Below are 57,671 nucleotides of genomic sequence, written 5' to 3' on the forward strand. Positions count from 1 at the left end.
GGCTCCTACAGGGGTTGTGTGTTGGGTGGGTTATCCGCGATAGATCAAGCGGGAAGCCTTCTCATTGCGCAAGGTCAGGTGCTCCATGCCCTGCCCCGGCGCTTCGGCCTCCTCGCGAGCCTTGAGGATCACGCCATGGTGCGGTGACTTGCTGCACACCGGGTCGGCATTGGCGGCATCGCCAGTCAGCATGAACGCCTGGCAGCGGCAGCCACCCAGGTCCTTGTGTTTTTCATCGCAGGAGCGGCATGGCTCCTTCATCCAGTCGTCGCCACGGAAGCGGTTGAAACCGAAGGAGTCGTTCCAGATGTGCTCGATGCTGTGTTCGCGCACATTGGGGAATGTCACCGGCAATTGCCGGGCGCTATGACAGGGCAGCGCCGTGCCGTCCGGGGTGATGTCGAGAAACAGATTGGCCCAGCCGTTCATGCAGGTCTTGGGGCGTTCTTCGTAGTAATCCGGGGTGACGAAGATCAACTTGCACGGATGGCCCTGCGCCTCAAGCCGTTCGCGGTATTGATTGGTGATGCGTTCGGCGCGCTGCAATTGCTCGCGGGTCGGTAACAGGCCCACGCGATTGAGCTCGGCCCACCCATAAAACTGACACGTGGCCAGCTCGACAAAATCCGCTTCCAGCTCCAGGCACAAGTCGATGATTCGGTCGATGCGGTCGATGTTGTGCCGATGGGTGACGAAATTCAGCACCATCGGATAACCCTGGGCTTTCACCGCACGGGCCATGGCGAGTTTCTGCGCGAACGCCTTGCGCGAACCGGCGAGCATGTTGTTGACCGCTTCGTCGGCCGCCTGGAAGCTGATCTGGATATGGTCGAGCCCGGCGACCTTGAAATCATGGACTTTCTGCTCGGTCAGGCCGATGCCCGAGGTGATCAGGTTGGTGTAGTAACCCATGTCCCGTGCGGCTTTTATCAGCTCCGCCAGGTCCTGGCGCACCAGCGGCTCACCGCCGGAAAACCCCAGTTGCGCAGCGCCCATCGCACGCGCTTCGCGAAACACGCGAATCCAATCGTCAGTGCTCAGCTCCGCGCCTTGCTGGGCGAAATCCAGTGGATTGGAGCAATAGGGGCATTGCAACGGGCAGCGATAAGTCAGCTCCGCCAGCAGCCACAGCGGTGGCCCCGGCGGCGCATCATTCGATCCAGAATTGAGCATGGGCCACCTCCAGAAACGCCAGCACATCCTCGTCGATCCCCGGCACACCGGGAAAACTCGCGGAGAGCAAATCAATGATCGCCGCCACACTGCGTTGACCGTCCAGCAGGTCGAGAATCTGCCCGGCACTGGCGTTGAGTTTGATCATGCCTTCGGGGTACAGCAGCACGTGGCAGTCCTGACGAGGTTCCCACTGCAGCCGAAAACCCCGGCGCAATGCCGGTGACTGCGCACGATTGATCGGGCTCACAAGGCGATCCCCCGATGCCAGACGCGTTCGGTGGTCACCGTGTGATACGGCGGGCGTTCCAGCTCATAGGCCATGCTCATGGCGTCGAGCATGCTCCACAGCACGTCGAGCTTGAACTGGAGGATTTCCAGCATGCGCTGCTGGGCTTCGACGGTGACGTAGTGCGCCAGGGTAATGCGCAAACCGTGCTCGACATCGCGCCGCGCCTGACTCAGGCGCGTGCGGAAATAGTCGTAACCGGCGACGTCGATCCACGGGTAATGCGCTGGCCAGGCGTCGAGCCGCGACTGGTGGATCTGCGGGGCGAACAGCTCGGTCAGCGAGCTGCTGGCCGCTTCCTGCCAGCAGGCGCGCCGGGCGAAATTGACGTAGGCGTCCACGGCGAAACGTACACCGGGCAATACCAGTTCCTGGGACAGAATCTGCTCACGATCCAGGCCCACCGCTTCACCGAGGCGCAGCCAGGCTTCGATACCGCCTTCGCTGCCAGGCACGCCGTCGTGGTCGAGAATCCGTTGCAGCCACTCGCGACGCACGTCGCGGTCCGGGCAGTTGGCGAGGATGGCGGCGTCCTTGAGCGGTATGTTGATCTGGTAGTAGAAGCGGTTGGCGACCCAGCCTTGAATCTGCTCGCGACTGGCGCGACCGGCGTACATGGCTTGGTGGAACGGGTGATGGATGTGGTAGTACGCGCCTTTGGCGCGCAGGGCCTGTTCGAATTCGGTGGGGGTCATCGCTGTATCAGTCATTGCAGGTCTCCTGGAGGATTTGCGGTGTCTGGTCTGGCGCCTTCGCGGGCAAGCCTCGCTCCTACAGGCGATGCGCGAACCTTGTAGGAGCGAGCGGTGCGGCGATCCGACTTGCCCGCGAAGGCGTCATCCGCTACAGCACAATATCCATGCCGTCATAAGCCACCTCGATCCCGCGCCGCTCCAGCAACGCCCGCTCAGCCGAGTCTTCGTCGAGGATCGGGTTGGTGTTGTTAATGTGGATCAGCACCTTGCGCTGACGAGTAAAACCCTCCAACACCTCCAGCATGCCGCCCGCCCCACTCTGCGGCAGATGCCCCATCTCGCTGCCCAGGCTCTGGCCGACTTCACAGACGCGCATTTCGTCATCGCGCCACAACGTGCCATCCAGCAACAGGCAATCGGCACGCTGCATCCAGCTCAACACCTCGTCATCGATTTGCCCGAGGCCCGGCGCATAGAACAACGAAGCGCCCGTGCGCCGGTCTTCGATAAACAAGCCAATGGTGTCGCCTGGCTGTGGGTTGCCCCGATTCGGTGAATACGGCGGAGCATTGCTGACCAGCGGAATGGCCCGAAACTGCAACTGTTCGCAGGCCGCGATGCTGAACGGCTGGCGGTCGAGCCCGATCGGTTGCCACTGCAAACCGCCATTCCAGTGCTTGAGCATGGTGAACAATGGAAAGCCGCTGCTCAGGTCTTCATGAACCCGCTCGGTGCACCACACCGAATGCGGGCAGCCTTCGCGCAGGCTCAACAGGCCGGTGCAATGGTCGATCTGGCTGTCCATCAGGACCACGCCGGCAATGGCCGTGTCGCGCAAACGGCGTGCCGGTTGCAGCGGCGCGAAACTCTCGAGTTGCGCGCGAATATCCGGGGAGGCATTGCACAGCACCCAGTCCACACCGTTGTCGCTCAGGGCAATGGAGGATTGCGTGCGACGTTGCGCGCGCAGGCTGCCATCGCGCATACCGGCGCACTGGCGACAGTTGCAGTTCCACTGCGGAAAACCACCGCCAGCGGCGGAACCGAGAACGCGAATGTGCATGGGCGATGCTCCAGAAGGCAGGCCCGGCCAACGCAGCGGCTGGCCGGGTGGACGATCAGCGGTTGGCGAAATACATCGTCACTTCGAAGCCAATGCGCAGATCGGTAAACGCGGGTTTAGTCCACATGGGTCATTCCTCTTCTTGTGCCGGACGATTCCGGTAGAACCATTAATGCACGGGGCGGCAGGCGCCCGAATGCTACTTTCGAAGGAGGTTGTGGGGTGCGTTGGTAGGGGGGGGCGCGGTTCTTCATCGCCACACAAAACACTGTGGGAGCGGGCTTGCCCGCGATAGCGGAATGTCAGTCAACGAATGTGTTGAATGTGACGCCGCCATCGCGGGCAAGCCCGCTCCCACAGGTTCCGGTGGTGTGCTTATGGGGTTAGAAGAACCCCAGCGGATTAATGTCGTAGCTCACCAGCAGGTTTTTGGTCTGCTGATAATGGTCGAGCATCATCTTGTGGTTCTCACGGCCGACACCGGATTTCTTGTAGCCACCGAACGCGGCATGCGCCGGGTACAGGTGGTAGCAGTTGGTCCAGACGCGACCGGCCTTGATCGCCCGGCCCATGCGGTACGCGCGGTTGATGTCGCGGGTCCACAGGCCGGCACCGAGGCCGAACTCGCTGTCGTTGGCAATCGCCAGGGCTTCGGCTTCGTCCTTGAACGTGGTGATGCCCACCACCGGGCCGAAGATTTCTTCCTGGAACACGCGCATCTTGTTGTGGCCCTTGAGCAAGGTCGGCTGGATGTAATAGCCGCTCGACAAGTCGCCTTCAAGACGTTCCGCCGCGCCGCCGGTGAGCAGCTCGGCGCCCTCCTCCTGGGCAATTTTCAGGTACGAGAGAATCTTGTCGTATTGCTGCTCCGACGCCTGGGCGCCGACCATGGTGTCGGTGTCCAGCGGGTTGCCGCGTTTGATCTTGACGATCTTCTTCATCACCTCGGCCATGAACGGTTCGTAGATCGACTCTTGCACCAGCGCACGCGACGGGCAGGTGCAGACTTCGCCCTGGTTGAAGAAGGCGAGCACCAGGCCTTCGGCGGCTTTCTCGATGAACTGTGGCTCGGCGTTCATGATGTCTTCGAAGAAGATGTTCGGCGACTTGCCGCCCAGTTCGACGGTGCTCGGAATAATGTTCTCGGCGGCGCAATGCATGATGTGCGCGCCCACCGGAGTGGAGCCGGTGAAGGCAATCTTGGCGATACGTTTGCTGGTGGCCAGTGCCTCACCGGCTTCGCGACCGAAACCTTGCACGATGTTGAGCACACCGGCCGGCAGCAAGTCGGCGATCAGTTCGGCGAAGACCATGATCGACAGCGGTGTCTGCTCGGCAGGCTTGAGCACGATGCAGTTGCCGGCCGCCAGGGCCGGGGCGAGTTTCCACGCGGCCATCAGCAGCGGGAAGTTCCACGGGATGATCTGCCCGACCACGCCCAATGGCTCGTGAAAATGATAGGCGGTGGTCAGCTCATTGATTTCGGCGGCGCCACCTTCCTGTGCACGGATGCAACCGGCGAAGTAACGGAAGTGGTCGGCGGCCAGCGGCACGTCGGCGTTGAGGGTTTCGCGCACGGCCTTACCGTTGTCCCAGGTTTCGGTGACGGCAAGGATTTCGAGGTTTTGTTCGATGCGATCGGCGATTTTCAGCAGCACCAGCGAGCGGTCCTGCGCCGAGGTTTTGCCCCAGGCATCGGCAGCGGCGTGGGCGGCGTCGAGCGCCCTTTCGATGTCGGCGGCGCTGGAGCGCGGGAACTCGGCGATCACTTCACCGGTTACCGGCGAGGTGTTGGTGAAGTACTCGCCATTGACCGGTGCGACGAACTCGCCGCCGATGAAGTTGCCGTAGCGCGGTTTGAAGGAAACGACGGCGCCGGGTGTTCCGGGTTGTGCGTAGATCATGATGGGCCTCTGTCTGGGTCGATGCCTGTCGGGCAAACAGGCGATGAACCGATAGTAGAGAGCCCCGCGTGCCAGACGAATGCGCCGTTGGCAGGGGGGGCTCTCGTTATTTGGTAGTAGGTTTCACGCATTCCCCTGTAGGAGTGAGCCTGCTCGCGATAGCGGTCTGACAGTTGACGCCATTGTTGAATGTACTGGCCCCATCGCGAGCAGGCTCGCTCCCACAGGTTTTACGGTTGGAGTTAGTGCTTGGCCACCAGGTCTTTCGGCAACTTGAAGGTCCAGAGCATGCCGCCCTGGTTGAAGTCCTTCACGCGCTTGGCCACTTCACCGCCCCACAGCGGAACAGCACCGCCCCAACCGGACAGCACCGAGACGTACTGCTCGCCGTCCATTTCCCAGGTCACGGGCGAGCCGAGTACGCCGGAGCCGGTCTGGAATTCCCAGACTTTCTCGCCGGTCTTGGCATTGAATGCCTGGAGGAAACCTTCCGGCGTGCCGGTGAACACCAGATTGCCCTTGGTGGTCAGCACCCCGCCCCACAGCGGCGCGAAGTTCTTGTGACGCCAGACTTCCTTGCCGGTTTTCGGGTCGATGGCGCGCAGCACGCCGATGTAGTCTTCGTTCAAGGGCTTGATGGTGAAACCGGCACCGAGGAACGCCGCGCCTTTCTTGTAGGCGATGCCTTCGTTCCAGATGTCCATGCCCCACTCGTTGGACGGTACGTAGAACAACCCGGTGTCCTTGTTGTAGGCCATCGGCATCCAGTTTTTCGCGCCGAGGAACGCCGGGGCGACGAACACCGAACTGCCCTTGGCTTCGGTGCCCGGTGCGCCGGGACGGCTGGCTTCGTTGTAGATCGGCCGGCCTTGTTTATCGAGGCCAGTGGCCCAGGTGATCTTGTCGACGAAGGGGAAGCCGCGAATGAACTTGCCGTTAGTGCGGTCCAGTACATAGAAGAAGCCGTTACGGTCCGCAGTCGCGGCGGCTTTGATTTCTTTGCCGCCATCGGTGTAGTTGAACGACACCAGTTCGTTCACGCCGTCATAGTCCCAACCGTCGTGGGGCGTGCTCTGGAAGTGCCATTTGATGGTGCCGTCGTCCGGATTCAGCGCCAGGCGTGACGACGAGTAAAGGTTGTCGCCAGGGCGCAGGTGCGAGTTCCACGGCGCCGGGTTGCCGGTGCCGAACAGCAGCAGATTGGTTTCCGGGTCGTAGTAGCCGCCGAGCCAAGGGGCGGCGCCGCCGGTTTTCCACAGATCGCCGGGCCAGGTCTTACCTGCTTCGCCACCGGAGATGCCGTTCTCTACCGCTTTGCCGTCCTTGTAGACATAGCCCATGTGGCCCTCGACGGTGGGCCGGGTCCACAACAGATCACCGTTTTTCGGGTCGTAGGCTTCGATCTTGCCCACCACGCCGAACTCGCCACCCGCCACGCCGGTAATCAGTTTGCCGTTGATCACCAGCGGCGCGGCACTGATCGAATAACCTTCCTTGTGGTCGGCGACCTTCTTGCTCCACACCACTTTGCCGGTGTCTTTGTTCAGGGCCACGAGCTTGGCGTCGAGGGTGCCGAAAATCACCAGGTCGCCATACAGCGCCACGCCCCGGTTGATCACGTCACAGCACGGGCGGATGTCATCGGGCAGACGCGCATCGTATTGCCAGAGTTTCTTGCCGGTGCGCGCATCCACCGCAAACACCCGCGAGTAGGAGCCGGTCATGTACATCACGCCGTCCTTGATCATCGGTTGCGCTTGCTGACCGCGTTGTTTTTCACCGCCGAAGGAGAAGGCCCAGACCGGCCGCAAGTCTTTCACGTTGTTGACGTTGAGGGTGTCGAGCGGGCTGTAGCGTTGACCCTGGACGCCCAGACCGTTGGTGACGACCTGCTCCGGGTTCTTGGGGTCCTGGAGAATGTCCTGGTCGGTGACGGCGGCCAATGCGGTGCCGGACAACAGCATGGCACTGAGCAACAGGCTCAAGACGAAGGGTTGGCGACGTGCGGGTTGGGTCATGACGGCTGCCTCTGCGGTTATTGTTATACCCGGGAAATTTTCCCGGTCTGGTACAGATTCTTGGGCGCCGCCGCCCTTGCAACAATTGCCCGCAGTGCTGAGATTGCTAGTTCCTTAGTACCGGGTCGGGTGTTATTGACCAACACACATCCCCTGTGGGAGCGAGCCTGCTCGCGAAGGCGGCCGCACATTCAGCATCAATGTGACAGACAGACCGCTATCGCGAGCAGGCTCGCTCCCACAATGGATCAGCGTTGGTTGGTGGTGGAGTCAACGCGTTTCATTTGTGTGCGCTCGTAGCGCGGATAGAGATGACTGACGCTGCGGATCAGTTCGTAGCGACTCAAATTGATCCCGGCAAAACGTTCGGGAATCGGGCTGCGGATCATCTCGGCCATGTCGCTGCCGTCGGCCGCACCCTCGCGCATCAACTGGTCGAGCCAGCCGAGGTAGTCACGCATTTGTTCGAACGGTTTTGCATCCGTGGCCACTGGGCCGTGACCGGGGACGATAAGCGTCCACGCCACCCCCTGAAGCGTGGCGATGTCCGCCAGCCACACCGACAACCCCGGACTGTTGGGCGTGGTCAGCGCCCGCTGGTAAAACACCAGATCCCCGGCAAACAGCACGCCGGTTTGCTGGTCGAGAATAGCCAGATCCGCGCCGGTATGCCCACCCAGGCTCAGCAGGCGCAGATCGTGATCCCCAAAATTTCGCACGCCAGGCGTCAGCGTCTCGGTCGGCAACACCACTTCGGTGCCCCGCATCCAGTCGCCCACCAGCCGATACATGTTCTCGGCCATGGCGTCGCCCTGCTGCTTCAACAACTCGCAGGTACCCGCGAGCGCGCCGATCGGCACATCGCTGAAGGCCTGATTGCCCAGCACATGATCGGGATGATGATGGGTCAGCAACACCTGGATCACCGGTTTGTCGGTGGTCGCGGCAATGGCTTTGCGCATCGCTTCGCCGTATCGCCTGGACGGCCCGGTGTCGATCACCACCACGCCGCGTTCGGTGACGATGAACGCGGTGTTGACGATGTTGCCACCGTTGGTCTTGGCAAAATTGTCGGTACTGCCTTCCAGCAGCCAGGTGTCGGCGGCGATCTGCCGGGGCTTGAGTGAATAGTCGAGTTCGGCCAACGCCGGAAGGCTCAGGCTGATGAACAACAGCAGCATCCAGCGCATCACGCGCTCCTTTGAGTCAGGGTATGGCCGCATCAAATTCGTTGCCGCTGTTGTCGCGCAGCAACAGGCGCGTCTGCCCTGCCCCTTCGATGTCGAAGGCTAGGTTGGGGTTTTCGCTGACGGCGGGAAACAGTTCGAGACGGGCCAGCACTTGATCGTTCTGATCCCGCAGCTCGGCATGGTTGATGAAGAATTCCGGGATACCGCCGACCATGCCGTTATCCATCGGGTGCGCCACCTGCAAACGCAAGCGGCTGAATTCGCCACGGGGATAACGTCCGCCAAGCACTTCGCCGATGTGCTCTTCCCAGCCCGGCTGGGTGCGCACCACGCTCGGCGCCGTGCATCCGCCGCCCGCCGCATCGATCAGGGTCGAGCCGACATGCCACACACCGTCGCGAGTCAGGACGGCCGCGCGTAGCGGCGTGGCTTGTTCAACACGAATGCGGATCGACAGCCAGGGCAACACCCGATCCAGCGGCTGGAAATCGACAATTTTCGGCAAAGGATTGAGCTCGGCCCAGGCGAGGATTTTCACCACCTCGCCCTTGAACGCACGGGCGTCGATTTCCAGCGGCACTTGCCGGGCGTCTTCGGCGAACGGCGGCGCCAGCAGCTTGACCCGCTCATCAAACACGAACGGCGCGTCGCCAAGCATCTGCTTGTGATAGAAGGCCCACATCACCGACGGCACCGGGTCTTTGCCCGGTGCGATGTCTGCCGCGTGCGCGGCCAAGGGTAGCCAACAGGCCAACAGACAACACATGCGCCAGTTCACTGTTGATACATCTCCGGGACGTCATAGCGCAGGCCATAACGGGCATAAATGGCTTTCACCGAACCCTCGCGGATCAAGGCTTCCAGCGCCTCTTCCACGGCATAGGCCAGTTGCCGGTTGCTCTCGTGCACGGCCATGCCGATTTCCCAGAGTTGCTTGCCCATGTTCGGGTAGGCGTTTTCCGCCAGCGCCACTTGCGGGTCGGCGGCTTCATGAACCTGCCAGTCGATCTCGCCGCGCATGGCCATGACCGCGTCGACTTCGCCCGCCTTCATCGCCGCGAACGCCTGGGGCACACCGGGGTAGTGATGGGTTTTGCCGGCGAGCATGCCGTTGAACACCGAGGTCAGGTAGAACGACGGCACACTGTCGACCTCGACGCCGATCGGGTGATGCTCGAACACCGCGACGCTGCCTACCGACTCGAGCCGACGACGGTCGTAGGCGACTTGCCATTGTTCGTTCTGATACGGACCGAACATCACCACATGGCTGTTTTCCAGTTCGCCCAGTTCGTTGCGTTTGCGCGCGTAATCCTGGTCATAGGGCACGCGCATCATCAGGTCGGCCAGTTGCAGATCGTGCAACGGACTGGCGCGCCAGATGTAGTCGCGCAGGTCGTCGTCGAGCTTCTCGCCGGCGGGCGCCCAGATCAGCGTCAGGCGCACACCAAGCGCTTTGGCCAGGGCCTCTGCGAGGTCGACATCGACGCCACGGGGTTGGCCGGCGTCGTCGAAACTGTAGGGGGCGAAGTCTTTGTAGACCGCCACTTTCAGCTCTCCGGCAGCGATCATTTCGTCATAGCTGCGGACCTGCGCCTGCACCGTCTGGCAGCACAGCAACACAGCGCTGATCAACACCGCGAGCAGGCGCATGCATTACTCCTCGACGCGGACGCTGTCCAGGTAAGTGCGCACCGCCCACAGGGCTTCCTGGCTCAGGTAATCCGCCATTTTCGGCATGTACACCCGGCCGTCACGCACCGCGCCATGGCGCACCCGTTCGACGAACCATTCATCACCGGCCTCACCGACATCAAGCATGCGCAAATCAGGTGCGATGCCGCCGGATTTGGCTTCCAGGCCATGACAGGCCGCGCAGTTCTGGTTGTAGGCCGATGAACCGATCTCGACGGCCTTATCGTGTTCCGGGGAAGTGCGGTAAGGGTTCACCGCCGCCCATCCATCGCCATCGAGTTGCACGCCGGCGTCCTTGATCGGGGTCAGTCCCTGGGTTTCGACGGCTTGTGGCACGACATTGCCGTGAGCCCAGACCGAACCTGCACTGATGAAACCGGCCAGCAGGCCGGCAACGAGCAAGACGTTGCGTTTTGTTGTCATTGTTATGCCCTCAGGATTGCACGCAAAACCTCTTTACAGAGGCTATGGCAGCCATCTTAGGAATCACTTCGCACAAGCCCCATGCTGCTTTGGTGGCCGCCACCCAGTACCTTGGTAGTAGGGCTTGCGACGCACATCCAAATCAGGTGTCGCCTGGGAAATCTTCCCGGCAACAGCGGGACTTTTTCCGTATTCGCCACCCCGTCGGACGCACCACCCTGTGCAGGCCAAAACCTCCACTGGGAACTGCAACCATGACAATAAGATCGCTACCCGCCCTTTCCCCTTTGACCCTCGCCGTGCAAGCCTTTTTGCTGGTGAGCAGCCTGTCCCTGAGCGCTGCCAGCCAAGCTGCAACCGCGCCTGCCACACCGACGCACAACGTGAGCTGGGAAGACATTGCCAACGATCACCTGACCACCAAGGACGTTCTGCAATACGGCATGGGCACCAACGCCCAGCGCTGGAGCCCGCTGGCCCAGGTCAATGACAAGAACGTGTTCAAGCTGACACCGGCCTGGTCCTACTCCTTCGGCGACGAGAAGCAGCGCGGCCAGGAATCGCAGGCCATCGTCAGTGACGGCGTGGTGTACGTCACCGGTTCGTACTCGCGGGTATTTGCCCTCGACGCCAAGACCGGCAAGCGCCTGTGGACCTACAACCATCGCCTGCCGGACAACATTCGTCCGTGCTGCGATGTGGTCAACCGTGGCGCGGCGATTTATGGCGACAAAATCTACTTCGGCACCCTCGACGCGCGACTGATCGCGCTGGACAAGAACACCGGCAAAGTGGTCTGGAACAAAAAATTCGGCGACCACGCCGCCGGTTACACCATGACCGGCGCCCCGGTGCTGATCAAAGACAAGACCAGCGGCAAGGTGCTGTTGATCCATGGCAGTTCCGGCGATGAGTTCGGTGTGGTCGGGCAACTCTATGCCCGCGACCCGGACACCGGCGAAGAAGTGTGGATGCGACCTTTCGTCGAAGGCCACATGGGCCGCTTGAATGGCAAGGACAGTACGCCGACCGGCGACGTCAAGGCGCCGTCCTGGCCGAACGATCCAACCACTGAAACCGGCAAGGTCGAAGCCTGGAGCCACGGCGGCGGCGCCCCTTGGCAGAGCGCCAGTTTCGACGCGGAAACCAACACCATCATCGTCGGCGCCGGCAACCCTGGCCCGTGGAACACCTGGGCGCGCACCTCCAAGGATGGCAACCCGCACGATTACGACAGCCTCTACACTTCGGGCCAGGTCGGCGTCGATCCGAGCACTGGCGAGGTGAAATGGTTCTACCAACACACCCCGAACGATGCCTGGGATTTCTCCGGCAACAACGAGCTGGTGCTGTTCGACTACAAGGACAAGGACGGCAAAACGGTCAAGGCCACCGGCCATGCGGACCGCAACGGTTTCTTCTACGTGGTCGACCGCAACAACGGCAAATTGCAGAACGCTTTTCCCTTCGTCGACAACATCACCTGGGCCAGCCACATCGACCTGAAGACCGGGCGGCCGGTCGAGAATGAAGGCCAGCGTCCGGCCAAGCCGCTGCCGGGGGAAACCAAGGGCAAACCGGTGGAGGTTTCGCCGCCGTTCCTCGGTGGCAAGAACTGGAACCCGATGGCCTACAGCCAGGACACCGGCCTGTTCTACATTCCGGGCAACCAATGGAAAGAGGAATACTGGACCGAAGAGGTCAACTACAAGAAAGGCTCGGCCTATCTGGGCATGGGTTTTCGCATCAAGCGCATGTACGACGATCACGTCGGCACCTTGCGGGCGATGAACCCGACCACGGGTAAAGTGGTGTGGGAGCACAAGGAACACTTGCCGTTGTGGGCCGGCGTGCTGGCGACCAAGGGCAACCTGGTGTTCACCGGCACCGGCGACGGTTTCTTCAAGGCCTTCGACGCGAAAACCGGCAAGGAGCTGTGGAAGTTCCAGACCGGCAGCGGCATCGTCTCGCCGCCGATCACCTGGGAACAGGACGGCGAGCAGTACATCGGCGTGACCGTCGGCTATGGCGGCGCGGTGCCGTTGTGGGGCGGCGACATGGCCGAGCTGACCAAACCGGTGGCTCAGGGCGGGTCGTTCTGGGTGTTCAAGATTCCGAGCTGGGATAACCAGACCGCGCAGAAGTAATTCTCCCCACCCACCTCTGTGGGAGCGAGCCTGCTCGCGATTAACCTGAGACCGCCGCGGGGCACCAGACACCCCGCGTCATCGTTGACGACCATCGCGAGCAGGCTCGCTCCCACAAGGGAAGCCAGAGACCTTGCCATGAAATACCTGCCTCTAATGTTATTACTCGCCGCCCTTCCGGTTTTCGCGGATGACAGCGACGACGCCCCCCTGATCATCAACGGCTGCACCCTCGCCGAACACAGCCAGTGCCCCGGCGCCAATCTCAAAGGCGCCAACCTGAGCAATCAGGACCTGCGCAACATGAACCTCAGCGGCGCCGACCTGCGCGACGCCGACTTGCGTCACGCCCGCCTCGACCTCGCCAACCTGGAAAAAGCCCAACTGCAAGGCGCCAACCTGACCCGCGCCAGCCTGCAACAAAGCAACCTGCGCCTGGCCGACTTCAGCGGTGCTACGTTGATGGCGGTCCAGGGCTGGGGCATGTTTGCCCAGGGTGCGCAGTTTCAGGACGCCAACCTCAGCGGTGCCTACCTGCAATTCGCCCGCCTCTCCGGCGCCAAACTGCACAACGCCAACCTGCGGGCGGCCGACCTGGAAATGACCTGGTTGAGCAAAGCCGACCTCAAAGGCGCGAATCTCAGCGATGCCAATCTGCAGGAAGCCAAGTTCGGTGAAAGCAACCTGGAACAGGCAAACCTCAGCGGCTCGCGTCAGCATTATGCGAACTTTCAGGATGCGAATATGGACGGCTGCATCGGTTGCCCGACGACGTGGAACAAATAGCACCTCCCCCCTGTAGGAGCTGGCTTGCCAGCGATGGCGGTCTTTCATTCAGCATAGATGTCGCCTGATAAGCCGCTATCGCTGGCAAGCCAGCTCCTACAGGGGTGGTGTGTGGTTCACTCATCCCGCCTTTCGCACCACCCCCATATCAATCCCCAGATGTACCAGCTCGGCATGGGAGCTCACCTGCAATTTGCTCTTGAGCAACGTCAGGTGATTGGAGACGGTCTTGCTGCTGATGCTCAGCTGTTCGGCAATCACACGGGCCGGGGTGCCTTTGGCGAGCATCACGAAAATCTCCAGTTCGCGCTGGGTCATGCTCTGCAAACGCGGGTCGCTGGCGTCCTGTTGCGGGTGACACGCCAGTTGAGTGGCCAGGGGCTGTTCGATGTAGGCGTGGCCCGCGAGAATCCGCCGCACCGCCTCGATCAGCACTTCGGGCGCCGAGCTTTTGGTCAGGTAACCCGAAGCGCCCGCCTCCAGTGCCTGGCGCACCAGCGGCAGCTCATCGTGCATGCTGAAAAACAGCACGCGCAGTTGTGGCAGACGCTGTCGCAACCGGCGCGTGGTTTCCAGCCCGCTGATCCCCGGCAGGCCGAAATCCATGATTACCAGATTCGGCACTGCCTCCTGAACCCTGATCAGCGCTTCTTCACCCGTCGCGGCTTCACGCACTTCCATCGCCGGCAGCAACGCGCGCAACAAACTCGCGTAGCCCTGACGGACTACCGCATGGTCATCCACCAGCAGAATATTCATGACGTCTCCAAAGGCATGCTCAAGGCCAGCGCCCAACCGGCGCCGGGGTGGCTGATGATGCGTATCTCACCGCCCAGACTGCGGGCGCGCTCGAACATCGAATACAAACCGACACCCGGCCGCTGTGGCTGGCGGGCGCCGCGTCCGTTGTCACGAATCAATAAACGCAAGTGGCCGCCGCAGTGTTGCAGGCGAACCCGCACCTGGCTTGCATCGGCGTGGCGGGCGACGTTGGTCAAGGCTTCCTGCAACAGGCGGTAGAGATGGGTCTTGTCCGGCGCAGACAATGGCGGCAACGAAGCGCTGACGCGCAACTGACAATCGACACCCTGTCGGCCTTGCCACTGCTCCACCAGCAACGCGAAAGCCTCGGCCAACGGCAGGTGTTGCAACACCACCGGATAGAGGTCGTGCACCAGCGCCCTGAACCCTTGTTGCAGGTGCTCGCAGTTGCGTTCCAGTTCACGCACCGTGCGCTCCACGGTGTCCGGTTGATCGGCGACCAGGCGCAACAGGCAGGCCTGAGCGCGAATCCCCGCCAGGTATTGACCGAGGTCGTCGTGCAGGGTCTGCGCCAGATGAGTGCGTTCCTGTTCCTGCACCGCGAGCAAGGTCTGGGTCAGTTGCGTGTTGTCGGCGCGCGCCTGTTCCAGTGCTTCGGTCATGCGATTGAAGTGCACCGCCAGTTGCTGCGCTTCCGGCAGCCCTTGCGCGCGCAGTCGCACCTTGAGCTGGCCGCCGGAAACCTGCCGCAATGCGTGCAGCAACTCATCGAGCAGGCCCATGCCCCGGCGCACGGCCCAGCGAATGGTCAACAGACTCAACAACAACGCCAGGCCACACAGGCTCAGTAATTGCTGGAGGGAATCCCAGACTTCATCGATTTCATCCCGTGGATCGACCGCAATCAGCACACGCCGGCCATCCTGCAGATCCAGCTCCCGCGCACTGTGCCTGGCCTCGGCAAACAGCAATCGCCCGAGCCAGGCGTCAAGCCCGTCCTGCATTGGCGGTTGTGCCGCTTCGCCCGGTTCGAGCCAGCGCACCCGCACGTGACGCAGACTTTGCGTCAGCCGTGGTTGCAGGCTGGCGGGATCGCGCGCGGCGGTTTCGCTCAAGTACTCGACCACCGCCTCGGCGGATTGCAGCTCTCGCTCCACATCCGCCAGCGCCTGGTGCATCAGCAAGCCCATGCACGCCAAAGTGACCAGCGCGAAAAATCCGCAGACCCAGAGGTTGATCCGCCATAGGGCCGACACGCCTAGCGCCCCGGTGTCGCAGGCATTACCAGCAGCGACGCGGGGCGCGGGCCGTGGAGTTTGTCGACGCCGATCAGACTCAGGATCAGCAACAACGGCAGGAGCAGCGCCTTGAGAATACGCATGGTCGATCTCCTTCAGAGTGATGGCCGTTGTTGCCCATGCTAAAACCGCGCCGCCCTCGGCGAGTTACTACCTTGGTACTGCCTCACTGGTACTTTCTGCATATTTCATCCCGTCCTCAGGCTTCCTATGCTGGCGCTACCCGTGATGGAGTGCCTTATGCGCCAGCTTGCCCCTTACGCCCTGATCTACCTGTTGGCGATTGCCTGCGCCGCCGGGCTGGCGACGCAAAGCCAGGCGGCCGATGCACCGCTGCAAGTGCAGATCGGTTACCTGGGTTATCGCCCCGACCCGGGGCCCTTGCTGTCGAACATCATTCCCGAGCCCGTCGATGCCGGCCTGCGTGGCGCCGAACTGGCGATCACCGACAGCAACAGCACCGGGCGCTTTCTCAATCACAGTTACAGCCTGGCCGACGCCAACGTCGACAACCCGCAGGCCTTGCTCGATGCGGCCAAGGCGCAACACGCGCAAGGTCTGCGCCTGTTTGTGGTGAACGCGCCGGTGGCCAGCCTGCGGCAACTCAGCGCCGCCCTGCCCGACAGTTTGCTGATCAACGCCGGCAGCCCGGATGACAGCCTGCGCACCACCGATTGCCTGCCGAACGTGCTGCACACGCTGCCGAGCCGGGCGATGCTCGCTGATGCCTTGGCGCAGTTTCTGGTGGTACGCAAATGGCAGCGGGCGCTGCTGATTGTCGGCCCGACCGCCGACGATCAAGCCTATGCCGCCGCCCTGCGCCGCGCGGCGAAACGCTTCGGCGTGCAACTGGTGGCGGAAAAAGCCTGGAGTTTCGATAACGATCAACGCCGCAGCGCCCAGGCCGACATGCCGCTGTTCACCCAGACCGCCGAGTACGACGTGGTACTGGTGGCCGATGAACGCGGTGACTTCGGCGAATACGTGCCCTACCAGACCTGGTATCCGCGCCCGGTGGCCGGCACTCAAGGCCTGACCCCGGTGGGCTGGCACAAGACCGTGGAAACCTACGGCGCCGCCCAATTGCAGAAACGCTTCGAAGCCATGGCCGGGCGCTGGATGAACGACCGCGACTTTGCCGCGTGGATGGCCGTGCGCAGCATCGCCAGCGCGGTGAGCAAACTGCGTCAGACCGATCCGATGGCGATCCGCAACCTGGAAATCAGCGACCAACTGCCGCTCGATGGCTTCAAGGGTCGCAAGCTCAGTTATCGCCCGTGGAACGGACAGTTGCGCCAGCCGATCCCCATCGTGCAGCCGCGGGCGCTGGTCAGCACCTCGCCACAGGACGGCTTTCTGCACCCCTTCAACGAAATGGACAGCCTCGGTTACGACAAAGCCGAGGTCAGCTGCCGCTTTCTCTGATCTTCCACAACAACAATAAGGAATCCGCCATGCGCCGCACCCTGCTTTCATGCGCCCTGTTGCTCGCTGCCGGGCACGCCGCGGCCAGCACCGCCTGGGTCTCCAACGAAAAAGACAACAGCCTCAGCCTGATCGACATGCAGACCCTGCAAGTCACCGACACCCTGCCCGTCGGCCAGCGTCCGCGCGGTCTGTTGCTGTCCCACGACAACAAGCTGCTGTACATCTGCGCCAGCGATTCGGACCGGGTTCAGGTGATGGACGTGGCCACGCGCAAGATCATCAAGGAACTGCCTTCGGGCAAGGACCCCGAGCAATTCGCCCTGCACCCGAACAATCGCTGGCTCTACGTTTCCAACGAGGACGACGCGCTGGTGACGGTGATCGACACCGAAACCTCCAAGGTGCTGAGCCAGATCAACGTCGGCGTCGAGCCCGAAGGCATGGCCGTCAGCCCGGACGGCAAATGGGCGGTGAACACCAGCGAAACCACCAACATGCTGCACTGGATCGACACCGGCACCCAGACCCTGGCCGACAGCACGCTGGTGGATCAGCGCCCGCGTTTTGTCGAGTTCGCGCCCGATGGCAAACAGTTGTGGGCCTCGGCGGAAATCGGCGGCACCGTGACCATTCTTGACACCGCCACCCGGCAGGTCCTCAAGACCCTGACCTTCCAGATCAAGGGCGTGCACCCGGACAAGGTGCAACCGGTGGGCATCAAACTCAGCGCCGATGGCAAGTACGGTTTCGTCGCGCTGGGCCCGGCCAACCACGTCGCGGTGATCGACGCCAAAACCTTCGAAATCCTCGATTACCTGCTGGTCGGCCGTCGCGTGTGGCAGATGGCATTCACCCCGGATCAGAAACAATTGCTGGCCACCAATGGCGTCAGCGGCGATGTGTCGGTGGTTGATATCGACAGCCTCAAAGTGAGCAAATCGGTGAAGGTCGGGCGCTATCCGTGGGGCGTGGTGGTGACGCCATGAACGCACTGGAAGTCAGCGACCTGAGTTTCGCCTACGGCGCGCGGGAGGCGTTGCGCCAAGTGAGTTTCAGTCTGGCGCCCGGTCGTTTTGCGGCGCTGCTGGGGCCGAACGGTGCCGGCAAATCGACGCTGATTGCCTTGCTGACCCGGCTGTACGATGTGCAACGCGGTGATATCCGAGTCGGCGCTTGTTCGTTGCGGGATGCGCCGCGCCCGGCGCTCAAGCAATTGGGTGTGGTGTTTCAGCAAAGTACGCTGGACCTGGACCTCAGCGTCGAGCAGAACCTGCGTTATCACGCCGCGCTGCACGGAATGTCGCGGCGTGAAACCGCAATTCGGGTCGATGCCGAACTGGCCCGTCAGTCGTTGACCGAACGCCGTCGCGAGCGGGTACGCGAGCTGAATGGCGGTCATCGTCGCCGGGTGGAAATCGCTCGCGCGCTGCTGCATGAGCCACGCCTGTTGCTGCTCGACGAGGCCAGTGTCGGCCTCGATCCGGCCAGTCGCCTGGCGCTCAATCAACACATCCGCAGCTTGTGCCGCGAGCACCGCCTCAGCGTGCTCTGGACCACGCACTTGCTGGACGAGGTGCAGCCGAGCGATGACTTGCTGATTCTCCATCAAGGCCGTTTGGTCGCCAGTGGCCAGGCCGATGCGCTGAGCCTGGAACACGGCGGCGACCTCGGTTCGGCCTTCGCTCGCTTGACCACCTCGGGAGCCGTGCGATGAATGCTTATTGGCAATGTTTCAGCGGCATCGTGCTGCGTGAATGGCTGCGTTTTGTGTTGCAGCGCACGCGATTTCTCAGTGCACTGGTGCGCCCACTGCTGTGGCTGCTGGTGTTCGCCGCCGGTTTTCGCGCGGCACTTGGCATCGCGATCATCGAGCCCTACGACACCTACATTCCGTATGAGGTCTACATCATTCCGGGGCTGGCCTGCATGATCCTGTTGTTCAACGGCATGCAAGGTTCGCTGTCGATGGTCTACGATCGGGAGATGGGCAGCATGCGTGTACTGCTCACCAGCCCCCTGCCCCGCACGTTTCTGCTGTGCAGCAAACTGTTGGCCACGTCACTGATTTCGCTGTTGCAGGTGTACGCCTTTCTGGCGATTGCCTGGGTGTACGGCGTGCAGCCGCCGGCCATGGGCCTGTTGATCGCTTTGCCGGCGTTGCTGCTGGTGGCGTTGATGCTCAGTGCGTTGGGGTTGTTGCTGTCAAACGCGATCCGCCAGTTGGAGAACTTCGCCGGGGTGATGAATTTCGTGATCTTCCCGCTGTTTTTCCTGTCGTCGGCGCTGTACCCGCTGTGGAAGATGCGCGAGTCGAGCGAGTGGTTGTATTGGTTGTGCGCCGTGAACCCGTTTACGCATGCAGTGGAACTGGTGCGGTTTGCCTTGTACGAGCGCTTCAACCCGTTGGCATTGGCGGTATGCATCGGCCTGACGCTGTTGTTCTCGCTACTGGCAGTCCTCACCTTCAACCCCCAACACGCCGCTCTGCGCAAATCCAGCTGACCCCATGGATTGCGGTGTACCAATCACACCGCCATCGTCGGAACGCCGCCCGCAGCAAGCCGGCTCCTACAGGGGATGTGACCTGCCGTTATCGCGCGGACAACCTCAAACTGTAGGAGCCGGCTTGCTGGCGATCCAGACAACGCGGTGTACCAGACACACCGCCATCGCCGGCAAGCCGGCTCCTACAAGGGATGTGATCTGCCGTTATCGTGTGAGCGACATCGAACTGTAGGAGCCGGCTTGCCGGCGATCCAGGCAACGCGGTGTATCAGACACTCCGCCATCGCCGGCAAGCCGGCTCCTACAAGGGATGTGATCTGCCGTTATCGCGTGAGCGACATCGAACTGTAGGAGCCGGCTTGCTGGCGATCCAGGCAACGCGGTGTATCAGACACTCCGCCATCGCCGGCAAGCCGGCTCCTACAAGGGATGTGATCTGCCGTTATCGCGCGGACAACCTCAAACTGTAGGAGCCGGCTTGCCGGCGATCAATGCAACGCGGTGCATCAGGCAAGCCGGCTCCTACAGTTGATCTCACCAAAATTACTACTTTAGTACTGGTTTTCCTGTCTATCGTCGCATTCCCAACGCACCGCGACTGGCATGTAATGGGCTCATAACTATAAGGACTGAACCCATGCCGCGTGCCCGACGTGTTCTGCTGCGCCCTTCCCTCGCTGTGTTATCGCTGAGCCTGTTGCTGGGCGTCGCACACGCCGAAACACCGCTGTTCTCTGCTGATGGCTACCGCATCGGCCTGTACCGCAGCCCCACGCCGAATCAGGCCGAGGGGGCCGCCATCATCGACACCGCCGCCCTGCAAACCCTGCTCACCCAGACGCCTCGCCCAGTGTTGATCGATGTCTATCGCCGCCAATGGCTGCAAGGGCGTTTCATCGAAGACCAGCCCCACGAAAACCTGCCCGGCAGCCACTGGCTGGCCAACACCGGCGACGGCGACCTGACACCCGACTGGCAGGATTACTTCACACGCAATCTGCAAAAATTCACCGCCGGCGATCCCCGACAACCGCTGGTCTTTTACTGCCGGTCCGATTGCTGGTTGAGCTGGAATGCGGTCAAACGCGCCGCCGCCATGGGCTATAAGACTCTGTATTGGTATCGCGATGGCCTGGATGCCTGGCAAGCGGCGAACCTGCCCGTGACACCCGCCCTGCCCGAACCTTTTCCCTGACCTTTACGCGTGCGTGTTGTTGCCACACCATAATCAAAATAATGAGGTGAAAGGCTATGTACAAAATTCTGATTGCCGACGATCACCCGCTGTTTCGCGAAGCCATTCATAACGTCATCAGCGATGGATTCCCGGGCAGCGAGGTCATGGAAACCGCCGACCTCGACAGCGCCCTGGCGCTGACTCAGGACCACGACGACCTGGACCTGATCCTGCTCGACCTGAACATGCCCGGCATGCACGGCCTCAATGGCCTGATCAATCTGCGCAACGAGGCACCGACCATTCCAGTGGTGATCGTCTCGGCGGAACAGGACAAGCAGATCGTGCTGCAAGCCATCACCTATGGCGCGGTGGGTTTCATCACCAAGTCCTCGCCACGGGTGCAGATGACCGACGCGATCCAGCAGATTCTCAATGGCAACGTCTACCTGCCGCCGGACATCATCCGCACGCAGAAAAGCGGCACCCACCGCCGGATGAACGACACCCCGAGCTTCCCGCCGGAACTGCTCCAGGCCCTGACCCGCAAACAGTTGCTGGTGCTGGAGCGCATGACCAAAGGCGAGTCGAACAAACAGATCGCCTACACCCTGGAAATCGCTGAAACCACGGTCAAGGCCCACGTTTCGGCGATCTTGCGCAAACTCAACGTGCACAATCGGGTGCAGGCGATCCTGAGTGCCGGGGATATTGATTTCGGCTCTTATCTACGACGTTGAGACCGCGTCGCGCCCATCGCCAGCAAGCCGGCTCCTACAGGAACAACGCGATCCCTTGTAGGAGCCGGCTTGCTGGCGATGAGGCCCTCAACATCAACAAAAATCTCAAGGCCGGCCGAGCAAATGACTCATCGCCGTCTTCAGTTTCATCGGCCGCACCGGCTTATGCATCAAGGTGTGCCCCAGCTCTCGAATCTGCAATTTGAGTTCATTGCTGTAATTGGCGGTGATCATCATCGCCGGAATGGCTGAGCCGCGCCGGGCGTTGATCCGCGCCACGGCATCCACGCCGTTCTGATCGTCATCCAGGTGGTAATCGGCAATCAGCAAATCCGCCTCGGCGTGATAATTGTCCACTTGCCGCGCCAAATCCTGTTCCGACAGCGCCGTCACCACCAGACAACCCCACCCTTCGAGCAAGGTGCGCATGCCGGCGCAGATCGCCGCATCGTTATCCAGCACCCATACCCGCGCACCGCGCAGGCGTTCGAGCATCGGCTCGCTCATCAACAGGCTCGGCAGTGCCTTGGGTGCCGTCGCGCTCAACGGCACCTCGACGGAAAACACCGAGCCTTTGCCCGGCCACGAACGCACGTGAATGCGGTGCCCGAGAATCCCGGCAATTTTCTCGACGATTGCCAGCCCCAGCCCCAACCCGCGATCCTGATCCGGACGTTGCACATCACCGCGTTTGAACTCCTGGAAAATCTCTTCCAGACGGTTTTCGGCGATGCCCATGCCGCTGTCCCAGACCTCGATCGACAGCCGCTGATGATGCCGCCGGCAACCGAGCACCACGCGGCCGCTGTAGGTGTAGCGAATCGCGTTGCTCAACAGGTTGCGCAGGATCCGCGCAAGCAATTGAATGTCGCTGCGCACCAGCGCCGAACACCCGATGAAATGCAGCTCAAGCCCTTCGCTGCGTGCGACTTGGGTGTACTCGGCGGCGAGGTTTTCCAGCAACTCGCTCAAGGCGAACGGCGCAATGTCGGCCTTGATCACCCCGGCATCGAGTTTGGAAATGTCGACCAGCGTACCGAGCAGATTCTCCACGTCTTCCAGGGAATTGCTGACGTTGCGCACCAGAATCTCGTTGGCCAGCGGCTCCCGGCGTTCGAGCAAGGCGCTGGTAAACAGGCGCGCGGCGTTCAGCGGTTGCAGCAAATCGTGGCTGACGGCGGCAAGAAACTTGGTCTTCGACAGGTTGGCCTGCTCGGCTTCGAGCTTGGCCTCGCGCAGGCGTGATTCTACCCGCCGACGTTCGTCGATCTCGCGCAGCAACTGGTCATTGAGGGTCGTCAGTTCCGCCGTGCGTTCGCGCACCCGCAGTTCGAGGTTCTGATAGGCCTGGTGCAACGCCTCGGCCGTGCGGCGGCGCTCGGTGATGTCGCGGATCAACACGAAAATCCCCACCACTTCGCCGGTTACCAACCGATTGGGCACGTAGGAGCGCAGCATGTAGCGCTCCTGGTTGTTGATATTGGTTTCGGCGAACTCGAACGTCACGCTCTCACCGGCCAACGCCCGTGCCACATAGGCTTCCAGGCGCTGGTAATGCTGCTCGCTGTGCACTTCGCGCAGGCTCTGCCCGAGCATCACGCCGCGTGGCCAGCAGTACCATTCTTCGTAGACCTTGTTGGTGAATTCGTAGACCAGGTCGGCATTGAGGTAGGCGATCAACGCCGGAACGTGGTCGGTGATCAGGCGAATCCAGCGCTCGCTTTCGCTCAGCGCTTCGGCGTGCTGGTAGCGCTCGGTGATGTCGGTGAAAGTGTTGACGAAGCCGCCGGTGGGCAACGGATGCGTGCGGATTTCCAGGACTCGGCCATCGTACAGTCGCTGCTCGCATTCCTGCACCGGGCGCCCGTTGCCGTCGCGGCTGGCCGGGGTCAACAGGTTCAACTCGCTGTCGGCGATCACTTCGGCGAACGGTCGATGCGCCGCAACCGGCGCCAGGCCGCTGAGTTCAAGGAAGCGTCGGTTCCACAACTCCAGAATGCCCTCGGCGTTGACCATCGCTACGCCTTGGGACAGGTTGTCCACGGCCCGTTGCAACAAATGCGATTTCTGCGCCACGGCCTGCTCGCGACGCACGGTTTCACTGAGTTTGACGTCGGTGATGTCGGTAAACAGGATCACCCGCCCGCCTTCCTGGGTCGGCCGTTCGCTGACTTGCAGCCAGCGACCGTCCTGCAAGCGGAACAGCAGGTTCTCGTCGGCCTGCCCGCGCGGTTCTTCGGTGAACAGACCGGTGGACAGCATCAGTCGCTTGACCTCGGCCAGGCGCATGCCGGCGTTGATTCGCACCCGGCTGTTACCCCAGAACGCCTTGAAGCGGCTGTTGAACAGCACGATCCGCTGCTCTGCGTCGAACAATACAAAGGCGTCGGAAATGCTCTCGATGGCGTCGATCAGGTGTTGATGTGCGGTTTCCGCACGCAGACGCGCTTCGCTGAGCAAGTGATTGCCTGATTTCAGTTCAGCCATGGCCTGGTTCAAGGCATCGGTGCGCTCACGCACCTGTTCGGCCAGCACCACCGAATGCTGGAACGCCGCGTACGGGTCGTTGCCGCGGGTGATGCCGGACTCGATCCGTTCGATCAGCGCAGCATTGATGCGCTGCAATTTGTGGTTTTCGTGCCGCAGGCTGGCGACTTGAGCCGCAAGCTCAGCGATGTCCAGGGGAGCGGCCTCGGGCAATGGCAACCCCGGTGAAGGTCTGGTTGATGTGCATGCCATTGAACTGTTCTCCGTAGGTGTTGAAACCCATCACCCGCTGGTCGCGCAAAAACCTGCCGATCTGCTCCAGATTGCCGCCGTCTTCCAGTTCCAGGCGCCTGAGAAAGCAGTCGCAGCCGATGGTCAACAACAGGTCACCGAGGCGTTCCTGCAAACCGTCGAACAGGGTTTGCAGATTGGGCAGCATCGGGCCTGGGGTCATGACGGTGAGGACGATGCCGTTTTCCACGGCGCAGTAGAAACTCAGGCTCAAGTCCGGGTGCACCTGCTGGATGGCCCGCACGTAATACTGATCGTTGATCCGCACCGCCAGCGGGTGGGCGGCGAAGATCCGATGATCGAGTTCAGCCACGGGCACGCCGATGTGCCGGGCGTACTCCTCGGCGGCCGGTTCGGCATTCAGTTCGAAGACCCGGCGCGAGGCGCTGTCGGCGCCAGTGACCACCAGTTTTTCCGCTCTCGGCAGGATGTGGTGGGTGGTGAAGACTTCGAAGTCGAGCCAGGTGTTGACCAGCACCACCACCGCCGCGCCGCTGTGGAACTCGCCGCCGAAGTAAACGTGGGTGTGGGTCAGGTAATTGTCGTCGCCGGCCGAGCCACCGAAATGCGGGATGTCACCCAACGCCGCGCTCAACGCCGCGAGCACCATTTCTTCACGGCTGGACAAACCATCGAGCAAGGTCAGGGCGAAGCTGTTGCCCTTGATCGGCGCCAGGGTGTTGCTGCGACAACCACTGACCAGACGCTCGACCATTTGCTGGGCGTCGATCAGGCTGAAGCGCTCCATCTCGTCGATCAATTCGGCGTCGATGGAAAAATGCCGATGGTCGAAACCCACCGCCGTCACGCAGTTGCGCCCGTAACCCAGCGGGGTGATTTCACCGGCGCTGGTGCAACCGACCAGACGGATACCGCCGAAGCTCTGTTGCAAGGCCTGGCCCAGCGCCTGCAAGTCGTACTCGGCGGAGCAGAAAAACAGCACAAAGCCCAAATGCGGATGCAGCAACTGCCGCGCCAACTCCTGGGCCACCTGCTGGGCATCGGTCGCCTGGGACATCGCACTGACGACCCCGTCGCTCTGAACCTGCTGCATCGTCGCCTCCCGCAGGTGCGCATGTGTGAGGTTGGAGTGTACGAAGGCAGCGGTCGGCGACGTATGCTACTTGGGTAGCGGTCAGGCGCTTCGATGGGATGAGAATCGGACGGGATCTGCAAAACACCGCAAATCCCTGTAGGAGCCGGCTTGCTGGCGATGGCGGTGGGTCAGGCAACAATGATGGTGACGGACAGTCCGTCATCGCCGGCAAGCCGGCTCCTACAAGTCCGCGCCCGGCGCGCCATTTTCTGCATGACACAAAACCTGTAGGAGCCGGCTTGCTGGCGATAGCGGTGGGTCAGGCAACAATGATGGTGACTTACAGTCCGTCATCGCCGGCAAGCCGGCTACTACAAATCCGCGCCCGGCGCGCCATTTTCTGCCATCACACAAAACCTGTAGGAGCCAGCTTGCTGGCGATAGCGGTGGGTCAGGCAACAATGATGGTGACTGACAGTCCGTCATCGCCGGCAAGCCGGCTCCTACAAATCCGCGCCCAGCGCGCCGTTTTCTGCATGACACAAAACCTGTAGGAGCCAGCTTGCTGGCGATAGCGGAGGGTCAGGCAACAATGATGGTGACTGATGCGCCGCTATCGCCAGCAAGCCGGCTCCTACAAATCCGTGCCCGGCGCGCCGTTTTCTGCCATGACACAAAACCTGTAGGAGCCAGCTTGCTGGCGATAGCGGTGGGTCAGGCAACAATGATGGTGACTGATGCGCCGCTATCGCCGGCAAGCCGGCTCCTACAATTCCGTGCCCGGCGCGCCATTTTCTGCCATGACACAAAACCTGTAGGAGCCGGCTTGCTGGCGATGGCGGTGGGTCAGGCAACAATGATGGTGACTGACAGTCCGTCATCGCCGGCAAGCCGGCTCCTACAAATCCGTGCCCGGCGCGCCGTTTTCTGCCATGACACGAAACCTGTAGGAGCCAGCTTGCTGGCGATAGCGGACTGTCAGGCGACAATGATGTTGACTGATACACCGTCATCGCCGGCAAGCCGGCTCCTACAGGGGATTTGCGTAGCGTGCGGGGTTACCAGGTCAACACCGCCCCCACCGCGAAGGTGTCGGTGTCTTCGTTTTGCGCGCTGGTTTGGTGGCCATTGATTTCGAACTGGTTGTACTCGGCCACCAGCTTCAGGTTGTCGTTGACGTCATGGAACAGCGCAATGCCGCGAGTTTCATAGTCCGCGCCGCTGCCCACCACGCCGTTGCCGTCGTCCTTGGTCTTGCCGTAGGACAAGGCCAGGCGGTTTTTGCCCAGCTTGTACGAGCCCTGCAACAGGTAGCCATCACTGTCGACATTCCGCAGCGTCGGTTCGCCGGCGTTGTTGGTGAAGAACGGGTTGATGCCCTTGGCCTGAAAACCCGAACCGGTCAGCGACAAACCGCCCATTTTCGCCTGCACGCCATAACCCAAACCTTTGGAGGTCACGGACTGCACCGTGGAATCGGTGTTGTCCGAAGTCTGGTAGCTGCCGTTCACCCAGCTGTAAATCTTCGCCCCGGCGAGGTCGAACTGATAGGTGATCTCGCTCTCGGTGCGCGGGTTTTCCTGATAGGCCTTGCCGGTCGCGCTGCTGTCGTTGGTGTCCACCGGGTCCATGATCCCTACCGCGACTCGCAGGCCGTCCATCACCGGGGTGCGGTAAGTGATTTGCGATGTCGGGAACGGGTACGGATAGCCGCTGCCGATGTTGCCGAACGACACCCCGCCGCCATCCACCAACCCGAGCGTGTCGCTGACCTGGCCGTAACCGGCCAGCAACTCATCGAGCAGAATGTTGGAACGGGCAAACAGGCCGAAGTCCTTGCCGATCAGCACTTCGCCCCATTCCGGGTTGGCCACCGTGCCGTAGAACTGCCGCACGTCGATGGCAGTGTCGGTGCCGTTGGTTTCGCTGTCGTTGATGGTCACCCAGAACGACGCCCGGGCGCCGAGCTTGAGGTCGTCGACCTGCTTGCCCATGTTGAAGCCCAGGTAGTTGGGCAAAAAGCCCATTTTCACCCGTGCCTGTCGACGGTCGAACTGCTCGCCGGCACGGTCGACGTCGCTGTTCACATAGAAGGCGTTGATGTAGCCATCGGTGGAAAACGTGGTCTGGTCCTTGTCGTACAGCATGATTTCGGCTTCGGCCATTGAGCTCAAACCCAGGGTCGACAGGCTGGCGATGAAGGCTGGCAAGTAACGGTGCTTGAAATTCTTATTGTTGTGCATGACGCGCTCCGCAGCGGGGGACTGGATGTCGGAGGCGATTATCGAAAGCGGACCGGCGGCGTCATACGCTGCCTTGGGGGTGGTTTTGAAGTGCTTTGGCGTGGCCGGTGGAGTGCAGCAAGTTCGGTGTAAGACCGGGCCACGACGAGGGCCCGGAACTTAAGGTGTAAGACGCCTAGATGCCGGCCTTGAACAGCATGTAGGCCGCGACCACCACGCAGAGGCTGGCGAAGCCGATCTGCAAGGCCCGGGCCGGTACTCGGGCGCACAACTGTCGGCCAACGATCATGCCGATGACGCTCGCAACAATGAACGCCACCCCCAGACCATCGATCCGCACCCCGGCATGAAATGCACCGATCACGCCGATGGCAGAAATCAGGCTGATGACCATCAAGGACGTCGCGACGATCCCGCGCATCTGCACATCGGTCAGTTGCTTGAACGCCGGGACAATCAGAAACCCGCCACCAACCCCGAGCAACCCGGAGACCACGCCGGTCACCGCGCCAAGTGCCGCCAGGGTTGCGGTGCATTTGGCGGTCCAGGAAAAGCGCCCGGTCTGTTGATCGAGCATGCAGTTTTTCTGGCCCCAGTTGGCGTGGCCGTGATCGCTCGGCCCTTCTTCATGGCGCTCGCGGCGCAGCATCCGCCAAGCCACCATGACCATCAGCAGGCTGAACAGAATCATCAGGATTTTTTCCGGCAGTTGATGGGCAAAGTAGATGCCGACCGGGGAAAAAATCGCCCCCAGCAAGGCGATCAGCAACGCCGCGCGATAACGCACCAGGCCATGGCGCAACCCATCAACGGCGCCGACCGCCGCTGCGCTGCCCACCGCAAACAATGCAACGGGGGCCGCTTGTGTCATGGTCAAACCCAACCCCAGCACCAGGGCCGGAACCGCAAGAATGCCGCCACCGGCGCCGGTCAATCCGAGGACCAGGCCCATGGCCACACCAAAAAAACTTGCCAGCAACATAAAACGCTCGTGATCCATGAGAAGAGCCGGGAACGCCCGGTATCGATGACTGACAGGATAGAGCCCGCGCAGCTTTTTTCCTGCATTGAATTGATCGGGGCTGGTCAGCGCAGGGAAAATGAAACTACCCTGAACTCCTGTCCCAAAAGAAACGGCCACCATGCCCGCCTTGATTGAAGCCTTCCTCGACCCCGCCTCATCGACCTACAGTTACGTCGTTTACGAGGCCGACGGCAGCCAGTGTGCAATCGTCGACCCGGTGCTCGACTACGACCCGGCCGCCGGGCGCACCGCCACCACCCAGGCCGATAAAATCATCGCCTTCGTGGGTGAACATCAGTTGCAGGTGCAATGGCTGCTGGAAACCCATGCCCACGCCGATCATATGTCTGCCGCGCCTTATCTGCGTCGCGAGCTGGGCGGCAGGATTGCGATTGGTCAGTCGATCAGCAAGGTGCAGGGTGTGTTCAAAGGCCTGTTCAACCTTGAACCGGAATTTGCCGTGGACGGTTCGCAGTTTGATCACCTGTTCGCCCCGGACGAATCGTTCATGATCGGCAACCTCAAGGCCACGGCGTTGCACGTACCCGGTCACACGCCGGCGGACATGGCCTATTTGATCGACAGCAGCGTCATTCTGGTGGGCGATACGTTGTTCATGCCGGATGTCGGCACCGCGCGCTGCGACTTTCCCGGCGGGAATGCCAATCAATTGTTCGCCTCGATCCAGAAGCTGCTGGCGTTTCCGGCCAGCGTGCGGCTTTACGTTTGCCACGACTATCCGCCTGAAAATCGCAAGCCCCAGTGCCAGACCACGGTGGGCGAGCAGCGCAAGAGCAACATCCACATCCATGACGGCATCGACGAAGCGGCATTCGTCGCCATGCGCACCCGGCGCGATGCGGGGCTGGGCATGCCGACGCTGTTGTTGCCGGCGATTCAGGTCAACGTACGAGCCGGAAATTTGCCACCGCCCGAAGAAAACGGCGTCACCTACCTGAAAATCCCCCTGAACAAACTTTGACTCTTGCTGGCGATCCCGAAGCCGCCATCGCCGGCAAGCCAGGCTCCTACAATTGCGCGGTGTCACACCAACCCGCCCCCACCACAAAACCTGTAGGAGCCGGCTTGCCGGCGATGGCGATTCCGAAGCCGCCATCGCTGGCAAGCCAGGCTCCTACAATTGCGCGGTGCCGCACCAACCCGCCCCCACCACAAAATCCTGTAGGAGCCGGCTTGCCGGCGATGGCGATTCCGAGGCCGCCATCGCTGGCAAGCCAGGCTCCCACAATTGCGCGGTGCCGCACCAACCCGAACCCACCACAAAATCTGTAGGAGCCGGCTTGCTGGCGATAACGGTGTGTCAGGCAACAATGATGGTGGCTGATGCGCCGCCATCGCCAGCAAGCCGGCTCCTACAGGTTTTGTGGTGTTTGGGGGGGCAGGTCAATTGGTCAGGGTCAATCCGTTTGCCGGCAGCGGCAGCGCGGTTTTATAGCGCACTTGCTTGAGCGCAAAGCTTGAGCGGATGTTCGCCACACCGGGCACTTTGGTGAGGAAGTCCATCATGAAACGCTCCAGCGACTGAATGGTCGGCACCAGCACCCGGATCAGATAATCCGGATCACCCGCCATCAAATAGCACTCCATCACTTCCGGACGATCCGAGATCGCTTCCTCGAAATGCTGCAACGCCTCCTCCACCTGTTTCTCCAGGCTGACATGAATGAACACATTCACATGCAGCCCCAACAGGTCGGCGTCCAACAGCGTCACTTGTTCGCGAATCAGGCCCAATTCTTCCATCGCCTTGACCCGGTTGAAGCACGGTGTCGGCGACAGATTCACCGAGCGTGCGAGGTCGGCGTTGGTGATGCGCGCGTTCTCCTGAAGGCTGTTGAGAATGCCGATATCGGTACGGTCCAATTTGCGCATGAGAAAAAACCACCTGTTATTTTTGTTTATGCAGATTTTTTAACCTCAAATGACCACCAACGCAACGAAACACAGATAAATATTCTCCTGCGCCGGGCCTATGATGTTTGTAGGACAAGATTTCCATAACACGTGGAATGACGGTCAGCTCACTACAAGAAATTCACAAGATCGAGCGTAGAAGCCATGAACCAAGCGTATGAACCGCTGCGCCTGCACGTCCCTGAACCCTCGGGCCGTCCCGGCTGTAAAACCGACTTCTCCTACCTGCATCTGACCGATGCTGGCACGGTGCGCAAACCCCCAATCGACGTTGAACCCGCCGACACGGCTGACCTGGCCCGCGGCCTGATTCGCGTGCTCGACGATCAGGGCAATGCCCTGGGCCCGTGGGCCGAAGGCGTACCGGTAGAGATCCTGCGTAAAGGCATGCGCGCCATGCTCAAGACGCGGATCTACGACAACCGCATGGTGGTCGCCCAGCGTCAGAAAAAAATGTCGTTCTACATGCAAAGCCTTGGCGAAGAAGCCATCGGCAGCGCCCAGGCCCTGGCCTTGAACATCGACGACATGTGCTTCCCGACCTACCGCCAGCAAAGCATCCTGATGGCACGTGAAGTGCCGCTGGTGGACCTGATCTGCCAGTTGCTGTCCAACGAGCGCGATCCGCTCAAGGGCCGTCAGTTGCCGATCATGTACTCGGTCAAGGAAGCCGGTTTCTTCACCATTTCCGGCAACCTCGCCACCCAATTCGTCCAGGCTGTCGGCTGGGGCATGGCCTCGGCGATCAAGGGTGATACCAAAATCGCCTCGGCCTGGATCGGCGACGGCGCCACTGCCGAGTCGGACTTCCACACCGCCCTGACCTTCGCCCACGTGTACCGCGCGCCGGTGATCCTCAACGTGGTCAACAACCAATGGGCCATCTCCACCTTCCAGGCAATTGCCGGTGGTGAAGCCACTACATTCGCCGGTCGTGGCGTCGGTTGCGGCATCGCCTCCCTGCGCGTCGACGGTAACGATTTCTACGCGGTCTACGCCGCTTCCGCCTGGGCCGCCGAGCGCGCCCGCCGCAACCTTGGCCCGACCATGATCGAATGGGTCACCTACCGCGCCGGCCCGCACTCGACCTCCGATGATCCGTCCAAATACCGTCCTGCCGACGACTGGAGCCACTTCCCGTTGGGCGACCCGATTGCGCGCCTGAAGCAGCACCTGGTGAAAATCGGTCACTGGTCCGAAGAGGAACACGTCGCCGTCAGCGCCGAACTGGAAGCCGAAGTCATCGCCGCGCAGAAAGAAGCCGAGCAGTACGGCACCCTAGCCGGCGGCCAGATTCCGAGCGCCGCGACCATGTTCGAAGACGTCTATAAAGAGATGCCGGAGCACTTGAAGCGCCAGCGTCAAGAGTTGGGGATCTGACATGAACGATCACAACAACAATATTCAACCGGAAACCGCCATGACCACGACCACCATGACCATGATCCAGGCCCTGCGCTCGGCCATGGATGTGATGCTTGAACGTGACGACAACGTCGTGGTGTTTGGTCAGGACGTTGGCTACTTCGGTGGCGTGTTCCGTTGCACCGAAGGCTTGCAGAACAAGTACGGCACCTCCCGCGTGTTCGATGCGCCGATCTCCGAAAGCGGCATCGTCGGTGTTGCCGTGGGCATGGGCGCCTATGGTTTGCGTCCGGTGGCCGAAATCCAGTTCGCCGACTACGTGTACCCGGCATCGGACCAGATCATTTCCGAAGCCGCCCGCCTGCGTTATCGCTCGGCCGGCGAGTTCACCGCACCGATGACCCTGCGCATGCCTTGCGGCGGCGGCATCTACGGTGGCCAGACGCACAGCCAGAGTATCGAGGCGATGTTTACCCAGGTCTGCGGCTTGCGCACGGTGATGCCGTCCAACCCGTACGACGCCAAGGGCCTGCTGATCGCCTCCATCGAAAACGATGACCCGGTGATCTTCCTGGAGCCAAAACGCCTGTACAACGGCCCGTTCGATGGTCACCACGAACGTCCGGTCACGCCATGGTCGAAACACCCGGCTGCGCAAGTCCCGGACGGTTACTACACCGTGCCGCTGGACGTCGCCGCCATCACCCGTCCGGGCAAGGACGTGACCATCCTGACTTACGGCACCACCGTTTATGTGTCGCAAGTCGCCGCTGAAGAAACCGGGATCGACGCTGAAGTCATCGACCTGCGCAGCCTGTGGCCGCTGGACCTGGAAACCATCACCAAGTCGGTAAAGAAAACCGGCCGCTGCGTGATCGTTCACGAAGCGACCCGCACCTGCGGTTTCGGTGCCGAACTGGCTGCCCTGGTGCAAGAGCATTGCTTCCACTACCTGGAAGCGCCGATCGAACGCGTCACCGGTTGGGACACCCCCTACCCGCACGCGCAAGAGTGGGCGTATTTCCCTGGTCCGTCCCGAGTAGGCGCGGCTTTGCATCGGGTTATGGAGGTCTGAATGGGCACGCACGTTATTAAAATGCCGGACATTGGTGAAGGCATTGCAGAAGTTGAACTGTCGGTGTGGCACGTCAAAGTCGGCGACATGGTCGTCGAAGATCAGGTGCTGGCCGATGTCATGACCGACAAGGCGATGGTCGACATCCCTTCGCCGGTGCACGGCAAGGTGATTGCGCTGGGCGGCGTGCCCGGCGAAGTCATGGCGGTTGGCAGCATCCTGATCAGCATTGAAGTCGAAGGCGCGGGCAACGTTAAAGAGTCGGCCCAGCCTGCGGTTGCCGCCGCGAAAGAAGCACCGGCACCCAAAGTCGAAGCTGTTGTGGCAACCAAACCGGCTCCTGCCGCAGCGCCGCGAGCGGCCGTCTGCCAGGGCCCAATGGTGGCTCGCGAAGCTGACGAGCGTCCGCTGGCCTCCCCGGCCGTGCGCAAACATGCGCTGGACCTCGGCATTCAATTGCGCCTGGTGCGTGGCACTGGCCCTGCCGGTCGCGTGCTGCACGAAGACCTGGACGCCTATCTGGCGCAAGGTCAGTCGAATGCGACGACTGCCACCGCCGCTTACGCCCAGCGTAACGACGAAGAACAGATCCCGGTGATCGGCATGCGCCGCAAGATCGCCCAGCGCATGCAGGACGCCACTCAGCGCGCCGCCCATTTCAGTTATGTCGAAGAAATCGACGTCACGGCCGTGGAAGAACTGCGTGCGCACCTGAACGAAAAACACGGCGCGACCCGTGGCAAGCTGACCCTGTTGCCATTTTTGGTCCGCGCCCTGGTTGTCGCCCTGCGCGACTTCCCGCAGATCAATGCCCGTTACGACGACGAAGCTCAGGTCATCACCCGCCTCGGCGCGGTGCATGTGGGCATCGCCACTCAAGCCGACATTGGTTTGATGGTGCCCGTGGTGCGTCACGCCGAAGCCCGCAGCCTGTGGGACAACGCCGCCGAAATCTCCCGCTTGGCCAACGCAGCGCGTAACGGCAAGGCCAGCCGCGATGAATTGTCCGGCTCGAGCATCACCCTGACCAGCCTCGGCGCATTGGGCGGAATCGTCAGCACCCCGGTGCTGAACCTGCCGGAAGTGGCGATCGTCGGCGTCAACAAAATCGTCGAACGCCCGATGGTGTTCAAAGGCCAGATCGTGATCCGCAAGATGATGAACCTCTCCAGCTCCTTCGATCACCGCGTGGTCGATGGCATGGACGCGGCGCAATTCATCCAGGCCGTTCGTGGCTTGCTCGAACAACCCGCTACCTTGTTTGTGGAGTAAGGCATGCAGATTTTGAACACCACGCTGCTGATCATCGGCGGCGGTCCTGGCGGTTATGTGACGGCGATCCGTGCCGGTCAGTTGGGCATCTCGACCATTCTGGTGGAAGGCGAATCGTTGGGCGGTACCTGCCTGAACATCGGCTGCATTCCGTCGAAGGCGCTGATCCACGTTGCCGAGCAGTTCCACCAAACGCAGCACCACAGCAAACATTCTGCGTTGGGCATCAGCGTCTCGGCGCCGACCCTCGATATAAGCAAAAGCGTCGAGTGGAAGGACGGTATCGTTGATCGCCTGACCACCGGCGTTTCGGCGCTGCTGAAAAAGAACAAAATCCAAGTTATTCAAGGTTTTGCGAAAGTTATCGATGGTAAAACCGTAGAAGTCGGCGATACGCGTATTCAGTGCGAACACCTGGTGCTCGCCACCGGGTCGAAAAGCGTGAACCTGCCAATGCTGCCGATTGGCGGGCCGATCATCTCCTCCACCGAAGCCTTGGCACCCACATCGGTACCGAAACGACTGGTGGTGGTCGGTGGCGGTTACATCGGTCTGGAACTGGGGATTGCCTATCGCAAGCTCGGCGCCGACGTCAGCGTGGTCGAGGCGCAGGATCGCATCCTGCCGGCCTACGACGCTGAACTGACCCAGCCTGTTCATGATGAATTGAAAAAACTCGGCGTGAAGCTTTACTTGAAGCATAGCGTCCAAGGCTTTGATTCTAATAACAATACGTTGCAGGTTCTCGAACCGAACGGCGAAACCCTGAACCTGGAAACGGATCAGGTACTGGTCGCCGTTGGCCGCAAACCCAACACCCAGGGCTGGAACCTCGAAGCGCTGAATCTGGACATGAACGGCTCGGCGATCAAGATCGACAACCGTTGCCAGACCAGCATGCGCAACGTCTACGCCATCGGCGACCTCAGCGGTGAACCGATGCTTGCGCACCGGGCCATGGCTCAGGGCGAGATGGTGGCCGAGCTGATCAGCGGTAAAACCCGCGAGTTCAACCCGACGGCTATCGCTGCCGTGTGCTTCACCGACCCGGAACTGGTGGTGGTCGGCAAGACCCCGGACGAGGTCAAGGCCGCGGGCCTGGACTGCATCGTTTCAAGCTTCCCGTTCGCGGCCAATGGCCGGGCGATGACGCTGGAATCGAAAAGCGGCTTCGTGCGAGTGGTCGCTCGTCGGGACAATCACGTGATTGTTGGCTGGCAAGCCGTTGGCGTGGGTGTTTCGGAATTGTCGACCGCGTTTGGCCAAAGCCTGGAAATGGGCGCCCGACTGGAAGACATCGCCGGCACCATCCATGCGCATCCGACCTTGGGCGAAGCCGTCCAGGAAGCGGCGTTGCGTGCGTTGGGGCATGCGTTGCACCTGTAATTCAGAACAATGGATGGCGGCAGAGATGGCCCCATCGCTAGCAGGCTAGCTCCCACTTTGGAATGCGTTCTCCTGTGGGAGCTAGCCTGCTAGCGATTTCTTGAGGCCAACACAATTTATCTGTCTGTCATCCGATAGTCCGGGCTGCGATTTAGGCCCGGAATGAAGTATTGTTGTCCCCATCCAAAAAACGTCAGAAGCCTTGAACCGTTTCGACGGTTGTTAAGTGATAGAGGGTGTCATGGGTAACGAAAGCATCAATTGGGACAAGCTGGGTTTTGATTACATCAAGACAGACAAGCGCTATCTGTCGCACTGGCGTAATGGCGAGTGGGACAAAGGCACCCTGACCGAAGACAATGTGCTGCACATCAGCGAAGGCTCGACTGCCCTTCACTATGGCCAGCAATGCTTCGAAGGCCTGAAGGCCTACCGTTGCAAGGACGGTTCGATCAACCTGTTCCGCCCGGACCAGAACGCCGCCCGCATGCAGCGCAGCTGCGCCCGCCTGCTGATGCCGCATGTGTCGACCGAGCAGTTCATCGAAGCGTGCAAGGAAGTGGTCCGCGCCAACGAGCGTTTCATCCCGCCTTACGGCACTGGCGGCGCGCTGTACCTGCGCCCGTTCGTGATCGGCGTGGGTGACAACATCGGCGTGCGTACCGCACCCGAGTTCATCTTCTCGATCTTCTGCATCCCGGTCGGCGCTTACTTCAAAGGTGGCCTGACCCCGCACAACTTCCTGATCTCCAGCTACGACCGTGCCGCCCCACAAGGCACCGGCGCAGCCAAGGTCGGTGGCAACTACGCCGCCAGCCTGATGCCTGGTTCCCAGGCCAAGAAGGCGCATTTTGCCGACTGCATCTACCTGGACCCGATGACCCACACCAAAATCGAAGAAGTCGGTTCGGCCAACTTCTTCGGGATCACCCACGACAACAAGTTCGTCACCCCGAACTCGCCGTCGGTGCTGCCGGGCATCACCCGTCTGTCGTTGATCGAACTGGCCAAGACGCGTCTGGGCCTGGAAGTGGTTGAAGGTGACGTGTTCATCGACAAGCTGTCCGACTTCAAGGAAGCCGGCGCTTGCGGTACGGCTGCCGTGATCACCCCGATCGGCGGTATCAGCTACAACGACCACCTGCACGTGTTCCACAGCGAAACCGAGGTCGGCCCGGTCACCCAGAAGCTCTACAAAGAGCTGACCGGCGTGCAAACCGGTGAGATCGAAGCGCCAGCAGGCTGGATCGTCAAGGTTTGACCTGACCTCTGCTGCATCCAAGCCCCCCATCGTCTTGGCGATGGGGGGCTTTCTTTTGGGGCTTCGACTGGCTTAGCCCGATCCATTGTAGGAGCCAGCTTGCTGGCGATGGTCGTTAACGATAACGCGTACGGACTGGTTCACCGCGACGCACTTGAGCTCATCGCCAGCAAGCTGGCTCCTACAGGCTCTGTGTTTTTCAGGGAGAGTCTTTCTTTATCAGTCAGAAACTCCGTTTGCCAGTGTGAGGCGCTTGCCCACCCTGCCCTTGATGCCGCTGACCTGACCGGCCTGGGTGATCAATCCCGGAATCAGCTCGCCGACGGGCAGACTTTGCTTCAGGTCAAACCGGGCGCCGATTTCCTTGCGGCCCAACACGGTCAACGTCAGCGCCCGGCTGTCCAGATCCTGCGTCACCCATTTGCGCTTGATCGCCGTTTGCAGCAACGCCGCGCCCAACGAACCACCCAGATGCGGTCGGCGCATGCTCCAGTCCAGGCACGGGCAGGCAAACCGTCGGCGCTGCGTGGTCAGGTCGTTGACTTCAATGCCCAGCCCTTCGAACAACGCCTCGCCGCTGTCACTCAACCGATAAGCCTGTTCATCGGTTTCCAGCAACCAGCCTTTTTCCAGCAGCCGGTCATGCAGCAACACCGCCAGCGTGCCGGCCATGTGGTCGTAGCACGTGCGGGCAAATTGCAGGCGATCCGGAGTGCGTGGGTTGAAGGTCGGCGCGGTGTTCTGGCCGATCACCATCAACGCTTCCAGCGCCTGGGCCACGCGTTTGTCCGCGAGGCTGTAATAGCGATGGCGCCCCTGGACGTGCAGACGCAGCAGCGCCAGTTCCTTGAGTTTGGCCAGATGCGCGCTGGCAGTGGAAGCGCTGACTTCGGCAATCGCCGCCAACTCGGTGCTGGTGCGGGCGTGGCCGTCCATCAAAGAACACAACATTTTGGTCCGGGCCGGTTCGGCAATGGCCGCCGCCACCTGTGAAACACCGAGGTCGTGAAGTTCTGCGTTCATATTTCGCTCCCGGACGAATCAAGCCCCTTTCGGACTGGAGATAGTAGCAACACTTTTCCCACCACGAACAAGGCTGCGACCCATGGACCCGATCATCGCTGCGACTCATGCCGATCCTTATCCTTATTACGCGCAACTGCGCGCTCAAGGCGGACTGGTTTTTCACCAGGGACTGAAACTGTGGGTGGCCAGTAGCGCCAAAGCCGTGGCGGCGGTGCTGGCGCATCCTGACTGTCACGTGCGGCCGACTCACGAATCAGTGCCCAAGGCCATTGCCAGTGGCATGGCCGGCAAGGTCTTCAGTCAGTTGATGCGGATGAACGAGGGCGAACGCCAGCGTTGCCCAAGATCGGCGATCCAGCCGGAGGTGGCGCTTATTGACGGGGAGGAAGTCAATGCGTTGGTCGGTGCGCGGTTGCTCAGCCCCGACGCCGAAGGGCTGCACAAGGCAATGTTTCTTGGCCCGGTGTGCGTAGTGGCGGCGTTGCTGGGTTTTTCGCCCGCACAGGCTCGGGTGATCAGCGAGCTGACCGGGGATTTCGTCGCGTGCCTGTCGCCCCTCAGCGCTCAGGCACAACTGGACGCTGCCCATGCGGCGGCGGAACAGTTGCGCGGTTATTTCATTGAGTTGCTGGACGACCCGGACAATCAAAGCGCCCTTCTTGCCGGTATCCGCCAGCGGTTTTCGGCAACCTCCGCCGACAGCGAAGCCCTGATTGCCAACCTCATCGGCCTGTTCTCGCAAACCTATGAAGCCACCGCCGGGCTGATCGGCAATGCGTTACTGGCGTTGATTCGACATCCGCAGTGGCTGAACGATTCGATCAACATTGACGACCTGTTGGCCGAAGTCCAGCGCTTCGATCCGCCGGTACAGAACACCCGTCGCTTCGTCGCCGCATCCTGTGAAATCGAGGGTATGAACTTCAATGCGTGCGATGTGATCCTGGTGATGCTGGCGTCGGCCAATCGCGACCCGCAGTTCAATGAGCAGCCTGATGCATTCATGCTCGAACGCCCGCAGCGACGCAGTTTCACCTTCGGTGCCGGTCGTCATCAATGCCCGGGGCAGATGCTGGCCATGAGTATCGCCAGCGCCACGCTGAGGCAGATTCTGGCATTGAAACCCGCGCTGGAGCGATTGACCTGGCGCTACCGCCCTTCCCTGAATGGCCGAATCCCGCTGTTCTCGTGAAGATCACGCCGGCGCATTTGTTACATCAGGTTAAGGGTGTAATGACTGGCAATGCGTTTATCGCGAGTGACTTTCTCCCTAGAGTCACTCTGATAAACGTCAGCGAGGCGCCATCGATGCAAACCCAACTGGACAAAGCCCTGAGCGCATTTGCGCGAGCAGACCTTCTGCAAGGCCCCACGCCCATTCAACGAGCCGAACGCCTCGAACAGCTGTTGGGCCTGGGGACGCGAGGAATTCGCCTGTTCCTCAAGCGCGACGATCACATGTTGCTGGGTGGTGGCGGCAATAAACTGCGCAAACTCGAATTCCATATCGGTGCGGCGCAGCAGGCCGGCATTGATACGGTCATTACCGTCGGCGGCGTGCAGTCCAACCATGCGCGCCTGACCGCCGCAGCCTGCGCACGCCTGGGCATCGCCTGCGAATTGATCCTGACCCGCTCGGTCCCCAAGAGTGATGTGGATTACGAACTCAACGGCAATGTGCTGCTCGATCAATTGTTTGGCGCTCAACTGCAAGTGCTGGCGGGAGGCACCGACTCGCTCGCCCGGGCCGAGGCTCGCGCGGCGCAACTTCGGGACGCGGGCCACAAGGTGCTGGTGATTCCCATGGGCGGTTCAACGCCCCTCGGCAGTCTCGGTTATGCGCGTTGCGCCGCAGAAATCATGCAGCAGGAGACGGCACTCGGCCTGGTCTTCAATCAGGTCGTGGTGCCCAACGGCAGCGCCGGCACCCACGCTGGGCTCGCGGCAGGCTTCCAGTTGCTGGACCGAGGGGCCTCGATGGTCAAGTCTTATTCGGTGTTGTCGGATAGGGAATCGTCAGCCGCCAGAACCCTGAAATTGACCCAGGACACCCTGGCTTTACTGGGCAACACCGCCACCGTACGGCCAGAAGAGGTTGTGATCGACGGCAGTCAGTTGGGCGAGGGATACGGCCTGCCGACGCCAGCCATGCAAGACGCCGTGCGACTGATGGCTCGCGCCGAAGGTCTGTTGATCGACCCGGTGTACTCCGGCAAGGCGTTTGCCGGCCTGGTGGCGGATCTCAAGCAAGAACGTTTTCGCGCCGGGGACAACGTGCTGTTTGTGATGACGGGCGGGACACCGGGGTTGTATGCGTACCGGGAGACGTTTCAGGGTTAGTCATGCCAGATTGACCGCGTTATCGTTCATCGCCAGCAAGCCGGCTCCTACAGGGATTGCGTACTTGCCGGCGATGGCGGCATGACAAACAACACATCCCCCCTGACGCGCCAATCAATCATCCCGCGTCAAAACCTCCAGCAATTCAATCTCGAAAATCAGGTTCGAGTTCGGCGGGATCGCCCCCATCGTGCGCTCGCCATAGCCCAAATGTGCCGGCACCAGCAATTTGCGCTTGCCACCGACCTGCATCCCCATGATCCCCTGATCCCAGCCTTTGATCACACGTCCGGTGCCGATCACGCACTGGAAAGGTTTGCCCCGGCTGTAGGAAGAATCGAACTCGCTACCGTCTTCCAGCCAGCCACGATACTGGGTGGTGATCAGCGCACCTTTGACGGCAGCTTTGCCGTCGCCCGCTTCAAGATCGATTACCTGCAGTTCATCATTCATCATGTTCACTCTATTGTTCATTCGCCCAATTGGACGTAACGGCGCCGTTTTCCCAGAAACGTGCGCGATTGGCAACCCATACGGCCTGTTTCTGTCACTAGGCGTGAACTAAGATATGCAGCACCTACCCTAGGAATCAAAACGCCATGACGGCAACCTCTGCATGATTCATGTCTGGACCGGCGCAGCCATTTGCGCGTTGCTGCTTGCCCTGATTATCGCGCTGATCTGTCGCGAGCGTTCGCTGCGAAAGCAGCTCGACGAATATCGCGTGCTCATCACCCACCTGTCCGAACGACAAAACATCCATCAGGACAGCGACGCCGAACGCTTCAAACGCAGCCAGTATTTCGCCCGAATCGGCACCTGGGACTGGGATGTCGACACCGATCGGCTCTACTGGTCGGACGCGATTTACGGCATGTTCGGCTTCAAGATCGGCGAAGTGACGCCCTCCTACGCCTTGTTTTGCGCCTGCGTGCATCCCGACGACCGGGTCAGGGTGCGGGCCGGTGAGCTGCGTTGCCTGGAAACCGGCGAGAACCATGACGAGGAATACCGGGTCATCTGGCCCGACGGCACCATCCGCTGGTTGCGCGAGACCGGCAACGTGGTGAAAAACAACCACGATGAAACGATCAAGATGATGGGCGTGGTCCGCGACATCACCGAGGAAAAAGCCTCCGCCAGTTACCTGCAGCACCTGGCCCATTTCGACCCGTTGACCGGCCTGCCCAACCGGTTGGTGCTCGAAGAGCGTTTGTCCGAAGCGCTAGAACAAGCCCGAATCACCGCCACCCGAGTAGCGCTGGTGTTCGTCGACCTCAATGGTTTCAAGGCCATCAACGACCGTTACGGCCATGCCGCCGGCGACCGCGTACTCGTCACCACCGCCACGCGCCTGAAGCGAATCCTGCGCTCAACCGACACCGTCGCCCGCATCGGTGGCGACGAATTCGTGGTCATCCTCCAGGGCCTGCCGCAAGGCGGCAGTTTGCAAGACGAAGCCCGCAACATCTGCCAGAAAATCTTCGTCGAACTCTCACCACCCGTGACCATCGGCAACGACCAGCGCCACATCGGCACCAGCCTGGGCGTCGCGGTGTTCCCCGATCATGCGCCGAGCATGGACCGGTTGATTCATATTGCAGACCTGGCGATGTATGAAGCCAAGCGCAGCGGGAATAATCAGTATCGGTTGGGCACCGAGCCCCCGGTGCGGGTTCACAGCGAATAGGGTTTGACGCTCCACTGGCCGACATGAAGCTGCACGATCAACCTGACTTGGCCGAAAGCAGTCAAGCCTTGGGTTTTCCGTTAACATCCTGCGCAAAATCTCCTTCCGTGAACAAGGACATCACACCATGAGTACTAACAGCATCGTCTTGCTGGTCATTTTGGCCGTTCTGGTTCTAGGCATTCTGTACGTCATCGGGCTCTTCAATAGCCTGGTCGCCCGCCGCAATGAAATAGCAAATGCCTTCGCGCAGGTTGAGGTGCAACTCAAGCGCCGCTATGACCTGATCCCCAATCTGGTAGCAACCGCCAAAGGTTATCTGACCCATGAGCGCGAGACGCTCGAGGCCGTCATCGCCGCCCGCAACAACGCACTGGCCGGGCTCAAGGCCGCCCAGGCTCAACCGGGCGACGCGCGTAATATTGCGCAACTGAGTCTGGCGGATGGTGTACTCAGCAGCGCCATGGGGCGACTGAATGTCACCCTGGAAGCCTACCCGGAACTCCAGGCTTTGCAGGCCATGCAGCAACTCAGTGAAGAAATCAGCAGCACTGAAAACAAAGTGACTTTCGCCCGCCAAGTGTTCAACGACGCGGTGCTGACCTACAACAATCTCAAACAAAGCTTTCCCGCCGTGCTACTGGCCGCTCGCTTCGGCCATGCCGCCGATGCCACCCCGCTGGAATTCCCCGACACCGCGTCTATTCAACAAGCACCTCAGGTTTCCTTCTAAAACGCTTTGCCCACGGATGGTCCGATGAATTTTTTTGAGCAACAGCGCCAGGCCAAACACCGAACGGCGCTGCTCGTCCTGTTGATGATCCTGTCGGTGCTAAGCCTGATCACCATAACCTGCCTCGCATTCAGTCTTGACCATGCGAATGACGGCAGCCGCAGATTGACCCTCAACTGGCAAGCCGTCGGGGTTGTGGCGCCGTTAATCATCGGCGTTGTTCTGCTGGGCAGTCTGGTCAAGTACGCAGAGCTCCGGGCCGGCGGCAAGGTCATCGCAGAAAAACTGGGCGGACGTCTGATCAATCACGGCGGGCGAACGCTCGAAGAGCAACGTCTGATCAACATCGTCGAGGAAATGGCGCTTGCCTCAGGCATCGCTGTGCCGACGGTCTATCTGTTACCGGATGAGGGCATCAACGCCTTCGCGGCCGGGTTTACCCCCGAAGATGCAGTGATCGGCGTGACGCAGGGTGCGATATCGCTGCTCACGCGAGAAGAGCTGCAAGGCGTGATTGCCCATGAGTTCAGCCATATCTACAACGGGGACATGCGTCTCAACATGCACATGCTGGCAATCATTAGCGGACTGCTGGTGCTCGGACTGGCGGGCAGCCTGATATTGGTCAAAGCGAGTCAGAGCAACCACCGTGACCAACGACTGAAACTGGCGGGTGTACTGATCGGCATTTTTTTGTGTATAGCCGGATTCGCCGGAAGTTTTTTTGGCAGTCTGATCAAGGCCGCCGTCAGTCGGCAACGTGAATTTCTGGCCGATGCCACGGCGGTGCAGTACACCCGAAATCCGCAAAGCATTGCCGGCGCACTGAAAAAGATTGGCGGTCATGCACAAGGTTCGCACATCAAGGCCGCCAGGGCGGGTGAGTTCAGTCACCTGTATTTCAATACTGGCGTGTCGTCGGCAATGGATCGTTTATTTGCAACCCATCCTGATTTGAGTGAGCGAATCTGGCGGATCGATGCGCAATGGGACGGCATTTTTCCTCACGTTGAAATCCCTCGTTCTCAACTAAAAAGGAACTGAATAAACATTGGGGGTTTCTGTTCATCGGCTTTGTTGCAGGTGAAATACGCAACAACGCGCCATCCATACAATCATTGCAGGCCTGGCTTGCGCCCGTCGTCTCAGCCTTTATCCTTGTACCCCCCGCCGTACCGAGTTCTGGAGTTTCCCCATGCCCCATGAAGGCAACCTGTTGCAAGCCGCTGTCGTGTTCCTGTTCGCGGCGGTGCTCACCGTTCCTTTAGCCAAGCGCCTGCAACTCGGGGCGGTGCTGGGTTATCTGTTTGCCGGGGTGATCATCGGGCCGTCGGTACTGGGGCTGATCGGCAACCCGCAAAGCGTCAGTCATATTTCCGAACTCGGCGTGGTGTTGCTGCTGTTTATCATCGGCCTGGAGCTGTCGCCGCGACGCTTGTGGGTGATGCGCAAATCGGTGTTTGGCGTCGGTCTGGCGCAGGTGCTGCTGACCGGATCGGTGATTGGCGTGGTGGCGCTGTTCGTGTTTGGCCAGCCGTTGAACAGTGCGATTGTGCTGGGGCTGGGCCTGGCACTGTCCTCCACGGCCTTCGGCCTGCAAAGCCTGGCCGAACGCAAGGAATTGACCAGCCCCCATGGGCGTCTGGCATTCGCGATTCTGCTGTTCCAGGACATCGCAGCGATCCCACTGATCGCCATGGTGCCGTTGCTGGCGGGCGGCGATCACACCACCACCGCGACTGAGGATTTGAACCACGGCTTGCGCGTTTTGGGCAGCATCGCCGTGGTGGTGATCGGCGGCCGGTATCTGCTGCGACCGGTGTTCCGTGTGGTCGCCCGCACCGGTCTGCCGGAGGTTTCCACCGCTACTGCGTTGCTGGTGGTGATCGGCACGGCGTGGCTGATGGATCTGGTCGGCGTATCGATGGCACTGGGCGCGTTCCTCGCCGGTTTGCTGCTGGCGGATTCCGAATACCGCCACGAACTGGAAGCGCAGATCGAACCGTTCAAAGGCCTGCTGCTGGGGCTGTTTTTCATCAGCGTCGGCATGGGCGCGAATCTCAGCCTGCTGCTCAGCGCGCCGATCACGGTGCTGGGCCTGACCCTGCTGCTGATCGCCATCAAGCTGCCGCTGCTTTTTGTCGTGGGGCGGCTGGCTGGCGGTTTGGGCAAGGTCAGTGCGATTCGCCTCGGCATCGTACTGGCGGCGGGCGGTGAGTTTGCGTTTGTGGTGTTCAAGATCGGTCGCGACCAGGGTTTGTTCGAACCGCGCCTGTACGATCTGCTGGTGCTGACCATCACCCTGTCCATGGCGGTGACGCCGTTGTTGTTGCTGATCTGCGCGCGACTGGTCAGCCCCAAGGTGCAGCCGGTGGTGGTGCCGGAGAAATTCCGCGAGATCGACACCGACGAGCCGCGTGTGGTGATTGCCGGCATGGGCCGGATGGGGCAGATCGTCGCCCGTATCCTGCGCGCGCAGAACATCAAGTTCGTCGCCCTCGACACCTCGGTGGAAACCATCGAACTGTCGCGCAGCTTTGGCGGCGTGCCGGTGTTCTACGGCGACCCGATGCGCCCGGAAATCCTCAGCGCGGCCAAGGTCGAGCAGGCGGAATATTTCATCATCGCCACCGACGACCCGGACACCAACATCAAGACCGCCGAGGTCGTGCACCGGCTGTATCCGCACATCAAGATCATCGCCCGCGCCCGTAACCGTCAGCATGTGCACCGGTTGGTGGACCTGGGGGCCGAGGCGATTCGGGAAACCTATTATTCGAGCCTGGAAATGAGCCGGCGCACGCTGGTGGGATTGGGCCTGACCCAGGCGCAGGCCGATGCACGGATCAAGCGTTTCCAGCATCACGACGAGCAAGTGCTGGAAGCGCAGCATGCGGTGTATGACGATGCGGCGAAGGTGTTGCAGACCGCGCAGGAAGCCAGGGCGGAACTGGCGAAGCTGTTTGAGTCGGATCAGCTGGAAGAGCAATCCGCGAAGGGTTGAGGTGAATGTGAGGGCCTCACCGCGATGAGGCCCTCAAACTCAGCGAATAATCACCCACCGATCCGCGCCAGGAACACCCGCGTCACCCGCCGCTCCTCAACCGCCATCACCGTCATGCGCCAGCCTTCCCACTCATGGCTGTCGCCAATCATCGGCAGACGATCCAGCAAGCTCATCACCAGCCCCGCCAAGGTCTGATAGTCCTCGGTCGGCTCTACGGCGAACCCGGTACGCTGGCGAACCCGCATCAGGTTCAACGCACCATTGACCCTGAACCCGCCCGGCTCTTCCACCACGTCCGGCCCCTCGATTTCGCTGGCGTCGGGCAACTCGCCGGCAATCGATTCAAGAATGTCGGTCATGGTCAGCACGCCAACGAAGTCACCGAACTCATTGACCACAAAGGCGATGTGCGTCGAGGCCTGGCGCATCTGTTCCAGGGCATTGAGGATCGAATAACTGTCCAGCAGGTTGATGGTCTTGCGCGCCAGATGCTCAAGGTCCGGCTCGTTGCCGGCCAGGTATTCCTTGAGCAATTCCTTCTTGTGCACGAAGCCCAGCGGCTCATCCACCGCACCGTCGCGTATCAACGGCAGGCGCGAGTAGGACGAATGCATCAGCCGTGTACGAATGGCTTCTGCGTCGTCGGACAGGTCGATGTGATCGACGTCGGCACGGACCGTCATCAACGTGCGAATCGGGCGCTCGGCCAGTTGCAGCACGCCGCTGATCATCACCCGCTCGCGACGGTCGAACAGCTCTTCGCTCGGCGCCTCGCCGTTGTCGAGCATGTCGGCAATCTCTTCGCCGACCTCTTCCACCGCCAGTTTGCGCCCCCCCAGCAAACGCAAAACCGCATGGGCCGTGCGCTCGCGCATCGGTCGCAGGCCCTGCATGGACTTTTTGCGGCGCGCCCGGGCGATCTGGTTGAACAACTCGATCAGGATCGAGAAACCAATGGCCGCGTACAGGTAGCCCTTCGGAATATGGAAGCCCAGGCCTTCAGCGGTCAGCGCGAAGCCGATCATCATCAGGAAACCCAGGCACAGCATGATCACCGTCGGGTGTGCGTTGACGAAACGGGTCAGCGGCTTGCTGGCGACAATCATCAGGCCGATGGAGATGATCACCGCGATCATCATGACCGCCAGCTCATCGACCATGCCCACGGCGGTAATCACCGCGTCGAGGGAGAACACCGCGTCGAGCACCACGATCTGCGCGACGATCGGCCAGAACAGCGCGTAAGCCGTGTTGGACGAGCGCTGGCCGACATGGCCTTCAAGTCGCTCGTGCAATTCCATCGTCGCTTTGAACAACAGGAACACACCACCGAACAACATGATCAGGTCACGGCCGGAGAAACTGTGCTCGAACACCTCGAACAGCGGCTGGGTCAGGGTCACCAGCCAGGAAATACTCGCCAGCAGGCCCAGGCGCATCAGCAAGGCCAGGGACAAACCGATGATTCGTGCACGATCACGCTGCTCGGGCGGCAGTTTGTCCGCCAGGATCGCGATAAACACCAGGTTATCGATGCCGAGCACCAGCTCCAGTACGATCAACGTCAACAGGCCCAGCCACGCGGTGGGGTCAGCTATCCATTCCATAAAAACGTCTCGATCTCTTCAGTGAATTCAGAATGCCGGGCACGGCAAGGCGCGGCGCAGAGGCCGTGGAGCTGCAATGACAAGGGTGTTCGGAAGGCGAAAGACCGGGTGTTTCGCGTGTATCAGGCGCGCACGATGGCGCTGAAGGGAAGGATAACTGGGGGGCTCCGAGAGGGTGTTCATGCAAGTCCTGAAAGGAAAAAGGCCTTGGAGCGTACAGGTGAAAGCGACTTTTCCTACAGCCAGAAATCATTACAAAATCTGTAGAAGGCTGCGATCTTTTAACGGTTTTTCACCCGTTCGATATACCGCACCACCGCCGCTGACTTCTCAAACCGCCGATAAACCAACGACAGCCACGAGCTCGCCTCACACCCTTTGATCGACCGGTAAACCACACCGGGCAACCCGACGTGCCCGACCACCGACTCCGGCACCACCGCCACGCCCTGCCCCAGCGACACCAGCGCCAGCACCGCCACCAGCCCGCCGGGTTGCGCCCCGAGTTTCGGCGCAAACCCGCCCTCGGCGGCGACTTGCAAGGTGCCGCTGATCTGCTCTGGCAGAATGAACGTCTCACCCTGCAAATGCTCCGGGCCGATCTCGGTCAAACGGCACAGCCACGACTCGCTCGACAGCGCCAGCACAAAACCTTCCGCGTCGAGGCGAATGGCTTCCAGCCCCTCGGGCAACGTCATGGGTGAACGCACATAACCGATATCGAACCGGCCTTCGAGGACCATCGCCGGCAAGCTCGCCATCGGGCTTTCGCGCACGTTGAGGCTGACGTCCGGGCATTCGCGGCTGAACGCCTGCACCTGCTTTTGCAGCAGGCCCGAGTACACCGCAGAAGCCACGTAACCCAGCTCGATATGACCGATATCCCCTCGCCCGGCGCGCTGGGCGTTGCGTTGGGCGTACTCGAATTGCCGCACCGTCGCCTCGGCTTCAATCAGCAGTGCGGCGCCGGCTTCGGTCAGGCTGACTTCACGGGTCTGGCGCACGAACAGTCGCGTGCCGAGTTCGTTCTCCATGTCCTGGATCTGTCGAGTCAGGGTCGGCGGTGCGATACCGAGTTGTTCGGCAGCACGCGTGAAGTTGCCTTGCCGGGCAACGGCCAGAAAGTAGCGGAAATGCCGTATGTCCATCGACGCATTAGCTCAAAGGTAATGAAGTGCCGGTTTTCGGCTAACGAAGCGCACAAGCGGTCGCGATAAGCTCATTCGGCAATCACAGTAGAGAGCCCACAGCATGTACGTCAAACCCCTTTTCGCCGTTACAGAAAGCAGCCTTGTGCAAAAGGCAATCCGCTCATGAGCCGCGTCAATCCGCGCCTCACATTGCTGACCGCCTCTGGCGTGTGTTCGTTGATCGTCCTCGATACCAACATCGTCGCCGTCACCCTGCCGACGATCGCCCGGGACCTGGGCGCCAATTTTGCCGACATCGAATGGGTGGTCAGCGCCTACATGCTCGCCTTCGCCGCCCTGTTGCTGCCGGCGGGCAGCATCGCCGACCGCTTCGGCCGGCAGAAAACCCTGCTCTGCGGCCTGGGCATTTTCATTCTGGCGTCCATCGGTTGCGGCGCTGCGCCCAACGCGTTGTTCCTCGACATCGCACGGGCGATCAAGGGGGTCGGCGCGGCGTTGCTGCTGACCTCGGCCCTGGCCTCTATCGGCCATACGTTTCACGATGAAGTGGAACGGGCCAAGGCCTGGGCGTTCTGGGGCGCGTGCATGGGCGTGGCGATGACCGCCGCGCCGACCGTCGGCGGCTTGATCACTGAATTCATTGGCTGGCGCTGGATCTTCTACCTCAATTTGCCAGTGGGCCTGTTTCTGATGGTCATGGTCTGGCGTGCGGTGCCGGAATCCCGCGACCCTCAATCCGCACGCCTCGATCCGTGGGGCAGCCTGGCGTTCAGTGGCAGTTTGTTGTGCCTGATCTGGGGTCTGATCGAGGCCAACCGGATCGGCTGGAACAACCCGATCACTTACGCCCGACTGATCGGCGGCGCGCTGTTACTGGGGTTGTTCGTCGTGATCGAGCGGATGCAGCGGCGGCCGATGGTCGACCTGCAATTGTTCAAACATCCGCGCTTCATTGGCGCGCTGCTGGGCATGTTTGCCTACGCCGGTTGCGCGCAAGTGATGATGACGTTGCTGCCGTTTTATCTGCAAAACGGCCTGGGTTTCTCGGCCATCGCCTCAGGGTTGGGCATGTTGCCGTTTGCCCTGACCATGTTGATTTGCCCGCGTATCGGCGTGCGCCTGGCCAGTCGATTTGCCCCGGCCACGTTGATGGCGACCGGTTTGACCCTGGTCGGCAGCGGCAATCTGCTCAGTGCCTGGGCGGTCAGCAGCGGCGGTTACCTGCCTTTTGCCCTGGCGATTGCCGTCACCGGCGCGGGGGCCGGGCTGCTCAACGGCGACACGCAGAAAAACATCATGGCCTGCGTGCCCAGGGAGCGCACCGGGATGGCCTCGGGCATGAGCACCACCATGCGTTTCAGTGCGATCGTGCTGGCCATCGGCGTGTACGGCGCGTTGCTGTCCAGCCATGCCGAACAGTTGTTGCGCGCAGATTTGTCGGCACAAGGCGCGCAATGGCTCGCCCAGACCCAAGGCATCGCGTCACGGGTGGTGGCCGGTGACATGCCGGCAGCGCTGGACTTGTTGCCGGAAGCCGCACGCAGCGTGGTCGAACCGTTGGCACGACAGGCGTTCGTCGGCGGCTTCAGTCTCTTGTTGTTGGTCGCCGGATTGCTCGCATTGCTGGGGGCGTTGGTGGTGGGCACGCTGATGCGCAATCCGATTCCCGCCCCATCGGCTGCCGCCGTCAGCGCGAAGGCTTGAACGACGCCAGAGCCAAGTCAGCAATTTTCATCCCGGCCTCGTTTTCCTGCTTGACATTAAAGTTAGCTTTAAGCTTAGCCTCTGTTCTCCACTGATGAGGAGTCAAGCATGTCGCCCTTCCAAGCGTTGAATTTGCCCAACGGCCAGACAATCGGCAATCGCATTGCCAAAGCGGCGATGGAAGAGAACCTTGCCAACACCGGGCAGGCGCCGTCCGATGCACTGTTTCGCTTGTACCAGGCCTGGGCCAGGGGCGAAACCGGGTTGTTGCTGACGGGCAATGTGATGATCGACCGCCGCGCCATGACCGGCCCCGGCGGCGTGGTGCTGGAAGATGAACGCGACATGGAACGCTTTCGCCAATGGGCAACGATTGGCCGCTCCGGTGGCGCGCAATTCTGGATGCAGCTCAATCATCCGGGGCGCCAGACAATGGCCAACCTCGGCCAGCAAGCGTGGGCGCCCTCGGCGGTGGCGCTGGATCTCGGTTCATTTTCCAAGATGTTTGCCGAACCCAAACCGATGTCCGAAAACGATATCGCCGAGGTAATCACGCGCTTCGCCACCAGCGCTGCCCTCGCCGAAAAAGCCGGCTTCACCGGCGTGCAGATTCATGCGGCACACGGTTACCTGCTCAGCCAGTTCCTGTCGCCATTGACCAATCGCCGCACCGACCGCTGGGGCGGATCCCTGGAGAATCGCGCACGCTTGTTGCTCGACGTGATCAGCGCCGTTCGCCAGGCCGTATCACCGAAATTCTGCGTCTCGGTAAAACTCAACTCGGCCGACTTCCAGCGCGGTGGCTTCGACGCCGACGATGCCCGCCAAGTGATCCAGTGGCTCAACGATCAGCCGATCGATTTGCTTGAGTTGTCGGGCGGCAGCTACGAAGCACCGGCCATGCAGGGCGAGGCACGCGATGGCCGGACCTTGGCGCGAGAAGCGTATTTTCTGGAAATGGCCGGTGAATTGGCGAGCGTGGCGCGTATGCCGGTAATGGTGACCGGCGGGATTCGGCGTTTGGCGATCGTCGAACAAGTGCTCGACAGCGGCATCGCCATGGCCGGCATCGGCACCGCGTTGGCCCTCGAACCGCAGTTGGTCAAACACTGGCGCGAAGGCCGGAACAGCCATCCGCAACTGCCGCCGATCCAGTGGAAACGCAAACCGTTGGCCTCGCTGGCGAGCATGGCTGTGGTGAAATTCCAGCTCCAGCGCCTGAGCCGTGGCCGCAAGCCCCGGCCGGAGGTGTCGGCGGTCTGGGCGCTGATCCTTGACCGTTTGTACATTGGCCGGCGTACGCGGCAGTACCGACAGGCGATGGGGCCATTAAATTCACTGTTTTACCGTCCGGAGAATCGCAGTCGCGACAGCTGCCGCAAATCCCCCGCCAGGTAATAATCATCAGTCCAGCTGTCATCCGCCCTCAACGGCTGCACCTGTTTGAGCGCGAGCTTCTTGGCGAAGTAGCGAAAGCGGTAATGCTCGTAGAACCGCAGCAACTCCAAACCATAACGATCAGCCAGATCGGTATCGCCGCGCACGATCAGGTAGTTTTCGTCGTTGCCGTTACTGGCCGCAGCGCTGAGGTTGTGGCTGCCGCTGATGATCGTCGGCGCGTCGCTGGTGAAGTCGGTGACCACGGCTTTGGTGTGCACCAGCAAGTTGCCCTTCTGGCCCTTCATGTTCTCTCGAAGCCAACCTTCCAGCCCGGTGTTGAGCAGCGCAGTCGCGGCAAATTCAGCGCTGCGATCAGCGTGAAAACCGGTGATGCGGCTGGCGGTGTTTTGCAGGCCGTAACGCAAAATATCGTCGTGGGGCTGGCCGAGCAGCGCGTTGAGAATGTCGTCGGGCAAGGCGAACGCGGTGACAAACAGCACGTCCTTTTTCGCGGCGTTGATGATCTCGACAAACGCCCGCAAATCACCCTGCCCTGAACGCGGTGAGAACCCGGCGAACAACGGCTGCTGCGGGTCTATCGGGTTGTGTTGCGTGATCCATTGCCGGGTGGCGCCGACGTCCTCCGGTGTCGCCCAGACTTGCTCGAAGGTCTGCAGATAGCTGGCGCCGATGCGCGCGTCGTCCAGCACATGCACCACGTTGGCCTGGCGATAAACGCCATTGGGCGTGAAATTGGTGCTGCCACACAGCACCGCTTCTGGCTGAAGCTGCCCGGCAGCATCGACCCGGCTCAGCACCATGTATTTGTTGTGGAAGATGTTATGGGTGACACGCCCGCGCTTGTTCGCCGCCGGGATTTTTTCCAGGCTGGCCTGGTTGATGACGGTGTCGTCATCGTCGGGTTGTGCGTGATACAGCACGCGAACCTTCACACCCCGTTCGAACGCCGCGTTGACGGCATCGACGATCACCTGCAACTCGTACTCGTAAATGGCAATGTCCAGCGCCCACTGACCATCCAGCGCCCGTTCGATAAACCCCAGCAGGCGCCCGAGCAAACCGTTTTCCAGCCACTGGCGCGGCGCATCGGGCCAGGCCTCGATGGGCAGGTTCTTGTTGGCGCTGATCAACGCGTCGAGGTCGGGAAACTTGCGCTGGAATGCCTGGCTGGCGGCCACCGCGCGGTTGAAAATCACACTCTGATTGTGCGGCAGGCCGTTGTCGGACGTGACGGTCACCTCCAGAAATTCGCCCAGCTGCGGTGCATCCGCGCTGCCATAGGCGAGGTGGATTCGGTAATGGATCGTCATCCCCGGATTGACCGCGTAATCGGCCCAGCGAAATTTCTGCAACGGCGCGAGGTCGCTCGGGGTGGCGTGAAACTGCGGGAACGTATGAGCCTTGCCGGGGAACGTCAGGCTATTGAACAGGAACAACCAGGGCTTGCTGCCTTGCTGTTTTTCGATGGCGAAACCCAGCAGGCCCTTGCGGCGGGATTCGGCCAGGTCCATGGCCAGCAGCACGCCGTTGGTGCCGGCGTAGGCTTTGACGCGGAAATCGTCCTGACTGTTTGTGGCTAGAACACGCATGCTTCACTCCTGTGAATGGCTTGCCTGGATAGCATAGGGCAGCGCTGCAGATTAACCGGATTATCCGGTGATGCCTTCGCGGGCAAGCCTCGCTCCTACAGGTTACGCATTGTCCCTGTAGGAGCGAGGCTTGCCCGCGAAGAGGCCAGCACAGACACTGCAAACTCAGCCTGAAACCATCTCATCGATATGCCGATAATCCGTTTGCAGCTCCGCTGCCAACTGCCGCGCCCGCCCCAGCCGGATCGGTCCACGCTCGATGTCGATCAGCAGCCCCGGACACGCCAGCGCCGGCAACCCCGACCACTCCTTCAACCGCCCATCGGTCACCAGCAACAACCGTTGCTGCTCCGCCGGAAAACGTTTTTGCCGGACCGCGAGCCATCGCCCCGCTTCGCCCAATGCCGCCAGCAACGGCGTACCGCCGCCCGCGCCAAGGCCATCGAGCCAGTGGCGCAACCCGCTGGAAGCTTTCAACCCCTGCACTTGCCACTTCGGCGCATGGCCGCTGGCCGTCAGCAACGCCAGGTGCGCACGCTGGCGATAAGCGTCGTCGAACAACTGCGCCAACAGCCCCTTGGCGTCGCTCAAGGCCTGGTGGCGGCGCGTCGAGGCCGAGGCGTCGACGATCACCAGCCACAGTTCATGGGGCGAACGGGTGCGCAGTTGAAACAGCACATCCTGGCGTTGGCGCGGGCGGCCGTTTAGCAAGGTGCCGGGCCAATTGATCGAGCCGCTGCGGGCGGCATGACGCTTACCCTGCTTGCCGTGGTCCAGCCGTCCGGCGCGGGGCCTGGCATTCGCCCCCGCGTCAGATCGAGGGCGAATGCCTAGGGCTTTTTTGGCCAGCTCGGCACTTCACGTCGAGCACCGACCGGCAGCGCCTGCGCCGGCATTTCGCCCCATTGGCCCTGACCTTCGCTCGGGCTGGATGGTTGCGGCGCGGATTGCCGGGCCTGTTGCGGCGCCGATGGCGACTGTTCGCGACGACGATGGCGCAAGGCGAACTCGGCAACGGCATCGATATCTTCCTCGGCAATGGCGCTCGCCCCCCGCCACGCCGCATGGGCACGGGCGGCACGCAGCCAGACCAGATCGGCGCGCAGGCCATCGACACCGGCGGCAAAACAGCGCTCGGTAATCTGTGCCAGCGCCTCATCGTCCAGGGGGATGCTCGCCAGTGTGCTGCGCGCTGCCTGGCAACGCTCACGCAACGACTGCTGCTGGCTTTCCCACTCGGCGCAGAATCGTTGCGGATCGCTGTCGAAATCCAGCCGCCGACGGATGATCTGCCCACGCTGGGCGGGTGCGGTATGACCGCTGAGGGCGACGTTCAGGCCAAAGCGGTCGAGCAGTTGCGGACGCAACTCGCCCTCTTCCGGATTCATGGTGCCGATCAACACGAACTTCGCCGAATGCCGATGGGAAATGCCGTCACGCTCAATCAGGTTGGTGCCGCTGGCGGCGACGTCGAGCAGCAAGTCCACCAGGTGATCGGGCAGCAGATTGACTTCATCGACGTAGAGCACGCCGCCGTCAGCCTTGGCCAGTACGCCGGGCGAAAACTGCGCACGACCTTCGCTCAGGGCGGCATCAAGGTCGAGGGTGCCGACCAGGCGCTCTTCAGTGGCACCCAGCGGCAAGGTGACGAACTGACCGCTGGCGAGCAGGTCCGCGAGGCCTCGGGCCAGGGTGGATTTGGCCATGCCACGCGGGCCTTCGATCAGCACGCCGCCGATTTTCGGGTCTATGGCGGTGAGGTACAGGGCGAGTTTGAGATCGTCGGCGCCGACCACGGCGGAGAGCGGGAAATGCGGGGTGTCGGTCATTATCAAATCTCGGTCATGGTCGGTGAAATGCTTCTAACTGTGGGAGCGAGACCGGCTTGCCGGCGATAGCGGTGTGTCAGGCAAATCAATATTGACTGACCCAACGCTATCGCCGGCAAGCCGGTCTCACTCCTACAGGGGATCTACGGTGTGTCAGGTGTCTTCTTCTATGTCCAGCAGCAGGTTTTCCAGTGCTTCTTTATAGGCGCCCGGCTCTTGCCACATCCCGCGCTGCTGCGCTTCCAGCATCCGCTCCGTCATGTCGCGCAACGCATGGGGATTGTGCTCGCGGACAAAATCCCGGGTCGCCGGGTCCAGCAAATAGGCATCGGCCAGCAACGCGTATTGGTGATCGTCGATCAACTGCGTCGTCGCGTCGAAGGCGAACAGGTTATCGACCGTCGCCGCCAGCTCAAACGCCCCTTTGTAGCCGTGGCGCTTCACGCCGTCGATCCACTTCGGATTGGCCGCCCGCGAGCGGATCACCCGGTTCAGTTCTTCCTTCAGCGTACGGATTTTCGGCAAGTCCGGCTGGCTGTGGTCACCATGGTAACTGGCCGCCGCTGCACCGCTGAGGCTTTCCACGGCCGCGAGCATACCGCCCTGGAACTGGTAATAGTCGTTGGAGTCGAGCAAATCATGCTCGCGGTTGTCCTGATTTTGCAGCACGGCCTGAACCTGGCTCAGGCGCTGGGCGAACTGCTCGCGGGCCGCCGTGCCTTCGTCGGCACCGCCGTAAGCGTAGCCGCCCCAGTTGAGGTAAACCTCGGCCAGGTCCTCGCGGCTCTGCCACAAACGACCATCGATTGCCCCTTGCACGCCAGCACCGTAAGCACCGGGTTTGGCGCCGAAGATGCGCCAACCGGCCTGCCGTTTGGCCGCTTCTTCATCAAGGCCCGATTGCAGCAACGCCTCGCGCTCGGCGCGGACCTTGGCCGCCAATGGATTGAGATCGTCCGGTTCATCCAGCGCAGCGACTGCCTGCACCGCCGCATCGAACAGGCGGATCAGATTGGCAAAGGCATCACGGAAGAATCCGGACACGCGCAAGGTCACGTCCACGCGTGGGCGGTCGAGCAGGCTCAGCGGCAGAATTTCGAAGTCATCGACCCGCTGACTGCCCGTCGCCCAGACCGGGCGCACCCCCATCAGCGCCATGGCTTGCGCGATGTCGTCGCCGCCGGTGCGCATGGTCGCGGTGCCCCAGACAGACAGGCCGAGCTGACGCAGGTGATCGCCGTGGTCCTGCAAGTGCCGCTCGAGAATCAGGTTCGCCGACTGGAAACCGATGCGCCACGCGGTGGTGGTCGGCAGGTTGCGCACGTCCACCGAATAGAAATTGCGCCCGGTCGGCAACACGTCCAGCCGCCCGCGACTCGGTGCGCCGCTGGGGCCGGCGGGGACGAAACGACCGCTGAGGGCGTCGAGCAAGCCGCGCATTTCCGCCGGGCCGCAGGCGTCCAGGCGTGGTGCGACGACTTCGCGCAGGTTGTCGAGGATGGAGCTCACATCAGACCAACACTGTCCCTGTGGGAGCGAGCCTGCTCGCGAATGCGGTGTGACAGGCAAATCAATGTCGACTGACACTCCGCTTTCGCGAGCAGGCTCGCTCCCACAGGGTTTGGGGGTGGCATTTAAAACTTGCGAGATCAGTTGAGCGGCAAACAGTTCGAGGCGTTCGCGGGTATCGCCGGCAGTTCGCCAGACTTCATCGTCGAGCGATTGCAGCTCAATCGGTCGTGGCCCGACCCAAGGCTCGGCCAACGCGCAATCCAGCGGATCAAAGCCCAACCCAAACGCCTTGGCCAACGCCCGCAACAAACTCGACTGCGCCCCACGGCCATCGCCGCGTGGAATCCGCAACAAAGCCAACAACGTGTCAATGCGCAGACGCCCGCTCGGCGATTCGCCAAAGACGTGCAAGCCATCGCGGATCTGCGACTCCTTCAGATCGCACAAATACGTGTCCAGGCGCGGCAGCCAGATCGCTGCATCGGCGTCGCTGTCGAGCTTCTCGTCCAGTTGCAACTCACGGTCGATGTGCGTGTCGCGCACCAATTGCAGAATGTCGCGCTGCAATTCACGGGCGCGGCGCGGGTCAAGCAATTGCGCTTCGTAATACTCGTCGGCGAGCAGTTCGAGGTTGCGCAGCGGGCCGTAGGTTTCGGCGCGGGTCAGCGGCGGCATCAGGTGATCGATGATCACCGCTTGCGTGCGGCGCTTGGCCTGGGCGCCCTCGCCCGGATCGTTGACGATGAACGGATAGATGTTCGGCAGCGGCCCGAGCAATGCGTCCGGCCAGCAATGCTCGGACAGCCCGACGCCTTTGCCCGGCAGCCATTCGAGGTTGCCGTGCTTGCCGACGTGGATCACGCCGTGGGCGCCGTAGGTGTTGCGCAACCAGAAATAGAACGCCAGATAACCGTGAGGCGGTACCAGGTCCGGGTCGTGATAGACCGCGCTCGGGTCCACCTGATAACCGCGCGCCGGTTGAATGCCGACGAAGGTCAGGCCGAAACGCAGGCCGGCGATCATCATTCGCCCGTCACGGAACATCGGATCGTTTTGCGCGGTGCCCCAACGTTCCAGCACTGCCTGGCGATTAGCCTCGGGCAAGGCGTTGAACATCAGGTTGTAATCATCCAGCGCGAGGCTTTGCTGGCACGGGCGCTGATCGAGGGTGTCGAGATCGTTGCTGACGCCGCCGAGCAATTGCTGGATCAGTTCGGTGCCGCTGCCCGGCAGTTCGGCCGGCAGCGGGTAACCTTCTTGATGCAGCGCACGCAGGATATTCAGTGCAGCGGCCGGTGTGTCGAGGCCCACGCCGTTGCCGATGCGCCCGTCGCGGGTCGGGTAGTTGGCGAGGATCAGGGCAATGCGTTTTTCGCTGTTCGGCACCCGCGCCAGATCGATCCAGCGCCGCGCC

49 protein-coding genes (1 of these 49 running past the window's edge) are annotated in these 57,671 nt (G+C 61.4%); 22 read left to right on the plus strand and 27 right to left on the minus strand.

From position 1 onward, the window contains the following. Window positions 1-30: 30 nt before the first annotated feature. The 11 genes from pqqE to pedF form a co-directional block, all read right to left on the minus strand. Complete coding sequence (gene pqqE, locus KGB25_RS16545) at window positions 31-1,173, minus strand: pyrroloquinoline quinone biosynthesis protein PqqE (protein ID WP_223435876.1); 1,143 nt, start codon at window positions 1,171-1,173, stop codon at window positions 31-33. Next, on the minus strand, window positions 1,151-1,423 hold the full coding sequence (pqqD, locus tag KGB25_RS16550) for a pyrroloquinoline quinone biosynthesis peptide chaperone PqqD (RefSeq protein ID WP_008024861.1): 273 nt from the start codon (window positions 1,421-1,423) through the stop codon (window positions 1,151-1,153). Before pqqD ends, pqqE begins: the two co-directional genes overlap by 23 nt. Further along, on the minus strand, window positions 1,420-2,172 hold the full coding sequence (gene pqqC, locus KGB25_RS16555; RefSeq protein WP_192416553.1) for a pyrroloquinoline-quinone synthase PqqC: 753 nt from the start codon (window positions 2,170-2,172) through the stop codon (window positions 1,420-1,422). The genes pqqD and pqqC overlap by 4 nt, the downstream gene beginning before the upstream one ends. Window positions 2,173-2,305: 133 nt before the next feature. Then, window positions 2,306-3,220 carry a pyrroloquinoline quinone biosynthesis protein PqqB gene (gene pqqB / locus KGB25_RS16560; RefSeq protein WP_192227445.1) on the minus strand — a complete coding sequence of 305 codons (915 nt, stop codon included), beginning with the start codon at window positions 3,218-3,220 and terminating at the stop codon, window positions 2,306-2,308. A gap of 55 nt (window positions 3,221-3,275) precedes the next feature. Further along, window positions 3,276-3,347, minus strand: a complete 72-nt coding sequence (gene pqqA / locus KGB25_RS16565) for a pyrroloquinoline quinone precursor peptide PqqA (RefSeq protein ID WP_003253598.1) — start codon at window positions 3,345-3,347, stop codon at window positions 3,276-3,278. Window positions 3,348-3,603: 256 nt separating this feature from the next. Next, window positions 3,604-5,124, minus strand: coding sequence for an aldehyde dehydrogenase family protein (locus KGB25_RS16570; RefSeq protein WP_008024867.1), 1,521 nt, complete (start codon window positions 5,122-5,124; stop codon window positions 3,604-3,606). 242 nt (window positions 5,125-5,366) lie between these two features. After that, window positions 5,367-7,142, minus strand: a complete 1,776-nt coding sequence (locus KGB25_RS16575) for a PQQ-dependent methanol/ethanol family dehydrogenase (RefSeq protein ID WP_223435878.1) — start codon at window positions 7,140-7,142, stop codon at window positions 5,367-5,369. Between the two features lie 248 nt (window positions 7,143-7,390). Then, complete coding sequence (locus KGB25_RS16580) at window positions 7,391-8,332, minus strand: quinoprotein relay system zinc metallohydrolase 1 (protein WP_223435880.1); 942 nt, start codon at window positions 8,330-8,332, stop codon at window positions 7,391-7,393. A 16-nt stretch (window positions 8,333-8,348) separates the two neighbouring features. Then, on the minus strand, window positions 8,349-9,110 hold the full coding sequence (locus KGB25_RS16585) for a quinoprotein dehydrogenase-associated SoxYZ-like carrier (protein ID WP_223435883.1): 762 nt from the start codon (window positions 9,108-9,110) through the stop codon (window positions 8,349-8,351). Continuing rightward, complete coding sequence (locus tag KGB25_RS16590) at window positions 9,107-9,985, minus strand: substrate-binding periplasmic protein (protein ID WP_223435884.1); 879 nt, start codon at window positions 9,983-9,985, stop codon at window positions 9,107-9,109. Before KGB25_RS16590 ends, KGB25_RS16585 begins: the two co-directional genes overlap by 4 nt. 3 nt (window positions 9,986-9,988) lie before the next feature. Continuing rightward, on the minus strand, window positions 9,989-10,450 hold the full coding sequence (gene pedF / locus KGB25_RS16595; protein WP_192227441.1) for a cytochrome c-550 PedF: 462 nt from the start codon (window positions 10,448-10,450) through the stop codon (window positions 9,989-9,991). Window positions 10,451-10,704: 254 nt separating this feature from the next. Between pedF and exaA the strand changes: the two genes are divergently transcribed. Continuing rightward, window positions 10,705-12,597 carry a quinoprotein ethanol dehydrogenase gene (gene exaA, locus KGB25_RS16600; protein ID WP_008036738.1) on the plus strand — a complete coding sequence of 631 codons (1,893 nt, stop codon included), beginning with the start codon at window positions 10,705-10,707 and terminating at the stop codon, window positions 12,595-12,597. A 138-nt stretch (window positions 12,598-12,735) separates the two neighbouring features. Beyond that, window positions 12,736-13,383 (plus strand): pentapeptide repeat-containing protein, encoded by a 648-nt coding sequence (locus KGB25_RS16605; protein ID WP_223435886.1) that lies wholly within the window; start codon window positions 12,736-12,738, stop codon window positions 13,381-13,383. A gap of 120 nt (window positions 13,384-13,503) precedes the next feature. Here the strand turns inward: KGB25_RS16605 and KGB25_RS16610 are convergent, their stop codons facing one another. The 3 genes from KGB25_RS16610 to KGB25_RS30410 are packed head-to-tail and all read right to left on the minus strand — an operon-like array spanning window position 13,504 to window position 15,526. Next, window positions 13,504-14,142, minus strand: coding sequence for a response regulator transcription factor (locus KGB25_RS16610; protein WP_192227438.1), 639 nt, complete (start codon window positions 14,140-14,142; stop codon window positions 13,504-13,506). Further along, entirely contained in the window at window positions 14,139-15,401 is a 1,263-nt protein-coding gene (locus tag KGB25_RS16615) for a histidine kinase (protein ID WP_223435889.1), read from the minus strand. The genes KGB25_RS16610 and KGB25_RS16615 overlap by 4 nt, the downstream gene beginning before the upstream one ends. A gap of 2 nt (window positions 15,402-15,403) precedes the next feature. Further along, a complete protein-coding gene (locus tag KGB25_RS30410; RefSeq protein WP_008024888.1) occupies window positions 15,404-15,526 on the minus strand; it encodes a hypothetical protein in 123 nt (40 codons plus the stop codon). A gap of 157 nt (window positions 15,527-15,683) precedes the next feature. Here KGB25_RS30410 and KGB25_RS16620 point away from each other — a divergent pair, with 157 nt between their 5' ends. The 6 genes from KGB25_RS16620 to KGB25_RS16645 all read left to right on the plus strand — a co-directional run bounded on the left by KGB25_RS16620 (window position 15,684) and on the right by KGB25_RS16645 (window position 21,293). Then, window positions 15,684-16,868 (plus strand): ABC transporter substrate-binding protein, encoded by a 1,185-nt coding sequence (locus KGB25_RS16620; RefSeq protein WP_223435891.1) that lies wholly within the window; start codon window positions 15,684-15,686, stop codon window positions 16,866-16,868. Between the two features lie 29 nt (window positions 16,869-16,897). After that, window positions 16,898-17,857, plus strand: a complete 960-nt coding sequence (locus KGB25_RS16625; RefSeq protein WP_223435894.1) for a YVTN family beta-propeller repeat protein — start codon at window positions 16,898-16,900, stop codon at window positions 17,855-17,857. Next, window positions 17,854-18,585, plus strand: a complete 732-nt coding sequence (locus KGB25_RS16630) for an ABC transporter ATP-binding protein (RefSeq protein ID WP_207285633.1) — start codon at window positions 17,854-17,856, stop codon at window positions 18,583-18,585. The genes KGB25_RS16625 and KGB25_RS16630 overlap by 4 nt, the downstream gene beginning before the upstream one ends. Beyond that, on the plus strand, window positions 18,582-19,373 hold the full coding sequence (locus KGB25_RS16635; RefSeq protein WP_008024895.1) for an ABC transporter permease: 792 nt from the start codon (window positions 18,582-18,584) through the stop codon (window positions 19,371-19,373). The genes KGB25_RS16630 and KGB25_RS16635 overlap by 4 nt, the downstream gene beginning before the upstream one ends. A 640-nt stretch (window positions 19,374-20,013) precedes the next feature. Next, the gene (locus KGB25_RS16640) at window positions 20,014-20,571 is read left to right on the plus strand and encodes a PQQ-dependent catabolism-associated CXXCW motif protein (protein ID WP_223435896.1); all 558 of its coding nucleotides are present in this window, start codon (window positions 20,014-20,016) and stop codon (window positions 20,569-20,571) included. A 56-nt stretch (window positions 20,572-20,627) separates the two neighbouring features. After that, window positions 20,628-21,293 carry a response regulator transcription factor gene (locus KGB25_RS16645; RefSeq protein WP_008024898.1) on the plus strand — a complete coding sequence of 222 codons (666 nt, stop codon included), beginning with the start codon at window positions 20,628-20,630 and terminating at the stop codon, window positions 21,291-21,293. A gap of 105 nt (window positions 21,294-21,398) precedes the next feature. Here the strand turns inward: KGB25_RS16645 and nahK are convergent, their stop codons facing one another. The 4 genes from nahK to KGB25_RS16665 form a co-directional block, all read right to left on the minus strand. Then, complete coding sequence (nahK, locus tag KGB25_RS16650) at window positions 21,399-24,032, minus strand: hybrid sensor histidine kinase/response regulator NahK/ErcS' (RefSeq protein WP_162130703.1); 2,634 nt, start codon at window positions 24,030-24,032, stop codon at window positions 21,399-21,401. Next, a complete protein-coding gene (gene nosP / locus KGB25_RS16655) occupies window positions 23,962-25,125 on the minus strand; it encodes a nitric oxide-sensing protein NosP (protein ID WP_008024902.1) in 1,164 nt (387 codons plus the stop codon). The genes nahK and nosP overlap by 71 nt, the downstream gene beginning before the upstream one ends. 1,040 nt (window positions 25,126-26,165) lie before the next feature. After that, entirely contained in the window at window positions 26,166-27,350 is a 1,185-nt protein-coding gene (locus tag KGB25_RS16660; protein WP_192227431.1) for a porin, read from the minus strand. A 175-nt stretch (window positions 27,351-27,525) separates the two neighbouring features. Beyond that, window positions 27,526-28,332 (minus strand): sulfite exporter TauE/SafE family protein, encoded by an 807-nt coding sequence (locus KGB25_RS16665; RefSeq protein WP_008034065.1) that lies wholly within the window; start codon window positions 28,330-28,332, stop codon window positions 27,526-27,528. Between the two features lie 160 nt (window positions 28,333-28,492). Between KGB25_RS16665 and KGB25_RS16670 the strand changes: the two genes are divergently transcribed. Beyond that, window positions 28,493-29,356: an MBL fold metallo-hydrolase gene (locus KGB25_RS16670; RefSeq protein WP_008034066.1), complete on the plus strand. Its 864-nt coding sequence runs from the start codon at window positions 28,493-28,495 to the stop codon at window positions 29,354-29,356. A 422-nt stretch (window positions 29,357-29,778) separates the two neighbouring features. On the opposite strand, the gene bkdR is transcribed toward KGB25_RS16670, so the two are convergent. Beyond that, window positions 29,779-30,267, minus strand: coding sequence for a Bkd operon transcriptional regulator BkdR (bkdR, locus tag KGB25_RS16675; protein WP_008034067.1), 489 nt, complete (start codon window positions 30,265-30,267; stop codon window positions 29,779-29,781). 186 nt (window positions 30,268-30,453) lie between these two features. Between bkdR and KGB25_RS16680 the strand changes: the two genes are divergently transcribed. The 5 genes from KGB25_RS16680 to KGB25_RS16700 all read left to right on the plus strand — a co-directional run bounded on the left by KGB25_RS16680 (window position 30,454) and on the right by KGB25_RS16700 (window position 36,668). Next, window positions 30,454-31,689, plus strand: coding sequence for a 3-methyl-2-oxobutanoate dehydrogenase (2-methylpropanoyl-transferring) subunit alpha (locus KGB25_RS16680; protein ID WP_008034068.1), 1,236 nt, complete (start codon window positions 30,454-30,456; stop codon window positions 31,687-31,689). 1 nt (window position 31,690) lies between these two features. Next, entirely contained in the window at window positions 31,691-32,749 is a 1,059-nt protein-coding gene (locus tag KGB25_RS16685) for an alpha-ketoacid dehydrogenase subunit beta (protein WP_008034069.1), read from the plus strand. Next, window positions 32,750-34,021: a dihydrolipoamide acetyltransferase family protein gene (locus KGB25_RS16690; protein ID WP_223435898.1), complete on the plus strand. Its 1,272-nt coding sequence runs from the start codon at window positions 32,750-32,752 to the stop codon at window positions 34,019-34,021. A gap of 3 nt (window positions 34,022-34,024) precedes the next feature. Then, entirely contained in the window at window positions 34,025-35,407 is a 1,383-nt protein-coding gene (lpdA, locus tag KGB25_RS16695; protein WP_192416574.1) for a dihydrolipoyl dehydrogenase, read from the plus strand. Window positions 35,408-35,648: 241 nt separating this feature from the next. Further along, window positions 35,649-36,668: a branched-chain amino acid aminotransferase gene (locus tag KGB25_RS16700; RefSeq protein WP_008034076.1), complete on the plus strand. Its 1,020-nt coding sequence runs from the start codon at window positions 35,649-35,651 to the stop codon at window positions 36,666-36,668. 219 nt (window positions 36,669-36,887) lie between these two features. Here the strand turns inward: KGB25_RS16700 and KGB25_RS16705 are convergent, their stop codons facing one another. Beyond that, on the minus strand, window positions 36,888-37,691 hold the full coding sequence (locus KGB25_RS16705; protein ID WP_223435900.1) for an ArsR/SmtB family transcription factor: 804 nt from the start codon (window positions 37,689-37,691) through the stop codon (window positions 36,888-36,890). A gap of 82 nt (window positions 37,692-37,773) precedes the next feature. On the opposite strand from KGB25_RS16705, the gene KGB25_RS16710 reads away from it, so the two are divergent. Both KGB25_RS16710 and KGB25_RS16715 read left to right on the plus strand, forming a co-directional pair. Beyond that, window positions 37,774-38,886, plus strand: coding sequence for a cytochrome P450 (locus tag KGB25_RS16710; RefSeq protein WP_223435902.1), 1,113 nt, complete (start codon window positions 37,774-37,776; stop codon window positions 38,884-38,886). A 116-nt stretch (window positions 38,887-39,002) separates the two neighbouring features. After that, entirely contained in the window at window positions 39,003-40,034 is a 1,032-nt protein-coding gene (locus KGB25_RS16715; RefSeq protein ID WP_223435904.1) for a D-cysteine desulfhydrase family protein, read from the plus strand. 114 nt (window positions 40,035-40,148) lie between these two features. Here the strand turns inward: KGB25_RS16715 and KGB25_RS16720 are convergent, their stop codons facing one another. Continuing rightward, window positions 40,149-40,487 (minus strand): FKBP-type peptidyl-prolyl cis-trans isomerase, encoded by a 339-nt coding sequence (locus KGB25_RS16720; protein WP_032832522.1) that lies wholly within the window; start codon window positions 40,485-40,487, stop codon window positions 40,149-40,151. Between the two features lie 163 nt (window positions 40,488-40,650). Between KGB25_RS16720 and KGB25_RS16725 the strand changes: the two genes are divergently transcribed. The 4 genes from KGB25_RS16725 (at window position 40,651) to KGB25_RS16740 (ending at window position 45,461) form a co-directional block, all read left to right on the plus strand. Further along, window positions 40,651-41,724, plus strand: coding sequence for a sensor domain-containing diguanylate cyclase (locus KGB25_RS16725; RefSeq protein ID WP_008040041.1), 1,074 nt, complete (start codon window positions 40,651-40,653; stop codon window positions 41,722-41,724). Between the two features lie 127 nt (window positions 41,725-41,851). Beyond that, a complete protein-coding gene (locus KGB25_RS16730; protein WP_192416579.1) occupies window positions 41,852-42,457 on the plus strand; it encodes a LemA family protein in 606 nt (201 codons plus the stop codon). 24 nt (window positions 42,458-42,481) lie between these two features. Continuing rightward, a complete protein-coding gene (locus KGB25_RS16735) occupies window positions 42,482-43,501 on the plus strand; it encodes a M48 family metallopeptidase (RefSeq protein ID WP_223435907.1) in 1,020 nt (339 codons plus the stop codon). 151 nt (window positions 43,502-43,652) lie between these two features. Continuing rightward, window positions 43,653-45,461, plus strand: coding sequence for a monovalent cation:proton antiporter-2 (CPA2) family protein (locus tag KGB25_RS16740; RefSeq protein ID WP_008040046.1), 1,809 nt, complete (start codon window positions 43,653-43,655; stop codon window positions 45,459-45,461). Window positions 45,462-45,511: 50 nt separating this feature from the next. Here the strand turns inward: KGB25_RS16740 and KGB25_RS16745 are convergent, their stop codons facing one another. Both KGB25_RS16745 and KGB25_RS16750 read right to left on the minus strand, forming a co-directional pair. Further along, the gene (locus KGB25_RS16745) at window positions 45,512-47,071 is read right to left on the minus strand and encodes a TerC family protein (protein WP_223435910.1); all 1,560 of its coding nucleotides are present in this window, start codon (window positions 47,069-47,071) and stop codon (window positions 45,512-45,514) included. 281 nt (window positions 47,072-47,352) lie between these two features. Next, a complete protein-coding gene (locus KGB25_RS16750; RefSeq protein ID WP_008040050.1) occupies window positions 47,353-48,219 on the minus strand; it encodes a LysR family transcriptional regulator in 867 nt (288 codons plus the stop codon). A 165-nt stretch (window positions 48,220-48,384) separates the two neighbouring features. On the opposite strand from KGB25_RS16750, the gene KGB25_RS16755 reads away from it, so the two are divergent. After that, window positions 48,385-49,926, plus strand: coding sequence for an MFS transporter (locus tag KGB25_RS16755; RefSeq protein WP_223435912.1), 1,542 nt, complete (start codon window positions 48,385-48,387; stop codon window positions 49,924-49,926). Window positions 49,927-50,034: 108 nt separating this feature from the next. Then, window positions 50,035-51,324: an NADH:flavin oxidoreductase/NADH oxidase family protein gene (locus KGB25_RS16760; RefSeq protein WP_411740532.1), complete on the plus strand. Its 1,290-nt coding sequence runs from the start codon at window positions 50,035-50,037 to the stop codon at window positions 51,322-51,324. Here the strand turns inward: KGB25_RS16760 and KGB25_RS16765 are convergent. The 4 genes from KGB25_RS16765 to cobN all read right to left on the minus strand — a co-directional run. Then, complete coding sequence (locus KGB25_RS16765; protein ID WP_223435914.1) at window positions 51,270-52,916, minus strand: phospholipase D-like domain-containing protein; 1,647 nt, start codon at window positions 52,914-52,916, stop codon at window positions 51,270-51,272. The genes KGB25_RS16760 and KGB25_RS16765 overlap by 55 nt on opposite strands. A gap of 165 nt (window positions 52,917-53,081) precedes the next feature. After that, window positions 53,082-53,693 carry a vWA domain-containing protein gene (locus KGB25_RS16770; protein ID WP_317850750.1) on the minus strand — a complete coding sequence of 204 codons (612 nt, stop codon included), beginning with the start codon at window positions 53,691-53,693 and terminating at the stop codon, window positions 53,082-53,084. 53 nt (window positions 53,694-53,746) lie between these two features. Then, window positions 53,747-54,745 carry an ATP-binding protein gene (locus KGB25_RS16775; RefSeq protein ID WP_223435916.1) on the minus strand — a complete coding sequence of 333 codons (999 nt, stop codon included), beginning with the start codon at window positions 54,743-54,745 and terminating at the stop codon, window positions 53,747-53,749. A 153-nt stretch (window positions 54,746-54,898) separates the two neighbouring features. Further along, window positions 54,899-57,671 carry the 3' portion of a cobaltochelatase subunit CobN gene (gene cobN / locus KGB25_RS16780; protein ID WP_223435918.1) on the minus strand. 1,085 nt of this gene lie beyond the right edge of the window, so only the last 2,773 of its 3,858 coding nucleotides appear in the window; the start codon falls outside the window, past its right edge; it ends in the stop codon at window positions 54,899-54,901.

It is taken from the genome of Pseudomonas sp. BF-RE-21 (genome assembly GCF_019947305.1).
Taxonomy (GTDB): domain Bacteria; phylum Pseudomonadota; class Gammaproteobacteria; order Pseudomonadales; family Pseudomonadaceae; genus Aquipseudomonas; species Aquipseudomonas migulae.

Coding starts and splice junctions, on each gene's coding strand:
- pqqE (WP_223435876.1), bottom strand. CDS start 1,173: ATGCTCAATTCTGGATCGAATGATGCGCCGCCGGGGCCACCGCTGTGG.
- pqqC (WP_192416553.1), bottom strand. CDS start 2,172: ATGACTGATACAGCGATGACCCCCACCGAATTCGAACAGGCCCTGCGC.
- pqqB (WP_192227445.1), bottom strand. CDS start 3,220: ATGCACATTCGCGTTCTCGGTTCCGCCGCTGGCGGTGGTTTTCCGCAG.
- KGB25_RS16570 (WP_008024867.1), bottom strand. CDS start 5,124: ATGATCTACGCACAACCCGGAACACCCGGCGCCGTCGTTTCCTTCAAA.
- KGB25_RS16575 (WP_223435878.1), bottom strand. CDS start 7,142: ATGACCCAACCCGCACGTCGCCAACCCTTCGTCTTGAGCCTGTTGCTC.
- KGB25_RS16580 (WP_223435880.1), bottom strand. CDS start 8,332: ATGCGCTGGATGCTGCTGTTGTTCATCAGCCTGAGCCTTCCGGCGTTG.
- KGB25_RS16590 (WP_223435884.1), bottom strand. CDS start 9,985: ATGCGCCTGCTCGCGGTGTTGATCAGCGCTGTGTTGCTGTGCTGCCAG.
- pedF (WP_192227441.1), bottom strand. CDS start 10,450: ATGACAACAAAACGCAACGTCTTGCTCGTTGCCGGCCTGCTGGCCGGT.
- exaA (WP_008036738.1), top strand. CDS start 10,705: ATGACAATAAGATCGCTACCCGCCCTTTCCCCTTTGACCCTCGCCGTG.
- KGB25_RS16605 (WP_223435886.1), top strand. CDS start 12,736: ATGAAATACCTGCCTCTAATGTTATTACTCGCCGCCCTTCCGGTTTTC.
- KGB25_RS16610 (WP_192227438.1), bottom strand. CDS start 14,142: ATGAATATTCTGCTGGTGGATGACCATGCGGTAGTCCGTCAGGGCTAC.
- KGB25_RS30410 (WP_008024888.1), bottom strand. CDS start 15,526: ATGCGTATTCTCAAGGCGCTGCTCCTGCCGTTGTTGCTGATCCTGAGT.
- KGB25_RS16620 (WP_223435891.1), top strand. CDS start 15,684: ATGCGCCAGCTTGCCCCTTACGCCCTGATCTACCTGTTGGCGATTGCC.
- KGB25_RS16625 (WP_223435894.1), top strand. CDS start 16,898: ATGCGCCGCACCCTGCTTTCATGCGCCCTGTTGCTCGCTGCCGGGCAC.
- KGB25_RS16630 (WP_207285633.1), top strand. CDS start 17,854: ATGAACGCACTGGAAGTCAGCGACCTGAGTTTCGCCTACGGCGCGCGG.
- KGB25_RS16635 (WP_008024895.1), top strand. CDS start 18,582: ATGAATGCTTATTGGCAATGTTTCAGCGGCATCGTGCTGCGTGAATGG.
- KGB25_RS16640 (WP_223435896.1), top strand. CDS start 20,014: ATGCCGCGTGCCCGACGTGTTCTGCTGCGCCCTTCCCTCGCTGTGTTA.
- KGB25_RS16645 (WP_008024898.1), top strand. CDS start 20,628: ATGTACAAAATTCTGATTGCCGACGATCACCCGCTGTTTCGCGAAGCC.
- nahK (WP_162130703.1), bottom strand. CDS start 24,032: ATGGCATGCACATCAACCAGACCTTCACCGGGGTTGCCATTGCCCGAG.
- nosP (WP_008024902.1), bottom strand. CDS start 25,125: ATGCAGCAGGTTCAGAGCGACGGGGTCGTCAGTGCGATGTCCCAGGCG.
- KGB25_RS16660 (WP_192227431.1), bottom strand. CDS start 27,350: ATGCACAACAATAAGAATTTCAAGCACCGTTACTTGCCAGCCTTCATC.
- KGB25_RS16665 (WP_008034065.1), bottom strand. CDS start 28,332: ATGTTGCTGGCAAGTTTTTTTGGTGTGGCCATGGGCCTGGTCCTCGGA.
- KGB25_RS16670 (WP_008034066.1), top strand. CDS start 28,493: ATGCCCGCCTTGATTGAAGCCTTCCTCGACCCCGCCTCATCGACCTAC.
- bkdR (WP_008034067.1), bottom strand. CDS start 30,267: ATGCGCAAATTGGACCGTACCGATATCGGCATTCTCAACAGCCTTCAG.
- KGB25_RS16680 (WP_008034068.1), top strand. CDS start 30,454: ATGAACCAAGCGTATGAACCGCTGCGCCTGCACGTCCCTGAACCCTCG.
- KGB25_RS16685 (WP_008034069.1), top strand. CDS start 31,691: ATGAACGATCACAACAACAATATTCAACCGGAAACCGCCATGACCACG.
- KGB25_RS16690 (WP_223435898.1), top strand. CDS start 32,750: ATGGGCACGCACGTTATTAAAATGCCGGACATTGGTGAAGGCATTGCA.
- lpdA (WP_192416574.1), top strand. CDS start 34,025: ATGCAGATTTTGAACACCACGCTGCTGATCATCGGCGGCGGTCCTGGC.
- KGB25_RS16700 (WP_008034076.1), top strand. CDS start 35,649: ATGGGTAACGAAAGCATCAATTGGGACAAGCTGGGTTTTGATTACATC.
- KGB25_RS16705 (WP_223435900.1), bottom strand. CDS start 37,691: ATGAACGCAGAACTTCACGACCTCGGTGTTTCACAGGTGGCGGCGGCC.
- KGB25_RS16710 (WP_223435902.1), top strand. CDS start 37,774: ATGGACCCGATCATCGCTGCGACTCATGCCGATCCTTATCCTTATTAC.
- KGB25_RS16715 (WP_223435904.1), top strand. CDS start 39,003: ATGCAAACCCAACTGGACAAAGCCCTGAGCGCATTTGCGCGAGCAGAC.
- KGB25_RS16720 (WP_032832522.1), bottom strand. CDS start 40,487: ATGAATGATGAACTGCAGGTAATCGATCTTGAAGCGGGCGACGGCAAA.
- KGB25_RS16725 (WP_008040041.1), top strand. CDS start 40,651: ATGATTCATGTCTGGACCGGCGCAGCCATTTGCGCGTTGCTGCTTGCC.
- KGB25_RS16730 (WP_192416579.1), top strand. CDS start 41,852: ATGAGTACTAACAGCATCGTCTTGCTGGTCATTTTGGCCGTTCTGGTT.
- KGB25_RS16735 (WP_223435907.1), top strand. CDS start 42,482: ATGAATTTTTTTGAGCAACAGCGCCAGGCCAAACACCGAACGGCGCTG.
- KGB25_RS16740 (WP_008040046.1), top strand. CDS start 43,653: ATGCCCCATGAAGGCAACCTGTTGCAAGCCGCTGTCGTGTTCCTGTTC.
- KGB25_RS16745 (WP_223435910.1), bottom strand. CDS start 47,071: ATGGAATGGATAGCTGACCCCACCGCGTGGCTGGGCCTGTTGACGTTG.
- KGB25_RS16750 (WP_008040050.1), bottom strand. CDS start 48,219: ATGGACATACGGCATTTCCGCTACTTTCTGGCCGTTGCCCGGCAAGGC.
- KGB25_RS16755 (WP_223435912.1), top strand. CDS start 48,385: ATGAGCCGCGTCAATCCGCGCCTCACATTGCTGACCGCCTCTGGCGTG.
- KGB25_RS16760 (WP_411740532.1), top strand. CDS start 50,035: ATGTCGCCCTTCCAAGCGTTGAATTTGCCCAACGGCCAGACAATCGGC.
- KGB25_RS16765 (WP_223435914.1), bottom strand. CDS start 52,916: ATGCGTGTTCTAGCCACAAACAGTCAGGACGATTTCCGCGTCAAAGCC.
- KGB25_RS16775 (WP_223435916.1), bottom strand. CDS start 54,745: ATGACCGACACCCCGCATTTCCCGCTCTCCGCCGTGGTCGGCGCCGAC.